The 56409-nt window shown below is 70.4% G+C and carries 52 protein-coding genes and 1 pseudogene (1 of these 53 only partly in view); 22 read left to right on the top strand and 31 right to left on the bottom strand.

Annotated elements, in window-relative coordinates; genetic code table 11:
- Nucleotides 1–1089 carry the 3' portion of an acyl-CoA dehydrogenase family protein gene (locus tag OO69_RS31180; RefSeq protein WP_033284192.1) on the top strand. It extends 87 nt beyond the left edge of the window, so 1089 of the gene's 1176 nt are visible here — the last part of the coding sequence; its start codon lies beyond the left edge, outside the window; the stop codon is at nucleotides 1087–1089.
- 227 nt (nucleotides 1090–1316) lie between these two features.
- Nucleotides 1317–1832 (top strand): flavin reductase family protein, encoded by a 516-nt coding sequence (locus OO69_RS31175; protein ID WP_051801302.1) that lies wholly within the window; start codon nucleotides 1317–1319, stop codon nucleotides 1830–1832.
- An 80-nt stretch (nucleotides 1833–1912) separates the two neighbouring features.
- Here the strand turns inward: OO69_RS31175 and OO69_RS31170 are convergent, their stop codons facing one another.
- From OO69_RS31170 to lipB, 4 genes are all read right to left on the bottom strand, one after another.
- Entirely contained in the window at nucleotides 1913–2617 is a 705-nt protein-coding gene (locus tag OO69_RS31170; protein WP_033284191.1) for a DUF4191 domain-containing protein, read from the bottom strand.
- A 70-nt stretch (nucleotides 2618–2687) separates the two neighbouring features.
- Nucleotides 2688–2888 carry a hypothetical protein gene (locus OO69_RS31165; RefSeq protein ID WP_019064487.1) on the bottom strand — a complete coding sequence of 67 codons (201 nt, stop codon included), beginning with the start codon at nucleotides 2886–2888 and terminating at the stop codon, nucleotides 2688–2690.
- A 262-nt stretch (nucleotides 2889–3150) separates the two neighbouring features.
- Complete coding sequence (gene lipA / locus OO69_RS31160) at nucleotides 3151–4116, bottom strand: lipoyl synthase (RefSeq protein ID WP_020684297.1); 966 nt, start codon at nucleotides 4114–4116, stop codon at nucleotides 3151–3153.
- 105 nt (nucleotides 4117–4221) lie between these two features.
- A complete protein-coding gene (gene lipB, locus OO69_RS31155; protein ID WP_033284190.1) occupies nucleotides 4222–5019 on the bottom strand; it encodes a lipoyl(octanoyl) transferase LipB in 798 nt (265 codons plus the stop codon).
- Nucleotides 5020–5303: 284 nt separating this feature from the next.
- Between lipB and OO69_RS31150 the strand changes: the two genes are divergently transcribed.
- On the top strand, nucleotides 5304–6743 hold the full coding sequence (locus tag OO69_RS31150) for a hypothetical protein (RefSeq protein ID WP_033284189.1): 1440 nt from the start codon (nucleotides 5304–5306) through the stop codon (nucleotides 6741–6743).
- Between the two features lie 76 nt (nucleotides 6744–6819).
- Here OO69_RS31150 and OO69_RS31145 read toward each other — a convergent pair whose 3' ends face one another.
- From OO69_RS31145 to OO69_RS31140, 3 genes and pseudogenes are all read right to left on the bottom strand, one after another.
- A complete protein-coding gene (locus OO69_RS31145) occupies nucleotides 6820–8175 on the bottom strand; it encodes an FAD-dependent oxidoreductase (RefSeq protein WP_420707920.1) in 1356 nt (451 codons plus the stop codon).
- Between the two features lie 240 nt (nucleotides 8176–8415).
- Nucleotides 8416–8586: pseudogene (locus tag OO69_RS53945) on the bottom strand (FAD-dependent oxidoreductase); the annotation flags it as partial.
- A gap of 236 nt (nucleotides 8587–8822) precedes the next feature.
- The gene (locus OO69_RS31140; RefSeq protein ID WP_033284187.1) at nucleotides 8823–9719 is read right to left on the bottom strand and encodes a TIGR01777 family oxidoreductase; all 897 of its coding nucleotides are present in this window, start codon (nucleotides 9717–9719) and stop codon (nucleotides 8823–8825) included.
- Nucleotides 9720–9792: 73 nt separating this feature from the next.
- Here OO69_RS31140 and OO69_RS31135 point away from each other — a divergent pair, with 73 nt between their 5' ends.
- The gene (locus OO69_RS31135; protein WP_033284186.1) at nucleotides 9793–10281 is read left to right on the top strand and encodes a GNAT family N-acetyltransferase; all 489 of its coding nucleotides are present in this window, start codon (nucleotides 9793–9795) and stop codon (nucleotides 10279–10281) included.
- Between the two features lie 9 nt (nucleotides 10282–10290).
- On the opposite strand, the gene OO69_RS31130 is transcribed toward OO69_RS31135, so the two are convergent.
- On the bottom strand, nucleotides 10291–11475 hold the full coding sequence (locus tag OO69_RS31130) for a MarP family serine protease (protein WP_033284185.1): 1185 nt from the start codon (nucleotides 11473–11475) through the stop codon (nucleotides 10291–10293).
- A gap of 188 nt (nucleotides 11476–11663) precedes the next feature.
- Between OO69_RS31130 and OO69_RS31125 the strand changes: the two genes are divergently transcribed.
- The gene (locus OO69_RS31125) at nucleotides 11664–12479 is read left to right on the top strand and encodes a peptidoglycan recognition protein (RefSeq protein ID WP_234444577.1); all 816 of its coding nucleotides are present in this window, start codon (nucleotides 11664–11666) and stop codon (nucleotides 12477–12479) included.
- Between the two features lie 217 nt (nucleotides 12480–12696).
- On the opposite strand, the gene OO69_RS31120 is transcribed toward OO69_RS31125, so the two are convergent.
- On the bottom strand, nucleotides 12697–13827 hold the full coding sequence (locus OO69_RS31120) for a lipid II:glycine glycyltransferase FemX (protein ID WP_033284184.1): 1131 nt from the start codon (nucleotides 13825–13827) through the stop codon (nucleotides 12697–12699).
- A gap of 55 nt (nucleotides 13828–13882) precedes the next feature.
- A complete protein-coding gene (locus OO69_RS52085; protein ID WP_158713442.1) occupies nucleotides 13883–14029 on the bottom strand; it encodes a hypothetical protein in 147 nt (48 codons plus the stop codon).
- 231 nt (nucleotides 14030–14260) lie between these two features.
- Between OO69_RS52085 and OO69_RS31115 the strand changes: the two genes are divergently transcribed.
- On the top strand, nucleotides 14261–14491 hold the full coding sequence (locus OO69_RS31115; RefSeq protein WP_019065394.1) for a hypothetical protein: 231 nt from the start codon (nucleotides 14261–14263) through the stop codon (nucleotides 14489–14491).
- 13 nt (nucleotides 14492–14504) lie between these two features.
- Here OO69_RS31115 and OO69_RS31110 read toward each other — a convergent pair whose 3' ends face one another.
- From OO69_RS31110 to OO69_RS31070, 9 genes are all read right to left on the bottom strand, one after another.
- On the bottom strand, nucleotides 14505–14984 hold the full coding sequence (locus OO69_RS31110; protein ID WP_158713441.1) for a hypothetical protein: 480 nt from the start codon (nucleotides 14982–14984) through the stop codon (nucleotides 14505–14507).
- A gap of 159 nt (nucleotides 14985–15143) precedes the next feature.
- The gene (locus OO69_RS31105) at nucleotides 15144–15671 is read right to left on the bottom strand and encodes a carboxymuconolactone decarboxylase family protein (protein ID WP_033284182.1); all 528 of its coding nucleotides are present in this window, start codon (nucleotides 15669–15671) and stop codon (nucleotides 15144–15146) included.
- 89 nt (nucleotides 15672–15760) lie between these two features.
- Nucleotides 15761–16282 (bottom strand): DUF4240 domain-containing protein, encoded by a 522-nt coding sequence (locus OO69_RS31100; protein WP_033284181.1) that lies wholly within the window; start codon nucleotides 16280–16282, stop codon nucleotides 15761–15763.
- A gap of 78 nt (nucleotides 16283–16360) precedes the next feature.
- Nucleotides 16361–17347 (bottom strand): helix-turn-helix transcriptional regulator, encoded by a 987-nt coding sequence (locus OO69_RS31095; protein WP_033284180.1) that lies wholly within the window; start codon nucleotides 17345–17347, stop codon nucleotides 16361–16363.
- A gap of 359 nt (nucleotides 17348–17706) precedes the next feature.
- Nucleotides 17707–20409: a pyruvate dehydrogenase (acetyl-transferring), homodimeric type gene (gene aceE, locus OO69_RS31090; RefSeq protein WP_033284179.1), complete on the bottom strand. Its 2703-nt coding sequence runs from the start codon at nucleotides 20407–20409 to the stop codon at nucleotides 17707–17709.
- Between the two features lie 275 nt (nucleotides 20410–20684).
- Nucleotides 20685–21308 carry a GntR family transcriptional regulator gene (locus OO69_RS31085; RefSeq protein ID WP_019065401.1) on the bottom strand — a complete coding sequence of 208 codons (624 nt, stop codon included), beginning with the start codon at nucleotides 21306–21308 and terminating at the stop codon, nucleotides 20685–20687.
- 533 nt (nucleotides 21309–21841) lie between these two features.
- Nucleotides 21842–23659, bottom strand: coding sequence for a 2-oxoglutarate dehydrogenase, E2 component, dihydrolipoamide succinyltransferase (gene sucB / locus OO69_RS31080; RefSeq protein WP_033284178.1), 1818 nt, complete (start codon nucleotides 23657–23659; stop codon nucleotides 21842–21844).
- Between the two features lie 57 nt (nucleotides 23660–23716).
- Entirely contained in the window at nucleotides 23717–25105 is a 1389-nt protein-coding gene (gene lpdA / locus OO69_RS31075) for a dihydrolipoyl dehydrogenase (RefSeq protein ID WP_033284177.1), read from the bottom strand.
- Between the two features lie 302 nt (nucleotides 25106–25407).
- On the bottom strand, nucleotides 25408–26925 hold the full coding sequence (locus OO69_RS31070; protein ID WP_033284176.1) for a leucyl aminopeptidase: 1518 nt from the start codon (nucleotides 26923–26925) through the stop codon (nucleotides 25408–25410).
- A 354-nt stretch (nucleotides 26926–27279) separates the two neighbouring features.
- On the opposite strand from OO69_RS31070, the gene OO69_RS31065 reads away from it, so the two are divergent.
- The 5 genes from OO69_RS31065 (at nucleotide 27280) to OO69_RS31045 (ending at nucleotide 33840) form a co-directional block, all read left to right on the top strand.
- Nucleotides 27280–29307: a hypothetical protein gene (locus OO69_RS31065; RefSeq protein ID WP_033284175.1), complete on the top strand. Its 2028-nt coding sequence runs from the start codon at nucleotides 27280–27282 to the stop codon at nucleotides 29305–29307.
- A 105-nt stretch (nucleotides 29308–29412) separates the two neighbouring features.
- A complete protein-coding gene (gene pelF, locus OO69_RS31060; protein WP_033284174.1) occupies nucleotides 29413–30939 on the top strand; it encodes a GT4 family glycosyltransferase PelF in 1527 nt (508 codons plus the stop codon).
- Nucleotides 30936–32399, top strand: a complete 1464-nt coding sequence (locus OO69_RS31055) for a hypothetical protein (RefSeq protein WP_033284173.1) — start codon at nucleotides 30936–30938, stop codon at nucleotides 32397–32399. The genes pelF and OO69_RS31055 overlap by 4 nt, the downstream gene beginning before the upstream one ends.
- Entirely contained in the window at nucleotides 32396–33046 is a 651-nt protein-coding gene (locus OO69_RS31050) for a spherulation-specific family 4 protein (RefSeq protein ID WP_033284172.1), read from the top strand. The genes OO69_RS31055 and OO69_RS31050 overlap by 4 nt, the downstream gene beginning before the upstream one ends.
- Nucleotides 33043–33840: an endo alpha-1,4 polygalactosaminidase gene (locus tag OO69_RS31045; protein ID WP_033284171.1), complete on the top strand. Its 798-nt coding sequence runs from the start codon at nucleotides 33043–33045 to the stop codon at nucleotides 33838–33840. The genes OO69_RS31050 and OO69_RS31045 overlap by 4 nt, the downstream gene beginning before the upstream one ends.
- Nucleotides 33841–33906: 66 nt before the next feature.
- On the opposite strand, the gene OO69_RS31040 is transcribed toward OO69_RS31045, so the two are convergent.
- On the bottom strand, nucleotides 33907–34683 hold the full coding sequence (locus OO69_RS31040) for an adenosylcobinamide-GDP ribazoletransferase (RefSeq protein WP_033284170.1): 777 nt from the start codon (nucleotides 34681–34683) through the stop codon (nucleotides 33907–33909).
- A 60-nt stretch (nucleotides 34684–34743) separates the two neighbouring features.
- On the opposite strand from OO69_RS31040, the gene OO69_RS31035 reads away from it, so the two are divergent.
- Nucleotides 34744–35511, top strand: coding sequence for a hypothetical protein (locus OO69_RS31035; RefSeq protein ID WP_033284169.1), 768 nt, complete (start codon nucleotides 34744–34746; stop codon nucleotides 35509–35511).
- Nucleotides 35512–35623: 112 nt separating this feature from the next.
- Here the strand turns inward: OO69_RS31035 and OO69_RS52080 are convergent, their stop codons facing one another.
- The 3 genes from OO69_RS52080 to cobT all read right to left on the bottom strand — a co-directional run bounded on the left by OO69_RS52080 (nucleotide 35624) and on the right by cobT (nucleotide 39284).
- A complete protein-coding gene (locus OO69_RS52080) occupies nucleotides 35624–36310 on the bottom strand; it encodes a hypothetical protein (RefSeq protein ID WP_033284168.1) in 687 nt (228 codons plus the stop codon).
- Nucleotides 36307–38073: a phosphatidylglycerol lysyltransferase domain-containing protein gene (locus tag OO69_RS31025; RefSeq protein WP_033284167.1), complete on the bottom strand. Its 1767-nt coding sequence runs from the start codon at nucleotides 38071–38073 to the stop codon at nucleotides 36307–36309. The genes OO69_RS52080 and OO69_RS31025 overlap by 4 nt, the downstream gene beginning before the upstream one ends.
- Before the next feature lie 80 nt (nucleotides 38074–38153).
- Nucleotides 38154–39284 (bottom strand): nicotinate-nucleotide--dimethylbenzimidazole phosphoribosyltransferase, encoded by a 1131-nt coding sequence (cobT, locus tag OO69_RS31020; RefSeq protein ID WP_033284166.1) that lies wholly within the window; start codon nucleotides 39282–39284, stop codon nucleotides 38154–38156.
- A gap of 138 nt (nucleotides 39285–39422) precedes the next feature.
- Here cobT and OO69_RS31015 point away from each other — a divergent pair, with 138 nt between their 5' ends.
- Nucleotides 39423–39956 carry a methyltransferase domain-containing protein gene (locus tag OO69_RS31015; RefSeq protein WP_033284165.1) on the top strand — a complete coding sequence of 178 codons (534 nt, stop codon included), beginning with the start codon at nucleotides 39423–39425 and terminating at the stop codon, nucleotides 39954–39956.
- Here OO69_RS31015 and OO69_RS31010 read toward each other — a convergent pair.
- On the bottom strand, nucleotides 39953–41155 hold the full coding sequence (locus OO69_RS31010; protein ID WP_033284164.1) for a bifunctional adenosylcobinamide kinase/adenosylcobinamide-phosphate guanylyltransferase: 1203 nt from the start codon (nucleotides 41153–41155) through the stop codon (nucleotides 39953–39955). The genes OO69_RS31015 and OO69_RS31010 overlap by 4 nt on opposite strands.
- Before the next feature lie 182 nt (nucleotides 41156–41337).
- On the opposite strand from OO69_RS31010, the gene OO69_RS31005 reads away from it, so the two are divergent.
- A complete protein-coding gene (locus tag OO69_RS31005; RefSeq protein ID WP_033284163.1) occupies nucleotides 41338–41550 on the top strand; it encodes a hypothetical protein in 213 nt (70 codons plus the stop codon).
- A gap of 79 nt (nucleotides 41551–41629) precedes the next feature.
- On the opposite strand, the gene OO69_RS31000 is transcribed toward OO69_RS31005, so the two are convergent.
- From OO69_RS31000 to OO69_RS30990, 3 genes are all read right to left on the bottom strand, one after another.
- Entirely contained in the window at nucleotides 41630–42700 is a 1071-nt protein-coding gene (locus OO69_RS31000) for a S1C family serine protease (protein ID WP_033284162.1), read from the bottom strand.
- Between the two features lie 87 nt (nucleotides 42701–42787).
- A complete protein-coding gene (locus tag OO69_RS30995) occupies nucleotides 42788–43489 on the bottom strand; it encodes a class I SAM-dependent methyltransferase (protein ID WP_033284161.1) in 702 nt (233 codons plus the stop codon).
- Nucleotides 43490–43572: 83 nt separating this feature from the next.
- Complete coding sequence (locus OO69_RS30990) at nucleotides 43573–44127, bottom strand: DUF3043 domain-containing protein (RefSeq protein ID WP_324604571.1); 555 nt, start codon at nucleotides 44125–44127, stop codon at nucleotides 43573–43575.
- Nucleotides 44128–44452: 325 nt separating this feature from the next.
- Between OO69_RS30990 and OO69_RS30985 the strand changes: the two genes are divergently transcribed.
- The 4 genes from OO69_RS30985 (at nucleotide 44453) to OO69_RS30970 (ending at nucleotide 47650) form a co-directional block, all read left to right on the top strand.
- The gene (locus OO69_RS30985) at nucleotides 44453–45250 is read left to right on the top strand and encodes a PspA/IM30 family protein (protein WP_033284159.1); all 798 of its coding nucleotides are present in this window, start codon (nucleotides 44453–44455) and stop codon (nucleotides 45248–45250) included.
- A gap of 22 nt (nucleotides 45251–45272) precedes the next feature.
- Nucleotides 45273–45551: a PspA-associated protein PspAA gene (gene pspAA / locus OO69_RS30980; RefSeq protein WP_033284158.1), complete on the top strand. Its 279-nt coding sequence runs from the start codon at nucleotides 45273–45275 to the stop codon at nucleotides 45549–45551.
- A 198-nt stretch (nucleotides 45552–45749) separates the two neighbouring features.
- Entirely contained in the window at nucleotides 45750–46970 is a 1221-nt protein-coding gene (locus OO69_RS30975) for a sensor histidine kinase (RefSeq protein ID WP_033284157.1), read from the top strand.
- A complete protein-coding gene (locus OO69_RS30970) occupies nucleotides 46967–47650 on the top strand; it encodes a response regulator (RefSeq protein ID WP_033284156.1) in 684 nt (227 codons plus the stop codon). The genes OO69_RS30975 and OO69_RS30970 overlap by 4 nt, the downstream gene beginning before the upstream one ends.
- 9 nt (nucleotides 47651–47659) lie before the next feature.
- Here the strand turns inward: OO69_RS30970 and nadA are convergent, their stop codons facing one another.
- Nucleotides 47660–48844, bottom strand: a complete 1185-nt coding sequence (gene nadA / locus OO69_RS30965; RefSeq protein WP_033284155.1) for a quinolinate synthase NadA — start codon at nucleotides 48842–48844, stop codon at nucleotides 47660–47662.
- A 294-nt stretch (nucleotides 48845–49138) separates the two neighbouring features.
- On the opposite strand from nadA, the gene OO69_RS30960 reads away from it, so the two are divergent.
- A complete protein-coding gene (locus OO69_RS30960; protein ID WP_019065032.1) occupies nucleotides 49139–49495 on the top strand; it encodes an iron-sulfur cluster assembly accessory protein in 357 nt (118 codons plus the stop codon).
- A 116-nt stretch (nucleotides 49496–49611) separates the two neighbouring features.
- Here the strand turns inward: OO69_RS30960 and OO69_RS30955 are convergent, their stop codons facing one another.
- Together OO69_RS30955 and OO69_RS30950 are read right to left on the bottom strand one after the other, a co-directional pair.
- Complete coding sequence (locus tag OO69_RS30955) at nucleotides 49612–51573, bottom strand: hypothetical protein (protein ID WP_033284154.1); 1962 nt, start codon at nucleotides 51571–51573, stop codon at nucleotides 49612–49614.
- 168 nt (nucleotides 51574–51741) lie between these two features.
- Entirely contained in the window at nucleotides 51742–51987 is a 246-nt protein-coding gene (locus OO69_RS30950; RefSeq protein ID WP_033284153.1) for a hypothetical protein, read from the bottom strand.
- Between the two features lie 131 nt (nucleotides 51988–52118).
- Here OO69_RS30950 and OO69_RS30945 point away from each other — a divergent pair, with 131 nt between their 5' ends.
- On the top strand, nucleotides 52119–53093 hold the full coding sequence (locus tag OO69_RS30945; RefSeq protein ID WP_033284152.1) for a carbohydrate kinase family protein: 975 nt from the start codon (nucleotides 52119–52121) through the stop codon (nucleotides 53091–53093).
- 91 nt (nucleotides 53094–53184) lie between these two features.
- Here OO69_RS30945 and OO69_RS30940 read toward each other — a convergent pair whose 3' ends face one another.
- On the bottom strand, nucleotides 53185–54561 hold the full coding sequence (locus OO69_RS30940; protein WP_078652637.1) for a cysteine desulfurase/sulfurtransferase TusA family protein: 1377 nt from the start codon (nucleotides 54559–54561) through the stop codon (nucleotides 53185–53187).
- Between the two features lie 286 nt (nucleotides 54562–54847).
- Between OO69_RS30940 and coxB the strand changes: the two genes are divergently transcribed.
- Nucleotides 54848–55807, top strand: coding sequence for a cytochrome c oxidase subunit II (gene coxB / locus OO69_RS30935; protein ID WP_033284151.1), 960 nt, complete (start codon nucleotides 54848–54850; stop codon nucleotides 55805–55807).
- Nucleotides 55804–56409, top strand: a 606-nt coding sequence (locus OO69_RS30930) for a cbb3-type cytochrome c oxidase subunit I (RefSeq protein ID WP_033284150.1), incomplete at its 3' end; no start/stop codon positions are given. The genes coxB and OO69_RS30930, both read left to right, overlap by 4 nt.

The raw sequence follows: 56409 nt of genomic DNA, 5'->3' as shown, positions 1-56409 counted from the left end.
GCGCGGCGGCTCTCACCGCAGGTGATCGAGGGGGTACGGGACGCCGGGTTCGCGCGGCACTTCGTACCGGTGGCGCATGGCGGAGAGGCCGGTGGTTTCGCCGAACTGACCTCCGCCGTAGGCCTGGTGGGGGAGGGCTGCACATCGGCGGCGTGGGCGGCCTCGCTGGCCGCGTACGCCGGGCGGTACGCGGCGTTCTTCCCCGCGGAGGGCCAGGCGGAGATCTGGTCGGACGGCCCGGACGCCCTGCTGGCCGGCGCGCTCATGCCGTCCGGCAAGGCGGAACCCGTGGCCGGTGGCTGGCGGCTGAGCGGTGAGTGGAAGTACATCAGCGGGGTCCACTTCGCCGACTGGGCCCTGGCGTGCGCCGCGGTACCCGCGGATCGGCCGGAGGACCCCGACGTACGCCCCGAGGTGCGTTTCTTCGCCGTGCCGCGGGCGGACTTCTCGATCGAGGACAGCTGGTTCACCGTAGGCATGCGCGGAACCGGCAGCGACACCCTGGTCCTCTCCGACGTCTTCGTGCCCGAACACCGCACCCTGGCCCGCTCGTTGGTGCACGCGGGCCAGGCCCCCGCCTCGGACGCCCGCTGCCACATCGTCCCGATGCACGCCGTGAACGCGCTGCCGTTCGCCGCCCCGCTGATCGGCGCGGCCCGGGGCGCGCTGCGGGCCTGGATCGCCCGGACCGGTTCCCGCGTCGACCGCCGCGGCCAGGCCGTGGGCGAGAAGCCCTCGACCCAGGTCGCACTGGCCCGCTCGGCCGCCGAGGTGGACGCCGCCGAACTCCTGATCCTGCGTACGGCGGCGATCGCCGACGGCACACAGGACTGCCCACCGGGCGGCGAGGCCGCGGTCCGGGGCGCCCGGGACCTGGCACTGGCGGTGGAACTCCTGGTCTCGGCGGTGGACCGCGTCTTCCGCACCAGCGGCACCTCCGGGCAGTCGTCGTCCGACCCGGTCCAACGCTTCTGGCGCGATGTGAACAGCGCGGCCTCGCATGTCGCGCTCTCCTTCGAGACGACGGGCGCGGCTTACGGGGCGTGGGCGTTGTCGGGGGAGGAACGGGGGGCGGGCGCGGTGCGCTGACGGGGTCGGGGCGGCTCTGGCCCCGCCACGGTGCCGGCCCCGGCGGGGCTGCGATCCGGCCCGCCCCCACCCCCGCCCCGGTTGCCGGTCCAACGCGCTGCCCGCATAGTCGATCTGGACCCGGGCGGCGGTTCCGATCACTGTCGGTGAGCCGCGTCCGAGGCCGGCCCGAGGCCGCTGAAACCGCGGTGGCCTCCGCCGCGAGGCCCGACAGGTGGTGCACCGTCATGCCGGAGCGTCAGGAAGTGGAAGTACTGGAGAAGGCGCGCGCGGCTGTGGCGCCCGAGGAGTTCCGGGCCGCGATGGCCCGCTTCCCCTCCGGTGTCGTGGTCGTCACCACGTGCTGCGAGGACGGAACCCCGCGCGGCTTCACCGCCAGTTCCTTCTGTTCGGTCTCGCTGGAGCCGCCCATGGTCCTGGTCTGTCTGGCGAACTCCGCCGACTCGGCGCCGTCGTTCGGCCACTGCGACCGCTTCGCCGTGAGCGTGCTCGCCCCGGACCACCGTCCGCTCGCCGTGCGCTTCGCCACCAAGGGCACCGACAAGTTCGCCTCCGGCGGCCTGCGCACCAGCCCCGACGGTCTGCCCACGGTCGACCGCGCGCTGTCCGAACTGGACTGCACCGCCCACGCACGTCACCCGGCCGGGGACCATACGGTCCTGATCGGCCGGGTGACGGGCGTGCGGCTGGGGGAGGGGTCCCCGATGGTGTATTACGACCGGGGGTTCAGGACGCTGGCCTGACGGGGCCACCTACGACGATGGGGGCGTCCGGATCAGATCCGGACGCCCCCATCGTCGTAGAAAAACCGTCTATGTGCGGGTCAGCGGGCCTTGCCGCCGCCCTTGGGGAGCTTCATGCCCTTCGGCATCGGGCCCTTGGGCAGCGGCATGTTGCTCATCAGGTCGCCCATCGCGCGGAGGCGGTCGTTGGTCGCCGTCACCTGCGGGCCCGTCAGGACGCGCGGGAGCTTGAGCATCGTCGTGCGGACCTTCTTCAGGGGGATCTGGCCCTCGCCCGTGCCGACCATCACGTCGTGCACCGGGACGTCCGCGACGATGCGGTTCATCTTCTTCTTCTCGGCGGCCAGGAGGGACTTCACCCGGTTCGGGTTGCCCTCGGCCACCAGGACGATGCCGGCCTTGCCGACCGCGCGGTGGACCACGTCCTGGCTGCGGTTCATCGCCACCGCCGGAGTCGTCGTCCAGCCTCGGCCGATGTTGTCCAGTACCGCCGCGGCCGCGCCCGGCTGGCCCTCCATCTGCCCGAAGGCCGCCCGCTCGGCCCGGCGTCCGAAGACGATCGCCGACGCGAGGAAGGCGAGCAGGAGGCCGAGAATGCCGAGATAGATGGGGTGCCCGAGCAAGAAGCCGATCGCGAGGAAGACACCGAAGGTGACGATTCCGACAGCCGCGAGTACAAGGCCGATCGTCTTGTCGGCCTTGCGGGTCATCTTGTAGGTCAGAGCGATCTGCTTGAGTCGCCCGGGGTTCGCAGCGTTTTCCGCTGTCGTGTCCTTCCTCGCCATGCGAGGAAGTCTACGTGCCCGCGGGAGCGCCGACGACGGCGGTGCCCGAAGGGCGGTGAATCAGGAGTGGTCAGGAGTGGGAGGTGAGGGCCTGCTCGATGACGAGCTGTGCCTCGACCCGGTCCTTGGCGCGGCGGCGGTCCTCCAGGACGGAGGTCCACGCGTTGCGCCGGGCGGTGCGCTGGCCGCTGCTCAGCAGCAGCGACTCGACCGCGCGCAGCGCGTCGGTGACGGACGGGATGGCGGTGGCACGGACGGGCGCGGCCTGCATCGTGGAGGTCCCCCCTCGGAACGGCTCTGGGTATGGGTCTACGTGCTGTAAACCCAGTGTCACTGTTCGGTGTTACCAGGGCGTGACCGACCGGTCAAACGCCAATGAAGCCTTGATGCGTGGGGCCCAAACGCTGACGCGGCCCTGATGGACGCCCTCAACTGGGAGGACGGTCAGGGCCGCGTCGACAATGACTGTTACCGGCGAGTAGTCGCTTGTGCGCGAATTCACACAACCCGGGGCGGGCTGAGGTGAGTTGAGGTCACACCGCCTGCGAGGCCACGTACGCGCCTCGCTTCTCGATCGCCATCTGGTACAGGCGCCCGGCGCGGTACGACGAGCGCACCAGCGGGCCGGACATGACACCGGAGAAGCCGATCTGGTCGGCCTCCTCCTTCAGCTCCACGAACTCGTGCGGCTTCACCCAGCGCTCCACGGGGTGGTGCCGCACCGACGGCCGCAGGTACTGCGTGATGGTCACCAACTCGCAGCCCGCCTCGTGCAGTTGGCGCAGCGCCTCGCTGACCTCCTCGCGGGTCTCGCCCATGCCGAGGATCAGGTTCGACTTGGTGACCAGACCGTAGTCGCGGGCCTCGGTGATGACCTTGAGCGAGCGGTCGTAGCGGAAGCCGGGGCGGATGCGCTTGAAGATGCGGGGGACCGTCTCGACGTTGTGCGCGAAGACCTCGGGGCGCGAGGAGAAGACTTCGGCGAGCTGCTCGGGGACCGCGTTGAAGTCGGGGGCCAGGAGCTCGACCTTGGTGCGGCCGGCCTCGCGGGACTCCGTCTGCTGGTGGATCTGGCGGACCGTCTCCGCGTACAGCCAGGCGCCGCCGTCCTCCAGGTCGTCGCGGGCGACGCCGGTGATCGTGGCGTAGTTCAGGTCCATCGTGACGACGGACTCGCCGACCCGGCGCGGTTCGTCGCGGTCCAGGGCCTCGGGCTTGCCGGTGTCGATCTGGCAGAAGTCGCAGCGCCGGGTGCACTGGTCGCCGCCGATAAGGAAGGTCGCCTCGCGGTCCTCCCAGCACTCGTAGATGTTCGGGCAGCCGGCTTCCTGGCAGACCGTGTGCAGACCCTCGCTCTTCACGAGCGCCTGCATCTTCGTGTACTCGGGACCCATTTTCGCCCGGGTCTTGATCCACTCGGGCTTGCGCTCGATGGGGGTCTGGGCGTTCCGGACCTCCAGGCGCAGCATCTTGCGTCCGTCTGGGGTGACTGCGGACACATCGGCTCCCTGTAGCTTCGATTCTTCGGCGTACACCAGGGTACGCCCGTGATTTCTGGCCCCCGCCTTGAGGCCAACCGCAGAGCGGAAAGTCACATTCCCGGGTCAGGCGGTCGCCTTCTCGATCTCCCGGGGCTTCAGATCCGCGTGCTCCAGTACGTCCTTCAGATGCCGCTCGACGACCGGCAGCACCTCGGCGATCGTCACGTCCCGGCCCAGCTCCGCCGCCAGTGAAGCCACGCCCGCGTCACGGATCCCGCACGGGATGATCCGGTCGAACCACCTGTTGTCCGGGTTCACGTTCAGCGCGAAGCCGTGCATCGTGACGCCCTTGGCGACGCGGATGCCGATCGCGGCGATCTTGCGGTCCTCGCGGCGCTGGCCGGCGTTCGAGGGGGCGTACTCGGGGCCATTCATCCGCGGGTCGAACTCCTCGTCCTGCAGACGGGGGTCGAAGTCGAGGGAGAGGCCGCCGATCGACGGACGTTGATCGACCGGGTCACCGAGGATCCAGACCCCGCTGCGGCCCTCGACGCGGCTGGTCTCCACGCCGAACTCCGCGCAGACCCGGATCAGCGCCTCCTCCAGGCGTCGTACGTGCGCGACGACGTCCACCGGGCGGGGCAGCTGCTGGATCGGGTAGCCGACGAGCTGGCCGGGGCCGTGCCAGGTGATCTTGCCGCCGCGGTCGACGTCGATGACCGGGGTGCCGTCGAGCGGGCGCTCGTTGTCCTGGGTGCGGCGGCCCGCCGTGTAGACCGGCGGGTGTTCCAGCAGGAGCACGGTGTCGGGGACCTCGTCCGCGAAGCGGGCCGCGTGCACCCGGCGCTGCTCGTCCCACGCCTCCTGGTACTCGACGGCATCCGCGCCGAAGCCCAACCGGACGAACCGCAACTCACCCACGGCAAGCGCCTCCTCAGCAGCACCTATGAGTCGTAAGGCACGAAACATGCCTACGCCACTGTACGACCGACCGCTGACACCCCACCGGGCGGCCGGGACCGTCAGCCCTACGACCAATCCTCACACGATCGGATGAATGCACGTCGGAATGTGCGACGGGATGCTTACGCTCCGCTACATTCGCGCCGTTCACGAGGCCAAAAGGGCTGCTCACAGGCAATCCGGGCAGGCAGTGGCCGCATCGGCCCCTGCTGGGGCCCGAAAGGCAGGAGACCGCACCGCAGATGACGGAACGACCCGCGCAGCGCACTCCCAACCGTCAGCTCGCCGCGCTCATCGCAGAAGCGGGGTTCTCCAACGCAGGTCTCGCCCGTCGCGTGGACCAGCTCGGTCTGGAGCACGGACTCGATCTCAGATACGACAAGACATCCGTCACCCGGTGGCTGCGCGGCCAGCAGCCCAGAGGCACCACGCCCGCGCTCATCGCCGAGGTCTTCACCCGCCGGCTCGGCCGCCGGCTCACCGCCCAGGACCTCGGGCTCGACGCCTGTGCGCCGGTGTACGCCGGGCTCGAGTTCGCCGCGACCCCCGAGGAGGCCGTCGACATCGTCAGCGGGCTGTGGCGCAAGGACTCCGGCAGCCACGCCGAGCTCCGCAAGATCGCCTTCACCCCGGCCGGGCTCGTGGTGCCCAGCCGGGACTGGCTCATCGGCCGCGCCGACGACCGCGTGGGCCGCGCCGAACCCGCCAACCGCGTGCCCCCGCAGGGCCGCCCCGCCGTACCCCGCCAGCGCGGCCAGGCCGCCGAGCGCGGGCCCGGGCAGAAGGTCACCGGCGGCGACATCTCCGCGCTCCGCTCGGTCGGCGAACTCTTCCGCACCCTCGACAACGCCTACGGCGGCGGCCACGCCCGCCAGGCCCTCGTGCGCTACCTGGAGCACGAGACCGAGCCGATGCTGCGCGGCACCTACGGCGAGCAGACCGGCCGGCGCCTGTTCGCCGCGGCGGCCGACCTCACCCGGCTCGCGGGCTGGACGTCGTACGACATCGCCGCGCACGGGCTCGCGCAGCGGTACTTCGTGCAGGCGCTGCGGCTCTCGCAGGCCGCGGGGGACCGGGCCTACGGCTCGTACGTGCTCATGACCATGAGCCGGCAGGCCGTCTACCTCGGGCACGGGCGCGAGGCCGTGCAGCTCGCGCGGGTGGCGCAGCAGGGGGTCGGGACCAGTGCGCCGCCCGTCGTGCAGTCGCTGCTGCACTCCGTGGAGGCGCGGGCGCACGGGGTGCTGGGGGAGGTGCGGGCGTGCACGTCCGCGCTCGTGCGCGCTGAACGCGCCCTCGAAACAGCGCGCGCCGGGGATGAAGTGCCTTACTGGGCGCGGTTCTTCGACGAGGCGCAGCTTGCCGACGAGTTCGGGCACGCGCATCGGGATCTGCAGCAGTTCCGGGCGGCCGCGCAGCATGCGGAGCGGTCGTTGCAGTTGCGGGCGCCTGCCTTTGCCCGAAGTCGGTTGTTCTGCCGGGTGGTTCTTGCCTCCGCTCGGCTCGGGCTCGGGGAGCTTGATCAGGCCTGTGTGTTGGGGGCTGAGGCGGCGGGGCAGGCGGTGGAGATGCGGTCGGTTCGGGCTGTCGAGTATGTGCGGGACTTCGAGCGGCGGCTTGAGCCGTACAAGGATGCTGCGCCGGTGCGGGGGTATCGCGACAAGGTCGCCGCGTTCGGGTGAGGTGAGGGTGGCGGTCGGTGGGACTGCGCGGCGCCCTCGTGGCTGGTCGCGCAGTTCCCCGCGCCCCTAGGGGGCTTCAGGCGGCCTGTGTTGTTGGGATGGGGTCTGCTCGGTGCATCGAGGTCGCCGCGCCCAGGTCCGCCAGGATCGCCGACGAAGCCCTGTGGCCCGAGTGCAGGGCGCCCTGGACCGTGCTTGTGTCCCGGTGGTCGCCGCACACGTACAGGCCGGCCAACAGGCGTACGGGGCGCCGTAGATCGTGCGGTGGGCGCATGACGGGGACCGCCGTGGCGGTGTGGTGGACGGCGAGGGTTTCCCAGCGGGTGGTCGAGGTGCCGTAGAGGCGGGACAGATGCATGCGTACGGCGGTGTCGACGTCCGGTGGGGGAGGGCCGAGGACCGTTGAGGAGACGAGGGCGCGGCCCGCGGGTGCTCGGCTCGGGTCGACCTCGCTGGTGATCGACGTGTGGGCCACCGGGCCGCCGCGGTCGGAGTCCAGGAGGAGGGCGGCGCCGGTCGTGGGCGGGTCGTCGGTCGTGTGGTGGACGACCGTCACGGGGTGGAAGTCGGGTACGCGCAGGCCGGGCAGGAGTTCGGCCGCCGCGCGCGCGTCCGTCGCGACGAGGACCGCGCGGCAGTGGATCTCGCCGTGTTCGGCGGTGGTCACCGATGTCGTCGACACGGCCGTCACGCGTACGCCGGTGTGCACGGTGCCCGGTGGCAGCGCGGCGGCGAGCACCTCGGGCAGCATCTCCGCGCCGCCCTCCGGCAGACACAGGCGGCCGCCCGCGAAGGCCCGCAGCGCGAGGTCGGCGCACCGGCTGGAGGTCGTCAGCTCCGGGTCGCACAGCAGCGCGGCGAGCAGGGGGCGCAGGAACCCGTCGATGGTCCGCGCGGGGACCCCACGGGCGGCGAGCGCCTGCCCGGCCGCCGACTCGGGCCGGGAGAGGAGACGTTCGACGGGCGTGCCCGCGAGCCGGGTCAGGGCGGTGCCGAGGCGGGCCTGGTCGACGGGGCCGCCGAGGGGGGCGCCGGCGCGGGGCCTGGGCACGGACGAGGAACCCGGGGCGACCGGGGCCCGGTCTTTGAGCGTGGGGCCGCCCCAGGAGGAGCCTGTCCGGTCTTTGGGGGGCGGGCCGCCCCGGTAGGTACCCGCGCGGTTCCTTGGCGCCGGACCGCCCCAGGACGCGCCCGTCCGGTCCCTGAACGCGCCCCAGGACGCGCCCGTCAGACTGCCCCGGGCCGTGGTCCGGTCCTTGGGAACCGGACCACCTTCGGCGGTTCCCGTGCGGTCCCCGGGGGTGGTCGTGTCCCCTGAGGGCGTTGCCAGTGTCGCGCCGCGGCCTGAAGCGTCTGCCCTCCCCGCGGTGCCCGCCACCCCGCTCCCGGGCGCCGCCGCGGCCCAGGAGGCGCCCCCGCGTCCCCTTGCCACCGGCCCGCCCCATGAGAAGCCGGGCCGCCCCCGCGTCACCGGCCCGCCCCACAGGGGGCCCTTCCGTACCGCCCCCACCCGAGGGGCGCTCGCCAGGGCGCGTACCGCGTGGAGTGCGCCCCGTGCGCTTCCTCCGGGCGCCGGGGTGCCCGCGTGGTGGTGGCGGCCGTCGCTGTGGAGGAGGACCCCCGGGGCGAAGGGGCGCAGCACCAGGGCGTCGAGGCCCGGGGTGAGGCGTAGTTCGGGGTACGAGGTGGACAGGAACTGTCCGATCCGGTCGAGCCGGAACCCGTCGACCTTCTCGGTCGACATACGGCCCCCCACGTAAGGGGCGGCCTCCAGGACTGCGGTCGTTACTCCTGCGCTGATCAGCCGATGCGCCGCGGCGAGTCCGGCGACCCCGGCTCCCACGACGACGACGTCCGCCTGGTACGCGGGCTCAAGCACGTGCCCCTCCTCGACATTGAGCGGCCGGTGGAGTCGTCATGCCCCCAACAGCCTTCAGGGATACCCGAGTTCGGGTCGAGGTTAGGGCCGTGATCGGTCAAGGGGAGTCGCGCATACGCAGGGCACGGTCGCACGGTGGTCGCATACGGTCGCCGAGCGTCATCATCGAGGGGCAAACGGTCAGCGCCGCGCGCCCGCCCTCACAGCGCCGCCCGGATCGCCCCCTCGATCTCCGGGAACGCGAACGTGAACCCCGACTCCAACAGCCGTTTCGGCAGCACCCGTTGACTCCCCAGCACATCCCCCGACATCTCGCCGAGGACCAGCTTCAGCGCGGGTGCCGGCACCGTGAAGAGCGACGGGCGGCGCAGCACACGCCCCATCGCCGCCGAGATCTCACGGTTCGTCAGCGGGTTCGGCGCGGTGAGGTTGAAGGGGCCGGACAGCCCGTCCGTGTCGATGAGGTGCCGGATCGCCGCCACCTCGTCGTGCAGCGCGACGAACGACCAGTACTGCCGTCCGTTCCCGAACCGTCCCCCAAGTCCCGCCTTGTAGAGGGGGAACAGCTTGGCCCACGCCCCGCCCTCCGGCGCCACGACCAGCCCGGTCCGCGCGAACACGGTCCGTACGCCCGCCTCCTGCACGGGTGCCGTGGCCTCCTCCCACTCCACGCACAGCGAGGGCAGAAAGCCGTCCCCAGGAGGCGCCGATTCGTCCACGGCGCGGTCGCCGGTCTCTCCGTAGAAGCCGATCGCGCTGCCGTTCACCCACACCCGCGGCGGCCGGTCCAGCGCGGCGACGGCCTCCGCGAGGGCCGACGTGCCGAGGACGCGGCTGTCGCGGACCTGCTTCTTGTAGGCGTCGGTCCAGCGGTGGTCGCCGACCCCCGCACCGGCCAGGTTGACCACCGAGTCGCACCCGTCGAGCCCGGCCGCGTCCACGTACTGCCCCTCGGGGTCCCAGCACACCTCGTCCGCGCCCCGGGCGGCGCGCCGCACCAGGCGCACCACCTCGTGCCCGTCCGCGGTCAGGGACCGGACCAGTGCGCTGCCGATGAGACCGGAGGCGCCGGTCACCGCGATTCGCGAGCGTTCCATGGCGTCCATCCTGCCTCGTTGATCCATAAAACCCCCATGAGGACCGCGCCGCTCCCGCCGTACCCTGGCCCACATGTCCGAGCCGAACATACGCACAGCCCTGCCCGACGACGACGAGGAACTGGGCGCACTGGACCGCGCCACCTGGTCCAACCTGCACGCGGTCACGCCCCGGCCGCAGCCGCCGTACCGCCCCTTCTTCGACGAGCGGCACGCGCCCGGCGAGCACCTGGTCGCCGAACTCGACCGCCGGATCGTCGGCTACATCCGGCTGGTTCCCGCGACCTCGCTCGCCTGCAACGCGCACGTCCGGCAGATCCAGGGGCTGGCTGTCGCCGACGAGGCACGCGGACACGGGGTCGGCAGGGCGCTGATCCGGGCCGCGATGACCGAGGCCAGGCGGCAGGGCGCCCGGCGGATCACCCTCCGCGTGCTCGGGCACAACACCCCGGCCCGGAAGCTCTACGAGGCCGAGGGCTTCGCCGTCGAGGGCGTGCTGCCCGAGGAGTTCCTGCTCGACGGGAAGTACGTCGACGACGTCCTCATGGGCCGCGCGCTCTGACCTGTCGGCCTAGGAGGTGACCAGGTCGCCCGTGTCCACCTGGGCGGTCGCGGTCGCCGCCCGTTGCGCGTCCCCGGAGACCTCGTCGGCCGTCAGCACGTACCCCGTCTCGTTGTCCGAGGTGGAGCGGGCGAAGACGACGCCGTAGACCTTGCCTCCGGTGGTCAGGAGGGGGCCGCCGGAGTTGCCGGGGCGGACGGTGGAGCGGATCGAGTAGATCTCGCGGGTGACCGTCCCGTTGTTGTAGATGTTCTGGCCGGTCGCGTTCACGCGGTTGGCGACGGTCGCGGCCTGGAGGTTCAGGTCGCCGTCCTGGGGATAGCCGGCGACGACGGCGGAGTCGCCGCGCTCGGCGCTGGTGTCGAAGCGCAGCACGGGCGCGGACAGCCCCGGCACGTACAGCACGGCGACGTCCTTCTGCGGGTCGAAGAGGACGACCCGTGCCTCGTACGACCGCCCGACCCCGCCGATGCGGACGGTCGGGTCGTCGATGCCGGCCACCACGTGCGCGTTGGTCATCACGTGCTGCGGGGCGTACACGAAGCCGCTGCCCTCGCGGCCCTGGGTGCCCGAGGAGCCCTCGATCTTGACCGTGCTCCGCTTCGAGGCGTTCGTCGCGGCGGCCGTGACGCTGTCGCCGGTGGGCTTGGCGACCTCGGCCGTCGACTCGTTCTCGAACGGGTTGAAGACCTGCGGGAAGCCCGCCTCCGTGAGCGCGGAGGTCGCCCGCGAGAACCACGTCGGTGTCGTGTCCGGCATCAGCTTCTGGACGCTGCCCAGCAGCTTCGAGTCCTGGATCGCCGTCGTGACCGTCGCCGACGAGGACGCGCCCAGCACGCTCGCGGCCACCCACGCGACGATCATCACCGCCACCGAGTTCGCCGCGGCCCCGCCGATGCCGTCGGCCACCCGCAGCGGCCCCTGGTCCAGCTCCTTGCGCAGCTTCAGCGCGAGCCGCCCCGCCAGTTCGTGTCCGACCACCGCAGGGGTCAGCACGGTGAGCACGGCGGTCACCGTCGCCGCCGTCGTCCCCGGAGTCACCAGGTCCATCACCCACGGCAGCACCCATACGCCGATGACCGCGCCGCCCACGAACCCGGCGAGCGACACACATCCGGCGACGAGGCCGCGCCGGTATCCGGACGCCGCGTAGGCGAGGATCACCAGCAACAACAGCAGGTCGAGCAGGTCCACGGAGCCGCCTTTCTCTCGGAACCCTTAGTACGCGAGGAACGGGCCCACTGATCAGTCACGCGCGCGTGGCCTCCGGGAACTCACCACGCGTGCGTGTACCCCCAGAAACGTGCCGGACCAGGACGATGGTTCCACCGGGTGGCACAGCACACATCGCGGACTGAGTGTTTCCGGCCGAGAGTGTGACCATGCGTGTCCTGAGAAGAACACCGGGTGCACGAAGACGACGGCCGCGGGTACGAATACCCCGCGCGGCGGTCGTTCTGCTGGCCTGCCTGCCCGGTCTCGCCGCCGTCCTGGTGCTCGCCCTGTGCGCGAACGGCATCGGGCGCCGGGCCACGACCGCCGCCGTACGGCCGCCCGTCGCGGCGCGGCCCGTGGCCGTCGGGCACACCGCGCCCAAGCCGCGGATCGTGCCGCGTTCGGCCTGGCTGGACGCGCTCTCGCGGCACGCGCAGCCGCCGCCGCGTTACGACGACAAGGTCGTCGCCGTCTTCGTCCATCACACGGATTCGCCGAACGGGTACGACTGTGCGGACGCGCCTCGGATCATCCGGTACCTGTATGCCGGGCAGACGGGGGTTCGCGACTGGGACGACATCGGGTACAACTTCCTCGTCGATCGGTGCGGGACGATTTATGAGGGGCGGGCGGGGGGTGTCGACCGGGCCGTCACGGGGGCGCATACGCAGGGGTTCAATCATCGGACCGCGGGGATCGCGGCGATCGGGACGTTCACTTCGGGGATGGTTGTGCCTCGGGCTATGACCGATGCGATTGCTGCGCTGGCGGCTTGGAAGTTGGGGCTTGCGGGTGTTGATCCGCGGGGGAAGGCGCGGCTGGTGTCTAGTAACAGCCTCAGTCGGTATGCCAGGGGTGCGACGGCTGTGCTGCCTGCGCTGGCGGGGCACAAGGATGGGTACATGACGAGTTGCCCGGGGGCGGCGTTGTTGGCTCGGTTGCCGGAGGTTCGGGAACTGGCGGCGCGGTTGCAGGGGCGTTGAATCGCCCCTGCCGCCCCTACCCGTCCCATCCCCGGGGGCTGCGCCCCCGGACCCCCCGCTCGGTCGGATGTCGGGTGCCGGCCCGGTGGGTGCTGGTCGCGCAGTTCCCCGCGCCCCTGAGGTCCGTTCCGTTGGGTGTTGGGTGCGGGTTTGTGGGGGCTGGGCGCGCCCACGCGGCGGAGCCGCAAATCGACACAGCCCCGCGCCCCTAGGGGGTCTACCTGCGGCCGAGATAGATGCTCAACGCCCGTTGCAGGACCCTCCCCTGGCTTCCCACTGGGCGTTCCCATTCGCCGAGGTATTCCACCGCTTGGCCGCCTGCGCCGGTTTTGAAGAGGAGGCGGCCGACGAGGCGGTCGTCGGCTATCAGGGACGGGGTGATGGAGCGGAGGTCGTAGGTGTCCGCGCCGGAGTCGAGGGCCTCGCAGAGCATGCGCCACAACAGGAGGCTGCTGGGGCGGAGTTCGCGGCCTCGGCGGGCGGACGCGGGGTAGGAGTGCCAGGCGCGGGGGCCGGTGCTGATCATCAGGGCGGAGGAGAGGACCTCGTCGTCGTACTCGGCGAGGTAGATGCGTATGCGGTCGGATTCCTCGGCGTTCAGCGCCTGCCACATGCGGCGGAAGTAGTCCAGGGGGCGGGGCTTGAAGCCGTCGCGTTCCGCCGTGGCGCGGTACAGGCGGTGGAACGCGGGCAGGTCGTCCGCCGACCCCCAGAAGACCCCGACGCCGCCGGCTTCCGCCGTCTGCAGCGACTGCAGCCAGTGGGGGGAGAGCGCGGCGCGCAGTTCGTTCACCGACCGCCCGGTCAGGGGGATCTGGCAGCCGTAGCGCGGCTGGCCGAGGCCGAAGCCGCTCTCGTCCTCCTCCTTGCACCGGCGCCATCCGAGCCGCCTGAGCCGTTCCGCCGCGTCCAGTGCGTAGCCGTCGATGCCGTCCGTGGGGAGATCTCGCAGATGTCGTACGGAGGGGTCGGCGACGCCCGCCGCTACGGTGGCCGCGTCCCAGCGCCGGACCACGAGCGGTGGGCCTATGCGGACCGAGAACGCGCCCTCCTCCTCCAGATGTGCGATCAGGGGGTCCAGGTACCGTTCCGGACGCTGGCTGTGCCAGTCGATCGCCGGGCCGTCGGGGAGGTAGGCGAGGCACCGGCCGGTGCCGGGAAACGCCCGGTACAGCACGAGCGCTACGGCGACCAGCGCCTCCCCCTCGAACCAACCGACGCTCTCCGCCGTCCAGTCGGGCTTCACGTCGGCCCACTCGGGGATCTGGAGGTGGCTCGCGTCCGGGTGCAGCTGGAGATGGCCGAGGTGTTCCTCGCGGGTGATCCCCTTCACGTACGGGCTGGTCATGGGCGCGCGCTCCTGTTCGGCGGCGGCCACCGTAAGCCGGGGCTCACCGGGCGGGTCAAGACTTCACGGCTGTGAACTCCGCCCACACCTGCTTGCCGCGTCGGCCCTGTCTGGGCAGGAAGATGCCCCGTCCGCTCTCCGTATCCCAGTCGGGTTCGGTGTACCAGACGGGCAGTTCGGGCGAACGGTCGGCGACGGCCACCCGAACCCCGCCTTCCGGGAGGGCTGGGCGAGTGGACGGCCCACCCCCCAAGGGGTGCCCCACGGAAGTGTGACACTCTGCGCCGAACTGTCACACTTTCGCAGGGAGGGTCCCCTCTGGAGGGGTCCGGCAAGGGGGGTTGCGCTCACAGGTTTCTCGCAGGCAACTCACCGGGTCCACCGAAACAACCTCCCTATCGTCATGCACACGCACTGACTGGAGGTGGGGAAAATGAACAGCAGTCACACCAACACCACGGAGAAGTCGGCCGGTTGGGCCAAGTCCGCCCGCGGACCCTGGGCGGTCGTCTGCGCGGTCGCGACCGTGATCCTCGGCCCGGCCGCCGTCACGGCCTCCGCGCTCGACCAGGCCAACGCGGCCCCGATGCACCACGCGGTACGCGCCGACCAGACGCAGGCCTACATCTCGACGGACTCGACCCGCCGCCGGACGGCCGCGTAGGCAGCCGTGGTCGTCAGCGGGCGGCGACCAGTTGCTGTGTGCTGGTGACCGTGCCGTCCGCGTGCTGGGTGAGGCGGAGGACCAGGACGTGTCGGCGGTCGGCCGGCGCGGTCACATAGAGCGGGCGGCCCTTGTTCAGGCCGGGGGCCTTGAACTGCATGCGGGAGTCGAAGGCTCCGGCGGCGCTGTTGCAGCCCTTGGCCAGGGTGAGTTCGAAGGGGTCGTGGTCGTGCCGGGTGGCGTCGACGTCGTAGTCGACGAACTTGTCGTCGGGCTTGGCGACCGTCCCGACGTTCATCGTGACCCACGCGTGGACCTTCACGTCCGAGCAGACGGCGACCGTACTGACGGCCTTCGGGTCCGGGTCGTTGAGCTCCTTGCCCTCGGCCTGTTCTCCGACCAGGAGCATGGTGCCGACCGCCGCACCGATCAGTACGACGATGAGGGCGGCACCGAGCAGAACCATCGAACGCGGGCGAACGACAGGGAACATGACCCCTCCGAGGGGTTGACCGAGCGGGCGTTGTCGCTCCATTTGAGGCCCGCGGCCCGGCAGTTGTTCTGACCTCAGTGGCATCAGGACACCGCTGTGACACGTGGGTCGCCCCGTCGTTACGGGAAAGCGGAGGAATCAGAGGAAGCGGGACAGGCCCTAACCCCGGCCCATGCCCAGGTACTTCTCGCCCACCGGATCGATGTCCACGCCCAGCCCGTTCAGGACACCGGCCAGCATCGTGTAGTAGCCGACCGTCGTGATCAGTTCGACCACCTGACGGTCGGTCAGGTGCTTGCGGAGTGTGCCCAACGTGGCCTCCGTGAGCGTGTGTCGGGTCATCAGCTCCTCCGTCGCCGTCAGCAGCGCCGACTCGACCTCGTCGAACTCGCCCTCCTCGGGCCGGAGTTCGACGACCGCCGCCAACTGGTCGACGGTGACCCCCGCGTGGAGCACGATCGGGCGGTGCTGGACGAGCCCGTAGGCGCAGTCCGTGCGCGCCGCCACCGACATCACCACCAGTTCGCGCAGCCGCACCGGTATCGACGACCCGAGCACGCCCATGCCCAGGTCGATCGCCGGACCCGTCAGATCCGGGGCGTGCGAGAGCATGCGGAACGCGTTCAACGGGGTGGGAAGCGCGTCCACGGCTGCGGCGGAATGCTCCGGGTACGGTATGCGAGCCACGGTGACCTCACTGGGATTCGGGATTCGGGATCCGGTCGTTCGCGCCCGACGACTCGGTCGCGGGGCGGGCACCCATCGCCGTACCCCTCTCACTCCTGCCGGAACCTCTCCCGCAGTTTCGGGAAACGTTCCGCGAGCACGGCCTCGTTCTCCAGGTTGAGCGGAGCGCCGAGCGGCTCGGCGGGCGCCGGTGGAATCCCCAGGTCGGGGGCGACGGCACCGGTGAGCTGTTCGTACGCCTCGTCCGCCGCGTACCCCAGTTCCTCCCCGTCGCCGTCGATCTCCTCGTCGAAGTCGTCGATGAGGTCGGCCAGCGAGTCGGGATCGTGCACGGCACCCTCGTACACCTCACGGCCCTGACCGATCAGCCAGCACCGGAAGAAGTCGAACGCGTCGTCGCTCGCGCCGTCCAGCAGCACCCACGCGGCGCCCCACAGATCCCAGGTGTACGCGCGGTTGAAACGGGCCTCGAAATGCCGGGCGAAGTCCAGAACCAGCTCCGGGTCCAGCAGCAGAAGCCGGTCGACGAGCAGGTCGGCCTGCTCCTCGGGGTCGCCCTCGGCGGCCTCGCGGGTGCCGTCCACCAACTCCCAGAACTCCGTCTCGTCCATCACGGGTCAAGCATCGGGCCTGGAGGGGGTGCGCGCACGTGGAGTGCAGCGGATTGTCACCTGGAGCGGGGCAGATCGTTATGGGCGCCGGTACAGAGTGGCCAGCCGTAGCGCGTCGTTCGTGAACCGTGCCCTCAGGCTCTCCGGTGCCAGCACCTCCACGTCCGGGCCGAGCCCCGCGAGCTGGCTGTGGGCCACCTCCTCCGACTCCACGGGGAGGGTCACGGTCACCCAGCCGTCGTCGTCCGGCGCGCCCGCGACCTCCAAGGCTTCCCTCGCGGCGGCCCGATCGACGGCGTACGGCAGCCTCCGCACCCCGTCCGCAGACAGTCGTACGACCACCTCGGCCCGCAGGATCGACCGCGCGAACTGTTCCGCCCGCTCGTCCCAGAAGGCCGGGAGGTCGAACTCCTCGTCCCGTACGAAGCGCTCGGCGCCCGGCTCCACCGCCGTGAACCGGTCGATCCGGTACACCCGGTAGGTGGGGGAGGGATCGTGACCGGCGACCCGCGCGCACAGGTACCAGACCCCCGCCTTGAGGACGAGTCCGTATGGCTCCAGTTCGCGTTCGACGTCGGAGTCGCCGCGCCGGTACCGCGCGAGCAGCCTTCGGTCGTCCCAGACCGCGTCCGCTACGGCGGGGAGCAGTTCGGGTGTCTTGGGCTCCGTGAACCAGCCGGGGGCGTCGAGGTGAAATCGCTGGGCCGCCGTGCGTGAGGCGTCCGACAGGGAGGGCATCAGCGCGGCGGACACCTTCAGCCGCGCGGCCGACGCGGCATCCTCCAACCCCATCTCGCGCAACGCGCCCGGCACTCCGCTCAGGAACAGCGCCTCGGCCTCGCTACGGCCCAGCCCGGTCAACCGGGTCCGGTACCCGCCGACGAGCCGGTATCCGCCGGCCCGCCCCCGGTCCGCGTACACCGGGACGCCCGCCTCCGACAGTGCCTGCGCGTCCCGGGTGATGGTCCGCTCGGAGACTTCCAGCTCGCCGGCCAGTTCGGCGGCGGTCATGGAGGCCCGGGCCTGAAGCAGCAGCACCATTTTGATGAGACGGGCAGCACGCATGCCTTCATGATGAGGGATCTCGCCCCCGCCGCCCCTACCCGTCCCATCCTCCAGGGGCTCCGCCCCTTCGACCCCGCCGGGGCTCCGCCCCGAACCCCGTTCCGGGGGCCAGCCCCCGGACCCCCGCTCCTCAAACGCCGGAGGGGCTGGATTTGCAGCGGACGGGCTGGATTTGTGGCGGACAGGCCGAAAACGCCGGACGGGCCGAGTTCTTGCCGACCGGAGCTTCTGAGCACCGGTCCGCATCACTCAGCCCGTCCGGCGTTTGAGGACGAGGCCGTTCAGGCCGAAGCGGGGGTCTGGGGGCGGCAGCCCCCAGGGATGGGACGGGTAGGGGCGGCGGGGGCGAAAAACAGGCCCTACAAGCCGTACCGCTCCCGCGCCTCCTTCACCGCCGTAGCCTTCACTTCCCCACGCCGCGCCAGCTGCGCAAGAGCCGCCACGACGATCGACTCCGCGTCGACCCCGAAGTACCGCCGAGCCGCGTCACGCGTATCCGACAGACCAAAGCCATCCGCGCCGAGCGAAGACCAGTCCTGCTCGACCCACTGCGCGATCTGGTCGGGAACCTGACGCATGTAGTCGGAGACCGCGAGCACCGGCCCCTCGGCCCCCTGCAGCGCCTGCCGCACGTACGGCACCCGCTCCTCGCCCCGCAACAACGCCGCATCCGCGTCCAACGCGTCCCGCCGCAGCTCGGTCCAGGACGTCGCCGACCACACGTCGGCCGCCACACCCCACTCCTCGGAGAGCATCCGCTGCGCCTTCAACGCCCAGTGGATCGCCGTACCGGAGCCAAGAAGCTGGATCCGCGCCGCGTTGGCAGCAGGCGAAAGGCCCGCCGACTCCGCCGTGTTGAAGCGGTACAGGCCCTTGACGATGCCCTCGTCGATGCCGAGTCCGGCCGGCTTGGCGGGCTGGGGGATCGGCTCGTTGTAGACGGTGAGGTAGTAGAAGACGTTCGAGTCCTCACCCGGGGCGGCCTCGCCGTACATCCGGCGGAGGCCATCGCGCACGATCGCCGCGACCTCGTACGCGAACGCCGGGTCGTACGACAGCGCCGCCGGATTCGTCGCCGCGATCACGGGCGAGTGACCGTCCGCGTGCTGAAGGCCCTCGCCCGTCAGCGTCGTACGGCCCGCCGTGGCACCCACCAGGAACCCGCGGCCGAGCTGGTCGCCGAGCTGCCACATCTGGTCGGCCGTGCGCTGCCAGCCGAACATCGAGTAGAAGATGTAGAAGGGGATCATCGCTTCGCCGTGCGTCGCGTACGACGTCGACGCGGCGATGAAGTCCGCCATCGAACCGGCCTCGGTGATCCCCTCGTTGAGGATCTGGCCGTTCTTGGCTTCCTTGTAGTACATGAGCTGGTCGCGGTCGACGGGCTCGTACGTCTGGCCCTTGGGGGAGTAGATCCCGAGCGACGGGAACAGCGACTCCATGCCGAAGGTGCGCGCCTCGTCCGGGACGATCGGCACCCAGCGCTTGCCGGTCTCCTTGTCGCGGACCAGGTCCTTCACCAGCCGGACGAACGCCATGGTCGTAGCGACGTTCTGGCTGCCGGACCCCTTGTCGAAGGACGCGAACGTCTTGTCGGCGGCGGACGGCAGCGGAGCGAGCGCGTGCGTACGACGGGCCGGGGCCGGTCCGCCGAGCGCCGCACGCCGCTCCTGGAGGTAACGGACCTCGGGGGAGTCGGCGCCGGGGTGGCCGTAGGGCACGACCCCGTCGATGAAGTCGCTGTCCTTGATGGGGAGTTCGAGCAGGTCACGCATCTGCTTGAACTCGTCCGTCGAGAGCTTCTTCATCTGGTGGTTGGCGTTCTTCGACGCGAAACCCTCGCCGAGCGTGTGGCCCTTGACCGTCTGCGCGAGGATGACCGTCGGGCCGCCCTTGTGCTCTACGGCCGCCTTGTACGCGGCGTACACCTTGTTCGCCTCGTGACCACCGCGCGAGAGGTGGAAACACTCGAGGATCTTGTCGTCGCTGAGCAGCTTCGCGAGCTCGACGAGCGCCGGGTCCGTGCCGAAGAAGTCCTCGCGGATGTAGGCGGCGCCACGCGTCTGGTACGTCTGCACCTGGGCGTCCGGTACCTCGCGCAGGCGGCGTACGAGCGCGCCCGTGGTGTCGAGCTGGAACAGCTCGTCCCAGGCGTTGCCCCACAGCGACTTGATGACGTTCCAGCCGGCGCCGCGGAACTGGGCCTCCAGCTCCTGCACGATCTTGAAGTTCGCGCGGACCGGGCCGTCGAGGCGCTGGAGGTTGCAGTTGATGACGAAGGTCAGGTTGTCCAGACCCTCGCGCGATGCCAGTGCGAGGGCGGCCGTCGACTCGGGCTCGTCCATCTCGCCGTCGCCGAGGAACGCCCAGACGTGCGACTCGGAGACGTCCTTGATGCCGCGCGCGGTGAGGTACCGGTTGAAGCGGGCCTGGTAGATCGCCGACAGCGGACCGAGGCCCATCGACACCGTCGGGAACTCCCAGAGCCAGGGCAGGCGGCGGGGGTGCGGGTACGACGGGAGGCCGTTGCCGCCGGCCTCCTGGCGGAAGTTGTCGAGGTGCGCCTCGGTGAGGCGGCCGTCGAGGAAGGCGCGGGCGTAGATGCCGGGGGAGGCGTGGCCCTGGATGTAGAGCTGGTCGCCGGAGCCGTCCGCCTCCTTGCCCTTGAAGAAGTGGTTGAAGCCCGTCTCGTACAGCCAGGCCGCGGACGCGAAGGTCGCGATGTGGCCGCCGACGCCGTGTTTCGCGCCGCGGGTCACCATGGCCGCCGCGTTCCAGCGGTTCCACGCGGTGATCCGGCGCTCCAGCGCCTCGTCGCCGGGCGCGGACGGCTCGGCGGCGGTCGGGATGGTGTTGACGTAGTCCGTCTCAAGCAGCTTGGGCAGCGCGACGCCGTTGCCCTCCGCGCGCTCCAGCGTGCGGCGCATCAGGTACGCGGCACGGTGCGGGCCGGCAGCCTTCGCGACGGCGTCCAGGGAGGCCTGCCATTCGGCGGTCTCCTCGGGGTCGCGGTCCGGGAGCTGGTCGAGCTCGCTCGGCTGGATGGCGTAGGGGTCGGTCATAACGCCGCCTTCCTCGGTCGAAGGGGGGTTCCCTCATCGGCAAGGGGATTTCGGGGGTGCCCTTGGTCTTTGGCAGGACAGGGCGGCGGGCCCTGTGGTGGGAGCCCGTCGGTGACTGTAACTCCCTGATCGATGATCGATCAAAGGTTCCCGGGCAAAATATCTTGATTACGAGAAAGTCGGCACGGCGTGCCTTTTGCGGGGGCACCGGGTGCCGTGTTTTTCGCCGGTTTCTGACGAGTTTTCGCAGGTGAGCATGGCTGCGCTCGGCTGCGTCACGGACGCGGGGCGCAGCCGAGAACGTGAGCCTTCACCAGCTCCGCGATCCGCGGATCCCGGCGCCGGAACGCGGCCACCAACTCCTCGTGCTCCTCCGCGTACGACTGCTGGACCGTGCCCAGCCAGCGGATGGAGAGGGCGGTGAAGACCTCGATGCCGAGGCCCTCCCAGGTGTGCAGCAGCACGGAGTTGCCGGCGGCGCGGACCAGTTCGCGGTGGAAGCCGACGGTGTGGCGGACCTGGCCGGTGCCGTCCGCGTCGCGGTCGGCCTCGTACAGCGCGGCGACGTGCGGTTCGAGCGCCGAGCAGTCCTCGGCCAGCTTCTCCGCCGCCAGCTCCGCCGCGATGGCCTCCAGACCGGCCCGCACCGGGTAGCTCTCCTCCAGGTCGGCCGCCGTCAGGTTCCGTACCCGGACGCCCTTGTTCGGCGCGGACTCGATCAGCCGCAGCGACTCCAGCTCGCGCAATGCCTCCCGCACCGGCGTCTGGCTGACCTCCAGCTCCGTCGCGATCCGCCGCTCCACGATCCGCTCGCCCGGCTTCCAGCGTCCGCTCACGATCCCCTCCACGATGTGCTCGCGGATCTGTTCGCGCAGCGAGTGGACGACGGGCGCGGTCATGAGAGCTCCTTAAGGGCGTTTGACGTTTAGACAATAAGGCCGCACGCCCGCTCGGGAGGGGCGCACGGGGGCGCTTTCATGCAGGTGAGACGAGACTTACACGCTGGTGGGGCGGTCGGCGCGGGTGCCCTGCGGGTGCCCTGCGGGGCTTCGGGGGCGCGATGAACTGGGGAGTTCGGAGCGGGGCGTGGGGTCCCGAGTCGGTGACGGCGGGGTGACCGGCTGTCGACCGGCGCTCACTCCGGCGTGTGGGCCCGACGGGCGCCGCGCGGCTACGGATCGTGCCCGGCACCCGGCCCCGGCGGCGCCCGTGTCTTCGTGAGACCGGACGGCGCCCAGGAGTTGGGCCGAGTCGGCCGAGGTCGGCTGTGCGCCCTGCCCGGCGGCGACACCGGCGCCGGCACACGACGGGATCGTACGCCGGGATGCTGGGCGGTATGCGCGTGCCGTGCGCCCGGAAACGCGCGGTGCCCCCGCCCGGAGAGTCTCCGGAACGGGGGCACCGTACAAACAACAGACCAGGCGGCGGCTGACTACAGGCCGAGCTCCACCTCGAACTCGCCCGCCTCAAGGATCGCCTTGACCGCCGTCAGGTAACGGGCCGCGTCGGCACCGTCCACCAGGCGGTGGTCGTAGGAGAGGGTCAGGTACGTCATGTCGCGGACGCCGATGACCGTGCCGTCCTCGGTCTCGATGACCGCCGGGCGCTTGACCGTGGCGCCGATGCCGAGGATCGCGACCTGGTTCGGGGGCACGATGATCGTGTCGAACAGGGCGCCGCGCGAACCGGTGTTGGAGATGGTGAAGGTCGCGCCGGACAGCTCGTCCGGGGTGATCTTGTTCGCCCGGACCTTGCCCGCGAGCTCGGCGGTGGCCTTGGCGATACCGGCGATGTTCAGGTCGCCCGCGTGCTTGATGACCGGGGTCATCAAGCCCTTCTCGGAGTCCACCGCGATACCGACGTTCTCGGTGTCGAAGTAGGTGATCGTGCCGTCCTCGACGTTGATCCGGGCGTTGATGGCCGGGTGGGCCTTCAGCGCCTGGGCCGCCGCCTTCACGAAGAACGGCATCGGGGAGAGCTTGACGCCCTCGCGCGCGGCGAAGGAGTCCTTCGCCTGGCCGCGCAGCCGCATCAGGCGCGTGACGTCGACCTCGACGACCGAGGACAGCTGCGCCTGCTCGTGCAGCGCCTTGACCATGTTGTCGCCGATGACCTTGCGGATGCGGGGCATCTTGACGGTCTGACCGCGGAGCGGGGAGGCCTCCAGGACGGGGGCCTTCTTGGCGGTGGCGGCCGGAGCGGCGGCAGCGGCCGGAGCCGGGGCCGCAGCGGCGGCCTTCGCTGCCTCGGCGGCGGCGATGACGTCCTGCTTGCGGATACGGCCGCCGACGCCGGTGCCCTTGACGGTGGACAGGTCCACGCCGTTCTCGGACGCGAGCTTGCGCACCAGCGGGGTGACGTACGCGCCGTCGTCCGTCGCCTGCGCGGCGGCGGGCGCCGGAGCGGCCGGGGCCACCGGAGCCGGAGCCGCGACCGGCGCGGGGGCCGGGGCGGCGGGGGCGACCGGAGCCGGAGCGGCGGCGACCGGAGCGGGCGCCGGAGCCGGGGCGGGCGGTGCGACCGGAGCCGCGGGGGCCACCGGCGCGGGGGCCGGAGCAGGAGCGGCAGCCGCCGGAGCGGGCGCGGGCGCGGCCGGAGCCGGGGCAGCCGCCGGAGCGGCCCCCGGGGCGCCGACGACGGCGAGCTTGGCGCCGACCTCGGCGGTCTCGTCCTCGCCGACCAGGATCTCCAGCAGGACGCCGGCGACCGGGGAGGGGATCTCGGTGTCGACCTTGTCGGTCGAGACCTCCAGGAGGGGCTCGTCCTCCGCGACCTCCTCGCCGACCTCCTTCAGCCAGCGGGTGACGGTGCCCTCGGTGACCGACTCGCCCAGTGCGGGCAGCACGACGTCGGTACCGGTGGCGCCACCGGCCGGAGCGGCAGGGGCCTCGGCGACGGGGGCCGGGGCGGCCGGAGCCGCGGGGGCCTCGGCGACCGGGGCCGGAGCGGGCTCGGGGGCCGGAGCCGCCTCGGGCTCGGCGGCCGGGGCCGGGGCCGCGGCGGGCGCGCCCGTACCGTCGTCGATCACGGCCAGCTCGGCGCCGACCTCGACGGTCTCGTCCTCGGCCACCTTGATGGAGGCCAGCACACCGGCGACCGGCGAGGGGATCTCGGTGTCGACCTTGTCGGTCGACACCTCGAGCAGCGGCTCGTCGGCCTCTACTCGCTCGCCCTCGGCCTTCAGCCAGCGGGTGACAGTGCCCTCGGTGACGCTTTCACCGAGCGCCGGAAGGGTTACGGAAACCGCCATGGTTTCGGTTGCTCCTTACGAATTGCGGAAGTCTGTGTCGTCGTCCGACCGAGGGGGTCAGTCGTGGGAGTGGAGAGGCTTGCCTGCCAGTGCCAGGTGGGCCTCGCCGAGCGCCTCGTTCTGCGTCGGGTGGGCGTGGATCAGCTGGGCGACCTCGGCGGGCAGCGCCTCCCAGTTGTAGATCAGCTGGGCTTCGCCGACCTGCTCGCCCATGCGGTCGCCGACCATGTGGACGCCGACCACGGCACCGTCCTTCACCTGGACGAGCTTGATCTCGCCCGAGGTGTTGAGGATCTTGCTCTTGCCGTTGCCCGCGAGGTTGTACTTCAGAGCGACGACCTTGTCCGCGCCGTAGACCTCCTTGGCCTTGGCCTCGGTGATGCCCACGGAGGCGACCTCGGGGTGGCAGTACGTCACCCGGGGGACACCGTCGTAGTCGATCGGAACGGTCTTCAGACCGGCCAGACGCTCCGCCACCAGGATGCCCTCGGCGAAGCCGACGTGCGCGAGCTGGAGCGTCGGGACGAGGTCGCCGACGGCGGAGATGGTCGGGACGTTCGTCCGCATGTACTCATCGACCGTGACGTAGCCGCGGTCGATCGCGACGCCCTGCTCCTCGTAGCCGAGACCGGCGGAGACGGGCCCGCGGCCGACGGCGACGAGCAGGACCTCGGCCTCGAACTCCTTGCCGTCGGCGAGGGTGACCTTGACACCGTTCTCGGTGTACTCGGCCTTCGAGAAGAAGGTGCCCAGGTTGAACTTGATGCCGCGCTTGCGGAACGCGCGCTCAAGAAGCTTGGAGGAGTTCTCGTCCTCGAGAGGAGCGAGGTGCTTCAGGCCCTCGATGATCGTCACGTCGGCGCCGAAGGACTTCCACGCGGAGGCGAACTCCACGCCGATGACACCGCCGCCCAGGATGATCGCGGACTGCGGGACGCGGTCCAGGACGAGGGCGTGGTCCGAGGAGATGATCCGGTTGCCGTCGATCTCCAGGCCCGGCAGCGACTTCGGCACGGAGCCGGTCGCCAGCAGGACGTGGCGGCCCTGGATGCGCTGGCCGTTCACATCGACGGAGGTGGGGGAGGAGAGCTTGCCCTCACCCTCGATGTAGTGCACCTTGCGGGATGCGATCAGACCCTGGAGTCCCTTGTACAGGCCCGAGATCACGCCGTCCTTGTACTTGTGGACGGCGGGTACGTCGATGCCCTCGAAGGTGGCCTTGACGCCGAACTGCTCGCTCTCGCGGGCCTGGTCGGCGATCTCGCCCGCGTGGAGCAGGGCCTTGGTGGGGATGCAACCTCGGTGCAGGCAGGTGCCGCCGACCTTGTCCTTCTCGATCAGGGCGACGTCCAGGCCCAGCTGGGCCCCGCGCAGCGCCGCGGCGTAACCGCCACTACCACCGCCGAGGATCACTAGGTCGAAAACGGTGCTGGCGTCGTTCGCCACGTCACGTCCTCCATGCATGTGCGCCACGCCGGTCGGCGACGACCGGTCGGCGGCTGGTGTCCGGCCGCTCTTTCTTCGGCCCTGTGGTGGGGGCCCTGTCCTGCCGAGCCCATCTTCGCACTTGTCGAGGCCCAACGAGACGCCGGGCCCTGGTGTGAGACACCACACGCTCACTTGAGAGACGCCGCCTCTCTTGCAACCTCCTAGGCGCAACCCCCCAGGGGCGCGGGGAACTGCGCGACCGGCCACAGACCGTCCCGCAGTCGCCCACGCACCCAAGGCACCGAGCTACTAGGCGAACGTCAGCCCAGATCCCCAGCAGCAGTCAACTCCGCAAGCCGCACCAACGTCCGCACCGCAGACCCTGTCCCACCCTTGGGCGTGTAACCGAACGGCCCGCCCTCGTTGAACGCCGGTCCCGCGATGTCGACGTGCGCCCAGGTGATCCCCTCACCCACGAACTCCCGCAGGAACAGCCCCGCGACGAGCCCGCCCCCCATCCGCTCACCCATGTTCGCGATGTCGGCGGTAGGAGAGTCCATCCCCTTACGCAGGTGCTCAGGCAACGGCATCGGCCACGACGGCTCACCAACCTCCTCGGCCGCATCCACGATCGCGGAGCGGAACGCGTCATCGTTCGCCATGACACCGAACGTCCGGCTCCCGAGAGCAAGAACCATCGCCCCGGTCAGCGTCGCCACGTCCACGATCGCGTCCGGCTTCTCCGCCGACGCGGCCCACAGCGCGTCCGCGAGAACGAGCCGCCCCTCCGCGTCCGTGTTGAGCACCTCGACGGTCTTGCCGCTGTACATCCGCAGCACGTCACCGGGCCGCGTCGCGGAGCCGGACGGCATGTTCTCGGCGAGCGCCAGCCAGCCGGTGACGTTGACCGCGAGGCCAAGACGCGCCGCGGCGACGACGGCCGCGAACACCGCGGCCGCACCGCTCATGTCGCACTTCATCGTCTCGTTGTGCCCGGCCGGCTTGAGCGAGATGCCGCCCGAGTCGTACGTGATGCCCTTGCCGACGAACGCGAGGTGCTTGGTGGCGTCCGCGTGCGTGTACGACAGCTTCACCAGCCGCGGACCGGCCGCGGAACCGGCGCCGACGCCGAGGATGCCGCCGTAGCCGCCCTTCTCCAGGGCCTTCTCGTCGAGCACCTCGACCTTGATGCCGTGTTCCTTGGCCGCGGTCTGCGCGACGGCGGCGAAGGCCTCGGGGTCGAGGTCGTTCGGCGGGGTGTTGATCAGGTCGCGGGCGCGGTTGAGCTCCTCGGTGACCGCGAGCGCACGCTCTACGGCCGCCTTGTACTCCTTGTCGCGCGGCTTGCCGCCGAGCAGGGCGACCTCGCCGAGCGGGGCCTTGCCCTTGGCGTCCTTGGCGCCGCCCTTGTAGGCGTCGAAGGAGTACGCGCCGAGCAGCGCGCCCTCGGCGATCGCGCCGGCGTCGGCGGCGTCGGCGAGAGGGAGCGCGAAGGCGGCCTTCTTGGCGCCGGTGAGCGCGCGGGCGGCGACGCCGGCGGCCCGGCGCAGCGCCTCGGCGCCGTACTCCTCACCCTCCTCGGGCTCCGCGCCGAGTCCCACCGCGAGCACGAGCGGGGCCTTGAAGCCGGCCGGTGCGGGCAGCTTCGTGATCTCGCCCTCGGCACCGGAGGCGCCCAGGGTCTCCAGGACGCCGGCGAGCCTGCCGTCGTACGCCTTGTCCACGGCGTCGGCGCCCGGTGCGACGACCGGGCCCTTGCCGCCCTTGCCGACACCGATCACGATCGCGTCGGCCCGCAGGCCGGGCGCCGCGGCGGTGCTGAGAGTGAGAGCAGTCACAGTGGTGAATTCTCGCTTCCGGTGTGAAGTTCCTGTGGTCGATCGGGGTGGGTCGACCGGGCCCGACAGCCGACCCTATTTCCGACCTGCGGCGGTGGTGGACATAGGGGGCTGGTGGAGTGCCCACGACGAGCGTACGCGCGTGTGTCGCGTGGCTCATTCGCGCGGGGGGTTCACCTGTTCCCGCGAGGGGTTCACCTACCGGAAGCGGAGTGGCCACTTCTCGATCCTCACCCTGGATGTCCTGCGCCACACTCGTGGGGTTCATGTGGGCGACATGCTCATCGATTTGCGTGATTTCCACGGATCCTCCGCCGGATGACCACAGCGGGGATCGCTTGGGGGAGGGACGACATGGCGCACAGAACGCGCGGATGGAGAACCGGGGCCGCTTTACTGGCGGCCGCGGGGCTGCTGGTGCTGGGCCTTGAGGCACCCGGAGCGTCGGCCGCCGACGAGCCGCGCATCGACCTCAAGGTACTCGTCGTGGACAACGGCGACAGTCCCGTCGAGGCCATCGCCGCCCAGCTGAAGAGCGAGGGCATTCCGTACACGACTGTGAACCTGAACGACTCGGGCCGCCCCACGATCGACGCGGCTTTCCTCAGCGACACGGTCGACGGCACGCCCCGCGCGAAGTACCAGGGCGTCGTCCTGCCCAACGAGGCGCCGTTCGGGACGAGTTCGGCGGAACAGACCGCGCTGGAGGCCTACGAGACGACGTACGGCATCCCGCAGGTCGACGCCTACACATGGGCGCACCCGGAGGTCGGCCTGGACTACGCCGCCTACTCCGGGGCACTCGACGGGCATGAGGCAGATGTCACGGCCGACGGCAAGGCGGGTTCTTTCGGCTATCTTGACGGGCCGCTCACGTTCGAGGACAACTCCGCTTCCGTGCAGGAGAGTTACGGCTTCGTGGCCACGCCGAGGACCGGTTTCACGAGCTACGTCGACACCGCCGTACCGGGCGGCACCGGGCGCGGCAGCCTGGTCGGCGAGTACGCGCACGACGGGCGCCGCGAACTGGTGCTGACCTTCGCGTACAACCAATACCAGCAGCAGTTCCGGGTGTTGGCGCGCGGCATCGTCGAATGGCTGACTCAGGGCGTGCACCTCGGTCAGGCGCGCAACTATTTCTCCGTGCATGTCGACGACGTCTTCGCACCCGACGACCGCTGGGACACCGAGCTCAACTGCACGCCGGGCGACTACGACTGCGCGTCCGGCGAGGGCTCGGACAGTACGCCGATCCGGATGACCGCCGCCGACGCGGCCTACGCGGCCCAGTGGGAGCAGGACCACGGCTTCACCTTCGACCTGGCCTTCAACGCGGGCCTGGGCGAGGACTGGAAGAGCGAGAACGGCGGCACGGACGCCCTGACCGACCAACTCCTCGCCGACAAGGCCGACTTCCGCTGGATCAACCACACGTACACACACGAATTCCTCGGCTGCGTCCAGGACTTGACGACGGTGCCGTGGACCTGCGCGAAGAACGCCGACGGTACGACCCAGTACATGAGCCAGGCCGACATCTCCGCGGAGATCGCCAACAACTACAACTGGGCGCTGGCGAACGGCCTTCCGGTCGAGCGCGACGAGCTGGTCACCGGTGAGCACTCGGGCCTCAAGACGCTGCCGCAGCAGCCCGACGACAACCCGAACCTGGCCGGAGCCCTCGCCGACAACGGCATCACCTGGACCGCCTCCGACCACTCCCGCGAGAGCGACCAGCGGGCCGTCGGCGACGCGCTCACCGTGCCCCGCTACCCGATGAACGTGTACTACAACGCGGGCACCAAGGCCGAGATGGCCGACGAGTACAACTGGATCTACACCTCCACGGCCGACGGCGGCAGCGGCGTCTGCGAGAACAACCCCAACTCCACTTGCCTGGCAGCCCCGTTGGACACCGCCACCGGCTACGACGACTACATCGTCCCGCAGGAGGCGGCCACCGACCTCGGCCACGCCATCAGCAACGACCCGCTCCCGCACTACGCGCACCAGTCCAACCTGGCCGAGGACCGCGTCCTCTACCCGGTCCTGGACCAGGTCCTCGCCAGATACCAGGCGCTGTTCGCCGACAACACCCCGCTGGAGAACCTGCGGGAGAGCGCGATCGGCACCGAACTCCAGAACCGCGCCGCCTGGCAGACCGCCGTCACGAACGGCGACGTCGAGGCCTACCGGATCGGCACCACCGTCACCGTCAACGCCCCCACAGGGATCCAGATCCCGTTGACCGCACCGGAAGGGACCACCAAGCAACTGCCTCTCGGCACCACCGCGTTCGGGACGCCGTACGCGGGAGAGCGCTCGGCCTGGACCACGCCGGAGCTTACGCAGACCGCTCTCACGCTGAACCTGCCCGCCTGACCCCACGACTCGCAGCGCAGCCAGCCATCACGCGTACCCCGGCCCCCCACAGACCGGCCGGGGTGCGCCCCAGAGCCGTCAACAGTTCCGCAGGGGGGAACTCGCATGATGCGTACAGGCCGTCATGTCACCATGCTCACCGAAGGCACCTATCCGCACGTCCACGGCGGGGTCAGCACCTGGTGCGACCAGCTCGTCAAGGGCATGCCCGAGGTCGACTTCCACATCCTGTCGCTCACCGGCAGCGGTCGCGAACCCGTGACCTGGGAGCTGCCGTCCAACGCCTACCGGCACACGTCCGTCCCGACCTGGGGCCCGCGCCCGGGCCGCCACCGGCACGGCCTGTACGGCGCCGCCCGCCGCCGCTTCGTCGACTCCTACGAGCGGTTCCTGCTCTCCTTCCTCGACCCCGAGGCGCACTGCGACTTCGGCGAGAGCCTCTACGAGCTGGCCCAACTCGCCCGCCAGGGACGCCTGTCGGCGGCCCTGCGCACCGAGACGGCGCTGCGCTCGCTGATGTGGATATGGACGATGCCGCACCTGGCAACGGCCGCCGCCCGTCCCACAGTTCACGACGCGCTCACCGCGACGGACCTGCTGGAGCACGCACTTCGCCCGCTCGGCGTCCGCATCCCCGAGGACTGTGTCGCCCACGCCGTCAGCAGCGGCCTGGCGACGCTGCCCGCGCTGGCCGCGAAGAAGCTCGACGGAGTGCCCTTCCTCCTCACCGAGCACGGCATCTACCTGCGCGAGCGCTACCTCGGCTACCGCCGCGACGGCCAGCGCTGGCCGGTGAAGGCGTTCATGCTCGGCTTCTACCGCGAGCTGAACTCCCACGGGTACAAGGCCGCCGACCTGATCACCCCGTGCAACCAGTACAACCGCCGCTGGGAGGAGCGCGGCGGCGCCGACGCCGACAAGATCCGCACGGTCTACAACGGCGTCGACCCGGCCGCCTTCCCGCACGCGGGCCCCGAACCGGAGATCCCCACCCTCTCCTGGTGCGGCCGCGTGGACCCCATCAAGGATCTTGAAACACTTCTACGCGCGTATGCGGCCGTCCGTGCCGAACTCCCGGAAACCAGGCTGCGGTTGTTCGGCCCGGTCCCGGCCGGCGGCGAGGCCTACCGCACCAAACTCGAGAAGCTCGCGGCCGAGTTGGGCGTCACCGACGGCGTCACCTTCGAGGGACGCATCAGCGAGGTCTGGCGCGCGTACGCGGCCGGTCACGTGGTCATGCTGTCCTCGATCTCCGAAGGCTTCCCCTTCTCCATCATCGAGGCCATGTCCTGTGGCCGTACGACCGTCTCGACGGACGTCGGCGGAGTGAGCGAGGCCGTCGGCGACACCGGCCTCGTCGTCCCGCCGCGCGAGCCGGAGAAGATGGCCGCCGCCGCCCTCACCCTCCTCCGTGACGACGAACGCCGCCTGAAATTGGGGGAGTTGTCCCGCCAGAGGGTTATCGAGCGTTTTACGTTGCGTCGGTCGGTGGATAATTTCCGGACTATTTACCAGGAGCTCGCGGGCCGCCCCGAGGTGTACGAGCCCACGGTCGAGACCGTCGCCGACTGGACCGCCGAACTGCGCGATCCGTGGTACAAGGCAGTCGCCACGGACGGGACGGACTGGTGACAGGTTCCATCTGGCTGCCGCCGGGGGCGAGTTCGGACACCGTCCCCGGCATCCCCAGGCAACGCCCCTCCCCGAGCTGGGCCGAACCCGACCCGATCGACGAACTCGCCGACCGCCTCGACGAGTTCGTCGCCGCGGCCGTGCACCCCGACGAGATAGCGGCCCTCCTCGAATCCGACGGAATGTCGGACGACCAGATACGCGAGCGCTACGGCGTCAAGAACTCCTTCGCCCTGGCGGAGGAGTTGTACGAACGCGTAACCCGCCGCTTCCCCGAACCGGACGGCCCCGTCCACGACCCCTGGCAAGTAGGCCTGCTCGGCTGCCTGTTGAGAGGCGTCGTCTTCGCCCTCCCCGGCTTCGGCTACGTCCTGGGCGCCCCCCTCCTCGCAGGCACCGTCCCCCTCCTGGCAAGCGCCCTGGTCGGCTGGACCTGGAACCAGGGCCTGGCCCACCGCGCGTACTCCTGGCTCGGCCTGGGCGACAAACCGGCGGCCCGCCACAGCCTCCTCACCGGCGCCCCCTTGGGCGCACTCCTGGGCGCAGCGGTAGCCCTCGCGGTAGCGGGCACGGCCCACCCGGCGGCCGTAGCGTTCGCCGCAGGCCAATCCTGCTACCTGGGCGCAGCCACGGTCCTGCTGGTCATGGGCCGCGAACGAGCCCTGCTGGCAAGCCTGTTGCCGATGACGGCGGTCGCGGTCGTGGCCATGCTTCAGCCGATTCCGGACGCGCTGAGACTGACCTTGCTGCCGGGCTCCCTATTGGCGGTAGTGATACTGGCTCAACTCGAAGTAGGCCACGGCCGGCTCGCCCTCAAGGGGCGCGGGGCTGTATTTAATTTGCGGCTACCGCCGCGTGGGCGCGACCAGCCCCCACGCACCCGCAGACAAAAAACAACAATGTCCCCCCGACTGACAGCCTCCCTCCCCTACGCCCTGTTCGGCCTAGGCAGCGGCGCCCTCGTCCTCTACGCCGCCCTGAGCGGCAGCGCGGTCGCCGCAGTCGCCCTGACCCTGAGCATGGGCCCAGCCGAATGGCTCCTCTACCGCTTCCGCAGCGGCAGCCTCACCGGCCTACGCAACAGCCGCACCCCAAAAGCCTTCTGGCGCACAACAGGCACAACCCTCACCCTCTGCCTGACCGCCTACCTGGCCGCCCTCTCCGCCCTGACCCTCCTCGCAACCACCCTCTGGCCCCACACCCCCGCCCTCAACGGAGTAAGCCTCGCCGCCCTGCTCCTCCTCGGCACGGTCCTGTGGACGGGCCTGCTCCTGCAGTCCTTCGGCGCGGTCATAGGCGCGGCAGCGATCTGCTGCACGGCGGCAGCGGCCCAAACCTTGGCCCTCCTCACCCACGCGGCCGGCCCACACTGGATCGCCCTGTACGTGAACGGCACCGCGGCCCTGGTCCAAGCCGCCCTGATCTGCGCCCTGTTGGGCAGAGTGACGGCCCACCGATGAGCCAACTGCTGGTCCCGTACTACGAACACCCGACCATCCGCCCCGCGGAATGGGCCGCGATCGTGGCGGCGGCCCCCCGCCTCTACGCCGTGGTCCTCAACCCGGCCAGCGGCCCCGGCGAAGCCCCGGACCCGGCCTTCGCCGAGGTGGCCTCCCAACTCCGCGCGGCGGAGGTGAGGTTGCTCGGCTACACGGACACGGACTACGGCCGCCGCCCGTACGCGGACGTAGTGAAGGACCTGACGCACTACCGGGACTGGTACGGCACGGACGGTGCCTTCCTGGACCAAGTGGCGGCAGGCCAGAAGGAGTTCAGGCACTACCAGCGCATCGCCACGGCCGCCTGGGGCACAGGCTGCGCCACGCTGGTCCTGAACCACGGCACGACCCCGCACCCGTCGTACGCCCGCATAGCCGACGTCCTCGTGACCTTCGAGGGCCCCTGGACGACGTACCGCCGACTACCGCCCCAATCCTGGCGCGGCACCACAGGAATCCGCTTCGGCCACCTCGTCTACGGCGTCCCGCCCGACGTCGCCTTCGAAGCGGAGGCCCGAGCCCGAGGGGCCTCGGTGCACTGCGCGGTACCGGGCGTAGGAGATCATCCGTGGGGTACTTTGCCCCACACCCTGGAGCCCGTTCAGTGAGACGCCCCACCCTGCTGCCAGCCCTGCTCCTCCTGCTCCTCGCGGGCTGCACGTCGACCTCCGACGAGAAGCCAACCCCCACCCCGGACTCGGGGGCGCGCTGGCAACCCCGCCCGGGGGTGGCCTGGCAGTGGCAACTGAGCGGCCGCCTGGACACCTCCGTCGACGTGCCGGTCTACGACATCGACGGCTTCGACCACTCCAAGGCGACGGTGACCGCGCTGCACGCCAAGGGCCGCAAGGTCATCTGCTACCTCTCCACCGGCGCCTGGGAGGACTTCCGCCCCGACGCCGAGAAGTTCCCCAAGTCGGTCCTGGGCAAGGGCAACGGCTGGAAGGGCGAACGCTGGCTGGACATCCGCCGCACGGACGTCCTGGAGCCGTTGATGGAGGCCCGCCTCGACATGTGCAAGGAGAAGGGCTTCGACGCGGTGGAGCCCGACAACATGGACGGCTACCGGAACGACACCGGCTTCCCCCTCAAGGCCGCCGACCAACTCCGCTACAACCGCCTGATCGCCAAGCTGTCCCACGCCCGAGGCATGTCCGTCGGCCTGAAGAACGACCTGGACCAAATCCCGGCCCTGGTAAGCGACTTCGACTTCGCGGTCAACGAACAGTGCGCCCAGTACGACGAGTGCGACACCCTGACCCCGTTCATCAAGGCGAACAAGGCCGTCTTCCACGTCGAGTACGACCTCCCGACAGCCCGCTTCTGCCCCGACTCCCGTCACTTGAAGCTGAGTTCACTACTGAAGAAGCCCGAGCTGGGAGCATGGCGCCGTTCCTGTTGAACAAGCCTGAGAGCAGTTCCGCCAGGTGCGCGGGGAACTGCGCGACCAGCCCCCACGCATCCGCACTCACCCACCAAGCGAAAGCATCACGACCGCAGCCGTCGCCGCACTCTCCGCAAGCCCCCCAAACACGTCCCCAGTGACCCCACCAAACCGCCGCCGACAGTGCCGCAGAAGAAGCTCAGCAACGACCAGGGCGACGACGAACGCCCGAGCGACCCCGTACACCCCCAGAGCCAACCCGCACGCCTCCCCGACGGCAACGAAACCCACCGCCACCCCCAGCGCCCCCGCAACCGGAACCACCCCCGCGACCGCCGCCCCCAACCCCTCAGGCCGAGCCGCAGGCACCCCCGCCCGCGCGGCCGACGTCAGCGCCAGCCGAGCCGCGACCCCCGAGACAACGGCCCCAACCGCACCCCGCGCCCACGAGTCGCCGTAGAGCTGGGAGAGCGCCGCCACCTGCCCCAGCACCACAAAAACAAGAGCGAGCACCCCGAACGGCCCGATGTCCGACTGCTTCATGATCCGCAGCGCATCCTCGGCGGGTTTCCCGCTGCCCAGCCCATCGGCGGTATCCGCGAGCCCGTCCAGATGCAGCCCCCGAGTGAGAACCGCAGGCACGGCCACGCTCCCGACGGCGGCAAGCAACGGACTCGCGCCGAGCACCAGAAGCAGCAGCCCAACCCCGGCCGCACACCCACCGACGACCACTCCCACGACCGGCGCCGCCAGCATCCCCGCACGCGCGGCCTCCCGATCCCAGCGGGTCACCCTGACCGGAAGAACAGTCAGCGTGCCGAACGCGAAGCGGAGGCCGTCAAGGGGCGAGGTCTTGGACACCGGCGCAGATTACCCGCCGATCGAGAGGGCGCCCGAGCGGGCCGTGGCTAAAGTGCGCATATGGGACATTGGCTGCACCGCAACATCGTCGAGCCGGGCAAACTCCCGCTCCTCCTCGCGCTGACCGCCTTCGTCCTGACCTTCCTCATCACCCGGGTCATCACCCGCCTGATCCGCGCCGGCAAGGGCCCCTTCGGCAACATCAAGGCGGGCGACGTACACATCCACCACGTCGTCCCGGGCGTGGTCCTCACCGTGATCGGCGGCTTCGGCGCCGTGGCCAGCACCCGCTACGGCGTCGGATCGGCGCTCTTCGCGATCGTCTTCGGGATGGGCGCGGGCCTGGTCCTGGACGAGTTCGCGCTGATCCTCTACCTCGACGACGTGTACTGGACCGAGGCGGGCCGCAAGAGCGTCGAGGCGGTGGTGCTCACGGCGGCCCTGGTCGGCTTCGTGCTCGCCGGCTTCTCGCCCTTCGGCGTCAACGACCTCAGCGCCTCCGAACTACACGACCGCGCCGGCGTGATCGTCAGCGTCGCCGTGAACTTCCTGTTCTCCCTCATCGCGCTGAGCAAGGGCAAGGCCCGCACCGCGGTCTTCGGCATCCTCGTCCCGCTGGTCGCCTTCGTCGGCGCGATCCGCCTGGCCCGCCCGGGTTCCCCCTGGGCCAAGCGCTTCTACCGCAACCGCCGTCACCGCGCCCGAGCCCGTTCCACCCTCCGCGCCTACCACCACGACCGCCGCTGGGCGGGGCCCCGCCGTGCTCTCCAGGACTGGATCGGGGGCAAGCCGGATCCGGAGCCGGTACGGATTCCCGGGCGGCGGTGAGGAGGAGGGGGCGGATCGCCGGGGGAGGGACCCATGTCGCGGAAAGTGTGTCACTTTCCGAAAAACTGTCACACTTTCCGGGAGAAGGGTCCCCGGGGCGGCCGGGACGGCCTCACCGTGACCGCCTACCCGACGCCGGCCCAAAGCCACCCCGCCGGTGCCGCACCGCCGAAGCCAGGCACAGCACCCCCACCGCGATGATCGCCGCGAGATGCTCCTTCCCGGCGAGGTTGCCCTTCAGCATCACCTCGATCGCCATCGCCCCGGTCACCGCCAGCGCCGTCGCGTACGCGCCGTAGCGCCACGCGACGAACACCGCGAGGCCGACCACGGCGGCCGAGGGACCGGTGTCCACCACCAGCCGGTCGGAGCTGGGCAGCCCGAAGGGGTTGTCGAAGCCGAGCCAGATGCCCAGGCGCGCGTACAGCGTGCCGGCGAGGGTCGCGGCGTAGGCGATGACGAGCGTGCGCCAGCGGCCGAGGGCGATCTCCGCGATGCCGAACACGAAGAGGATCTGGGCGAGGGCGCCCCACACGGGGAGGTCCAACGCGGGCACGAAAAGGGACAGGGGGGTGCGGAGGAGGGCCAGCCACAGCGGGTCCACGGCCCTTACCGCGCCCGTGTCCTGCACGAACTGGTAGCCCCAGGACTGGTTCTGCACGAACTGCAGCACCGCGGTCAGCAGCACCGCCCCGATCGTCATCGGGATCGCCCGCCAGTGCCGCTTCAGCAGCGGCTCGCGCACGGTGACGTAGAGCAGTCCCCATTCGGCGCGGGCCCAGCGGGCGAGGCGGTTCATCTGTGCGTCTCCAGGTGCTTGCGGTGCAGCCACTTCGGCAGGCCCGGCGCCTCCAGGAACCCCTCCGCGCGCGCCGCCGCGAGGCCGATGCGCAACAGGTCCGCGCTCTTCTCGAAGAGCAGGAACCGGGGTTCCCAGATGGGCCGGTACTTGGCGTTGGCGCGGTACAGCGACTCGATCTGCCACCAGCGCGAGAAGAAGCTGAGGAGTGACCTCCACAGCCGCAGCACCGGCCCGGCACCGATCCGCGCCCCACGTTCGAAGACCGACCGGAACATGGCGAAGTTGAGCGATACCTGGGTGATCCCGATCTCCTGGGCGCGGCGCAGGAGTTCGATCACCATGAACTCCATCAGCCCGTTGTCGGAGTCGCGGTCGCGCCGCATCAGGTCCAACGACAGTCCGTGCGGCCCCCACGGCACGAAGGACAGCACCGCCCTCAACTCGCCCTCCCCGTCGGTGCATTCGAGCATCACGCACCGCCCGTCGTCGGGGTCCCCGAGCCGCCCGAGCGCCATGCTGAACCCACGCTCCGTGGCTCCGTCGCGCCAGTCGTCGGCGCGCTTCAGCAGATACGCCATCTCCTCGGCGGGAATGTCCTCGTGCCGCCGGATCCGCACGGTGTACCCGGCCCGCTTCACCCGGTTGTAGGCCTGCCGCACGGTCCGCATGGCGCGCCCTTCGAGGGTGAACTCGGCGACCTCGACGAGGGCCTCGTCCCCGAGTTCGAGGGCGTCGAGCCCGTGCCGCGCGTAGACGGTGCCCGCCTCCTCGCTCGCGCCCATGACGGCCGGGATCCACCCGTGAACCCGCGCCTCCGCGAGCCACGGCTCGATCGCGCCGGGCCACGCCTCCGGGTCCCCGATCGGGTCACCGGAGGCCAGCGACACCCCGCCCACCACGCGGTACGCGACGGCCGCCTTGCCGGTCGGCGACCACACCACGCTCTTCTCCCGGCGCAGCGCGAAGTACCCGAGCGAGTCCCGCTCGCCCTGCCGTTCAAGGAGCGCCCGCAGCTTCTTCTCGTCGTCCTCGGTGAGCGGGTCGACGGCGCGCCGGGAGCGGAACGCGGCGTAGAACACGCCGAGGACGAGGACCGTGCTGAGCACGTTGATGACGACGTTGACCCAGTTCGGGGTCCAGATGCCGGGGAAGCGATTCTCCGGGGCGGCGATGGACACCAGCCGGAAGGCGCCGTAGCGCCAGCGCTCCACGAAGGTCGAACGGGACGCGTCGTGCGCCTGGTTGGTGACCGTCACCAGCAGCGCGGCGAGCAGTGAGGCGACCAGGGTGCCGCCGACGGCGACGACGGCGGCGAGCCGGGGGTTGGACCGGTCGCCCTTCGCGTAGAACTCCCGCCGCCCCACGACGAGTGCGCCGACGAAGGCCGCGGTCAGCACCAGGGAGATCCAGTTCTGCGGGTACTGGCGGATCTCCTGGAACGACATCGCGAACCCGAACAGCGCCAGGAACAGCCCGCTGACCACCAGGTTCAGGATCCACGCGGCGCGTTTGCGGCGCCGCATGGTGATGGCGAGGAACGCCGTGAACACCCCGGACGCGAAGCCTGCCGTCAGCAGGTACGGCGTGAAGAAGTTCTCCTGGTTGTGCCGTCGTACGTCCTGCCCCAGCGAAACCCACGCCGCGCTGAGGAAGTTGATGAACGCGACGGCCCGCAGATACCAGACGGCGAAGGCCGCGGCCCGCCGCGAGGCGCCTGAGCTATGACGTTCCTGAACGGGCCCGACCCGGACATCTCCCATGAAGGAGGATCATATGGGCGTTGTCGCGACGAACGGTTCTTATCCGCCGCCGCAACGGCCGCCGCGACGACCGGGCCCCATCACTCCTCGGAGTTCTCCACCGCGAGATCGACGGGCTTCTCGTCCTCCGCGGACTCCGCCGGCTCGGTGGACTCGTCCAACTCCTCCGGCTTGAGCGGGAGTTCGGCGGCCAGCGCCGCCGCGGCCTGCACCAGCGGCAGGGCGAGCAGCGCGCCCGCGCCTTCTCCCACCGTCACGCCGTGGTCGAGGAGGGGCTCCAGGGCCATCCGGTCCAGGGCCTTCGCCTGGCCCGGCTCGCCGCTGTTCTGCCCGGCGAGCCACCAGTCCGGCGCCCGGAACGCGACCCGCTGACCCACCAGCGCGCACGCGGCGGCCACGACGCCGTCCAGGATCACCGGCAGTTTCCGTACGGCGCTCTGCAGCAGGAACCCGGTCATCGCGGCGAGGTCGGCCCCGCCCACCGTCGCGAGGAGCTGCAACTGGTCGCCCAGCACCGGCCGGGCCCGCCGCAGCGCGTCCCGGATCGCCGCGCACTTGCGCATCCACGCCAGGTCGTCGATCGCGAGGCCGCCCCGCCCGGTGACGACAGAGGCATCGGTGCCGCACAGCGCGGCGATCAGCACGGAGGCAGGCGTCGTACCGCCGACGCTCACATCGCCGAGGACCACCAGATCGGTACCGGAGTCGGCCTCCTCGTTCGCTACGGCGACTCCCGCCTCGAACGCGGCCGTCGCCTCCTCCAGCGTCAGCGCGTCCTCGATGTCGATACGCCCGCTGCCCCGCCGTACGCGGTGCTTCACGACCGCGTCCGGCAGCGCGCTGGGATCGCAGTCCAGGCCCATGTCCACGATCCGCACCGGCACCCCGAGCCGCCTGGCGAGCACCGCCGCCGGGCTGCCGCCCTCCAGCACCGACCGCACCAACTCCCCGGCGCTGCCCGCCGGCCGGGCCGACACGCCGAGTTCGGCGATGCCGTGGTCGCCCGCGAACAAGACCACACGCGGCCGTTCGACCGGCCGTACCGGCACGGCGCCCTGCGCCGCCGCCAGCCACTCACCCAGGTCGTCGAGTCGGCCCAGCGACCCGGGCGGCACGATCTGACGTTCGCGGCGGGCCTCCGCGTCGCGGCGCACACCGCCGTCGGGGCGCTCGATCAGATCGGTGAAGTCGTCGAGATTAAGCGAGCTCATTCGCCGAACAGTACCGGCAGCGATCGAACGCGACAGCGCCACATGGCCACCACGCGCCCCGGACGTCCTTGCCCTCAAGATCTAGATCCCGTACGTATCGGTTTGCACCGTTTTGCCGTACGTCTCCGGGAGCCGCCCATGAACAGCCTGCGCACCCGCGTCAGCACGCGCGTCAGCACCCTCGACGCGTACCGCCGCCACCGCGCACTGGCCCGCGCGATCCTCCGGCTCCTCCCCGAACCGGAGAGCTGGCTCGACGTCGGCACCGGCGACGCCCACTTCCCGGAAACGGCGAAGGCCCTCTTCCCGTACACGTCCTTCGACGGCGTCGACCCCACCCCCCGAGTCGTCCGCGCCCGCGCCGCCGAACGCATCGAGGAGGCCTACGCCGGCCACCTCACGGACCCGCACATCACGACGGCCCTCCAGTCGCGCTACGACGTGGTCAGCCTCCTGCGCGACCGCTCACCGGCCCCAGACCCCGACGCCGAACTCCGCGCGGCCCTCACGGTCCTGCGCCCCGCCGGCCTCCTCCTCCTGGAAGGCCCCCCGGACGCCCTGCGCACCCAACTGGAGCCCCACGACTGCGAGTTGGTCACCGAACACCGGGGCTTCCAGGACCGGCTCCCGCCCCCGCAACGCCTGATCGCCCGCAGAAGACACCAGCCCTAGCCGCGCAGGGCGAGCGCCTGCCCCGCCACCACCAGCAACACGTGCTCGCACTCACCGGCGATCGCGGCGTTCAACCGCCCCAGCTCATCCCGGTACCGGCGCCCGGACGCGGTCGCCGGCACGATCCCCGAGCCCACTTCATTGGACACGGCAACAAGGGTCCGCCGGGTGGCCCGCACAGCAGCCGTCAACTCCCGCACCCGCTCCCGGAGTCGCTTCTCCCCGCCGTCCCCCCACTCCGTGTCGTCCCACGCCCCCACGGAGTCCATGGCGTCCGTCAGCCACAGCGACAGACAGTCGACGAGCAACGGCGGCCCGTCCTCCGCAAGCAACGGCACCAGGTCGCACGTCTCGGCCGTACGCCACGACCCAGGCCGCCGCTCCCGATGCGCGGAAACACGCGCAGACCACTCGGTGTCCCCGTTACGAGACCCGCCGGTGGCGACGTACAGCACGTCAGGAAACGCCTCCAACCGCCGCTCGGCCTCGACGGACTTCCCGGACCGCGCCCCGCCCAGCACCAGCGTCCGCCGTGGCACATCGGGTACGTCCTCGTACACCCCCACGGTCAACGTCGTCCCGTCCGGCACGGCCCGCGCCCCCACGGCGGCCAGCCGCCGCGCCAACTCGGCCCCCGGCGCCACATCGTGATCCAGATGGACGGCGATGACGTCGGTGGCGGGCCCCATCGCCCCCACGGCCCGCAACTTCGCCAGCGCGTCCGGCCGCCCCACGACATCGGCGAGCACCATGTCGTACGACGGCACGGCCCCCTCCTCGAGCCCGGCCGGCGCACCCCCCGGCGGCAGATACAGCACCCGCTGCCCGTCGGGCCCGGTGACGGCGTACCCGGTACCGGGCGCGTCCATCGCCACCGCCCGCACCCGATGCCCCGTCAACAACGCCAACTCCCGCCCATCCGGCACCCGCCCCGGCTGCGGCAATCCGGCAGGCACCTCCACAGCAGGCCCATCATGCGGATGAGACAACAAGACCTGCCGCACCCCACCAAGCGAATGCCCGGCCCGAGCAGCGGCAAAGGCGGCCCCGGGCGTCAGATCAAGCAACAACGTCCCGTCCACAAGCACGGCGGTAGCAGCCCGAGCATCAACCCCGAGCGAAACGGCACAGGCAGCACAAGGACAGTCAGGACGCGGGAGTCCAGCAGGGGCACCGGTACCGAGCAGAGTAAGTTCCACGCCCCGATTTTCACCGCTCACTGATGAACATGCCCATCCTGGACCCCCTTAAGGGGCGCGGGGAACTGCGCGACCAGCCCCCACCGGGCCCGCAGACGACAAACTTCCGCAACATGATCACAACTAACCCAGCGGAGCGCATACGCTGCAGGTCTGCATACGCTAAGCCTCGGGAGGCGTACATGGCGGCATGGATCTGGCGGTTCGAAAAGTCCGACGGGACCGAGGTCGAACCCGCGGTCACGCCGGAGGAGTTCACCACACAGGGCGACGCGGAGTCCTGGCTCGGCGAGATCTGGAAAGAACTCGTCGCGGGCGGCGCCGACCAGGTGTTCCTCTTCGAGGACGGCACACAGATCTACGGCCCGATGAGCCTGCACGCCGAGGACGCGTAACCGTCGTAGACCAAGCGGGTGGGGGCGGCCGGACTTCTCCGGCCGCCCCCACTCCATTCCTGAACTGAACCGAGCCGGGCTACTGCTCGCCCAACGTCACATCGACCTTCTTCGACGCCCCGTTCCGCGAGTACGTCACCGACGTCTTCTGCCCGGGCCTGTCGGCCGCCAGCGCCTCCGACAACGAGGTGATCGTGGTGATACCCGTGTCACCGAGCTTCGTGATGATGTCGCCCGCCTGGATACCGGCCTTGTCGGCCGCCCCACCGCTCTTCACCTCGACCACCGCGACCCCGGCGGCCTGATAACTGTCGTCGACGACCGTACGCCCGGTGATGCCGAGGGCCGCCCGCCCCGAGTCGGTGACCTTCCCGTCCTTGACGATCTGGTCGGCGACGGTCTTCACCATCGAGGACGGGATCGCGAACCCGATCCCCGGCGCCGCACTGCCCCCGAGGTCGGGATCGGTCGCGGCGAGGGTCGGGATGCCGATGACCTGCCCGTTCAGGTTCACCAGCGCGCCCCCGCTGTTGCCGGGATTGATCGCCGCCGAGGTCTGCACCATGTTGGCGATGGTCGCGCCCGTACCGCCCCCGGTACTGCCCTCGCTGACGGTCCGTCCGGTCGCCGACACGATGCCCTGCGTCACGCTGGACGACAGTCCCAGCGGCGAACCCATGGCGAGGACGATCTGCCCCACCTCGACCTTGGAGGAGTCCGCGAAGGTCGCCGCCTTCAGCCCGTCCGGCATCTTGTCCAGCTTGACGACGGCCAGGTCCTGCTCGGGATACGAGTAGACGAGCCTGGCGGTGAGCACGTCCTCGCTGTTCGCGGTGGTCACCTTGAAGGTCTTCTCGTTCCCGACGACGTGCGCGTTGGTGACGATGTGCCCCTGGTCGTCGTACACGACCCCCGACCCCAGATCACTGCTGGCCTGGATCTGCACGACCGACGGCAGGACCTCCTTGATCACCTTCAGGTAGTCGCTCTGCAGGTCGCCGCTCGCCATCGGTACGGCGGCCTGGGCTGCCTGCGCGGTCGACGTGTCCTTCTTCGACGAGGACCCGGCACCGGAACAACCGGCGATCAGCACGAGCGAACAGGCGAGGAGGGCTATGGGGCGGAGAGCACGGGTACGGGAGGAGTCCATACCGCGAGTGTCTCTTTGGGGTGAATGCCCGGCTCGTACTGCTGACCCGAACGGGCCCCTGACGCGTCCTTGGCCGGGGCCGCGCGCTCAGCCCCGCACACCGCACAGATGCAGCAGCGCGGCCACCGCCCGATACGGATCCGTCCGCCCGGCCCGCTCCTCGGTGGCCAGCAGCGACTCGACGTCCGCCGGGATCTCCACGCCCTCCGGAGCGGTGTCGGTGAAGACCCGCACGCCGTACCAGGCCTGCAGCGGCGCCCCGATCCCGGCGAGCGTGGCCGTCAGGGTGCCGAGCCGGTCGGCCCCCACATCGAGACCCAGCCGGTTGCGGTACGCGGTCGAATCGAACGCGCCCAGCGCGCCCGCCCAGTCCCAGGACAGCCCGGGCCGCATGGCCAGCGCGTCGGCGTTCCGCACGAGCAGCGACAGGAGCCCGCCAGGCGCCAGCATCCGGGCGAGACCGGCGAGCAGCGGATCGGGCTCGGACACGTACATGAGTACGCCATGACACAGAACGACGTCGAAACTGCCCGGCAGGAAGTGCACGCCCGTGTCCCGGCCGTCACCCTCGATGATCCGCACCCGCTCCCGGATGCCCTCGGGCTCGCCGGACAGCGCCTCACGGGCCGCGGCGACCATCTTCGGTTCCTGTTCGACCCCGGTCACCTGGTGCCCGGCCCGGGCCAGCCGCAGTGCCTGCGTGCCCTGGCCCATTCCGACGTCGAGCACCCGCAGCCGCTGCCCGACCGGATACCGGCCGGCTATCTGCTCGTCGAGCTGCCGGGCCACCAGCTCCTGTCGTACGACATCCCGCAGCCCGCCCAGCCTGCTCAGCCAGGCATCGGCCGCGCCCCCGGAGAAGGAGTCCGTGCTCAGGGCCGCTCTCCGCGCTTGACCTGCGGCTTCGGCAGCCGGAGTCGACGCATCTGGAGGGAGCGCATGAGGGCGTACCAGACCGTGCCCTTGGTGTTCTGGCCCGGGAAGCGCTCGGCGAGCAGCTTGCGCAGGCGGAACACGCTCCAGAAGGAGTCGACCACGATCAGGATGATCACCACGAGCCACAACAGCAGCGCGATGTTCTGCAGCGCGGGGATCTGCACCACGCTGAGCACGAGGATCACCACGGCCAGCGGCAGGAAGAACTCGGCGATGTTGATGCGCGAGTCGATGTAGTCACGCCCGAACTTGCGGATCGGGCCCCGGTCACGGAGGGGCAGATCCCGCTCGTTGCCCCGGCCGGAGAGCGCCTGGCGCTGCCTCTCCATCGCCGTGCGCCGCTCGTCGCGCTGGCGCTTGGAGGCGTCCTTGCGCGTCATCGAGGTGTTGGCGACACTGCGGCGCTGAGTCTGGGACTCACTGCGCTTGGGCGTGGGCCGACCCTTCGGGGCCTGAGGGTCTCGGGGCATCGTGGAGTCGGTCAGCGACACCTTGTCGGTGGACGCTGCCTTCTCTTCCTTGGCGCGGCTACGGAACACAAAACCCAAGGGTAAGGGGTGAATGGGGTTGGACCCCAGCCCTGTGGGGAACGATCCGGCAACACCGCTCGTCTGTAGGGGGACAGAGAAGGACGTCAGGGACGGGTCCTGCCAGGGGAGCACCTACTCCTTACGCCGGATCGGAACCGGGCTCAGTCGTCCTTGGGGATGAGCGCATCCGTCCCCGAACAGTGCGGTAATAGATGCAGGGCCCGTACTGTGGGTTCTGTTGCAGTCGCTGGAGCTGGAGTCCGTCAGAAGGGGGCGCGCGAAGCCCATGAGCGGTGTCATGAAGCGTATGGGGATGATCTTCCGCGCGAAGGCGAACAAGGCCCTTGACCGGGCCGAGGACCCGCGCGAAACCCTCGATTACTCGTACCAGAAGCAGCTGGAGCTGCTTCAGAAGGTACGCAGGGGAGTGGCCGACGTCGCCACCTCCCGCAAGCGTCTGGAGCTCCAGCTCAACCAGCTGCAGTCGCAGTCCTCGAAGCTGGAGGACCAGGGCCGCAAGGCGCTCGCCCTCGGCCGCGAGGACCTGGCCCGCGAGGCGCTCTCGCGCCGGGCCGCGCTCCAGCAGCAGGTGACGGACCTGGAGACGCAGCACACCACGCTCCAGGGTGAGGAGGAGAAGCTCACCCTCGCGGCCCAGCGCCTCCAGGCCAAGGTGGACGCCTTCCGTACGAAGAAGGAGACCATCAAGGCCACGTACACGGCGGCCCAGGCACAGACCCGGATCGGCGAGGCCTTCAGCGGCATCTCCGAGGAGATGGGCGACGTCGGCCTGGCGATCCAGCGGGCCGAGGACAAGACCCAGCAGCTCCAGGCCCGCGCCGGCGCGATCGACGAACTGCTGGCCTCCGGCGCCCTGGACGACCCGACCGGCATGGCCAAGGACGACATCCAGGCCGAGCTGGAACGCCTGTCCGGTGGTACGGATGTAGAGCTGGAACTCCAGCGCATGAAGGCGGAGCTGGCCGGCGGTTCGTCCGCCTCCCAGCAGGCGATCGAAGGCGGCAAGGACCAGTCCCAGTCGCCGTCACAGCCGCAGGACACCCCGCGTTTCGACAAGCAGTAGGCCCACGCCTGAGGAGGGCGACATGATCGTACGGATCATGGGGGAGGGGCAGGTGAGGCTGGCCGACAGCCACCTCACCGAGCTGAACAAGTTGGACACCATCCTCCTGACGGAGGTCCAGAACGGCGACGTCCCAGCCTTCCGCCAAACCCTCCAGGCCCTCCTGGCGAAGGTCCGAGAACTGGGCGATCCCCTGCCGGACGACTCCTTGGAACCGTCCGAGCTGATCCTCCCGGCGGAGGACGCAACGCTGGAGGAGGTCCGGGACCTGCTGAGCGACGACGGCTTGATCCCGGGGTAGTTCCGGGGCGGGCTCCCTTTCAGCGCCGGTCGGTACCATCAGCCCGTCCGGCGTTTGAGGACGAGGCCCGTTCAGGCCGAAGCGGGGGTCTGGGGGCGCAGCCCCGGGGTACGCCCACCCCAACACCCCGCACAGGCACAGCGAACGTACAGCTGACCCCCGTTCCGCCCCCGGCAGGGACCCCGTACCGTTGCCAGAATGAGCACCCTGGACCGCGCCCGCTGCCAAGCGAAGGCGCACCCCTCCGCCCTGGACGCGGCCCTCGCCGCCGCGGTGCTCGTCTGCATGGTCGCCGGTTCCTTCGTGGACCCCCACGGGGACAGCGGCGTGAGCTGGGGCCTCCGCACCCCCGCCCCCCTCAGCCTGATCCTGATGGCGGTCGGCGCCGCCGCGCTGGTCAAACGCCGCCGCGCCCCCATGCTGGTGCTCGCCGTCACCGCGACCGCCTCCCTCATCGAGAGCGTCACCAGCGACCCGCGCGCCCCGGTCGCCATGTCCGCGGTGGTCGCCCTGTTCACCGTCGCCGTCACCACCGACCGCTCGACGACCTGGCGCGTCGCCCTGCTCACGATGACCGTGCTGACCGGCGCCGCGATGCTCGGCGGCCCCCTCCCGTGGTACGCCCAGGAGAACCTCGGCATCTTCGCCTGGACCGGCATGGCGGCCGCCGCCGGCGACGCCGTACGCAGCCGTAAGGAATTCGTGCACGCCATACGCGAGCGCGCCGAACGGGCCGAACGCACCCGCGAGGAGGAGGCCCGCCGCCGGGTCGCCGAGGAACGGCTCCGCATCGCCCGCGACCTGCACGACGTGGTCGCGCACCACATCGCCCTGGTCAACGTCCAGGCCGGGGTCGCCGCGCACGTCATGGACAAGCGCCCGGACCAGGCCAAGGAAGCGCTCGCGCACGTCCGCGAGGCCAGCCGCTCCGCGCTCAACGAACTCCGCGCCACCGTCGGCCTGTTGCGCCAGTCCGGCGACCCCGAGGCGCCGACCGAACCGGCCCCGGGCCTCGACCGCCTCGAAGAACTCGCCGGCACCTTCCGCAACGCCGGCCTCCAGGTGGAGGTCGCCCGCGCGGACAACGGAACCACGCTCCCCGCAGCCGTGGACCTCGCCGCCTACCGCGTCATCCAGGAAGCCCTCACCAACGTGCAGAAACATGCCGGCACGGAGGCGAAGGCCGAGGTGAGTGTCGTACGGGTGGGCCCGAACGTGGAGGTCACCGTCCTCGACAACGGCTCCGGGGAGGACCACGACCCCGACTCCGGCGGCGGCCACGGCCTGCTTGGCATGCGCGAGCGCGTCACCGCCCTGCGCGGCACCCTCACCACCGGTCCCCGCTACGGAGGCGGCTTCCGCGTGCATGCGATCCTGCCGGTCAAGACCCGCCCACGCGCCTCGGGGGACCCCGTATGACGACGATCCGTGTCCTGCTCGCCGACGACCAGGCCCTGCTGCGCAGCGCCTTCCGCGTACTCGTCGACTCGGAGCCCGACATGGAGGTCGTAGGAGAGGCCTCGGACGGCGCACAGGCCGTACGGCTGGCGAAGGAGGAGCGGGCCGACGTCGTGCTGATGGACATCCGGATGCCCGGCACGGACGGCCTCGCCGCCACCCGCATGATCAGCGCGGACCCGTCCCTGGCCCACGTCCGCGTGGTCATACTGACGACCTTCGAGGTCGACGACTACGTGGTCCAGTCCCTGCGCGCGGGCGCGTCCGGCTTCCTGGGGAAGGGCTCCGAGCCGGAGGAACTCCTCAGCGCGATCAGGGTCGCGGCGGCCGGAGAGGCCCTGCTGTCCCCCGTGGCGACCAAGGGCCTGATCGCCCGCTTCCTCGCCCAGGGCGACCTGGACGACGACCGCGACCCGGCCCGAGCCGAACGCCTCGAAGCCTTGACGGTCCGCGAACGCGAGGTCCTCGTCCAGGTGGCCGGCGGCCTCTCGAACGACGAGATCGCCGAACGCCTGGAGGTCAGCCCCCTGACGGTGAAGACCCACGTCAACCGCGCCATGTCCAAACTCGGCGCCCGCGACCGGGCCCAACTCGTCGTCATCGCCTACGAGTCGGGCCTGGTCCGGCCGCGGGTGGAATAACCGGCATGCCTACGGCAGCGCCAGCATCCGCTCCAGCGCCAGCTTGGCGAACGCCTCCGTCTCCTTGTCCACCTCGATGCGGTTGACCAGGTTGCCCTCGGCGAGGGACTCCAGGGTCCAGACCAGGTGGGGGAGGTCGATGCGGTTCATGGTCGAGCAGAAGCAGACCGTCTTGTCGAGGAAGACGATCTCCTTGCCCTCGGGCGCGAAACGGTTCGCGAGCCGTCGTACGAGATTCAGCTCGGTACCGATGGCCCACTTGGAACCGGCCGGGGCCGCCTCAAGTGCCTTGATGATGTACTCGGTTGAGCCGACGTAGTCGGCCGCGGCCACGACCTCGTTCTTGCACTCCGGGTGGACGAGGACGTTGACACCCGGGATCCGGGCCCGCACGTCCTCCACCGACTCCAGCGAGAAGCGGCCGTGCACCGAGCAGTGGCCGCGCCACAGGATCATCTTCGCGGCCCTCAACTGCTCAACGGTGAGGCCTCCGTTGGGCTTGTGGGGGTTGTAGAGGACGCAGTCCTCCAGGCTCATGCCCAGGTCGCGGACGGCCGTGTTGCGGCCCAGGTGCTGGTCCGGGAGGAACAGGACCTTCTCGCCCTGCTCGAAGGCCCAGTTCAGGGCCCGCTCGGCGTTCGAGGAGGTGCAGATCGTGCCGCCGTGCTTGCCGGTGAACGCCTTGATGTCGGCGGACGAGTTCATGTACGAGACGGGCACGACCTGCTCGGCTATCCCGGCCTCGGTCAGCACGTCCCAGCACTCGGCGACCTGCTCGGCGGTGGCCATGTCGGCCATCGAGCAGCCGGCCGCGAGGTCGGGGAGGACGACCTTCTGGTCGTCGCCGGTCAGGATGTCCGCGGACTCCGCCATGAAGTGCACACCGCAGAACACGATGTACTCGGCCTCCGGGCGCGCGGCCGCGTCCCGGGCCAGCTTGAAGGAGTCGCCCGTGACGTCGGCGAACTGGATGACCTCGTCGCGCTGGTAGTGGTGGCCGAGCACGAAGACCTTGTCGCCGAGCTTCTCCTTGGCCGCGCGGGCCCGCTCGACCAGGTCGGGGTCGGAGGGCGAGGGCAGGTCGCCGGGGCACTCGACGCCGCGCTCGCTGCTCGGGTCGGCCTCACGGCCGAGCAGGAGCAGGGCGAGGGGCGTCGGCTGAACGTCGAGCTCCTGGGTCTGGGCGGTGGTCACGACACGCACCCTTTCTGTTCTGCGGGCTGGGCCGGCCTGTTGGAGGACAGCCCTTTTCGTCGAATTGACGTTATCTATCATAACTTCTTCACGTCAGTTTGACGATGCCCATAACGTCGATGTGACATCAATCCCGGACGCACTCAGTGAGGGACCTTGCGGGTGTGTGCGAGCATGGAAGCGAGAGCAGAAGAGATACAGGCGAAAAGAACGCCACCCGGCCCGGAATGAATCCGCGGCCACGCCGGTTGAAATGTCGGCAAGCAGTCTCCGTACAACCCGGGAGAGATGTAGATGTCCGTATCGGACGAGACCAGCACCGTCACCGACGGCATCCTTCTGTCCGACGCCGCCGCGGCGAAGGTCAAGGCCCTGCTCGACCAGGAAGGCCGTGAGGATCTGGCCCTGCGTGTCGCCGTCCAGCCCGGCGGCTGCTCCGGCCTGCGTTACCAGCTCTTCTTCGACGAGCGCTCCCTGGACGGCGACGTCGTCAAGGACTTCGGCGGTGTCAAGGTCGTCACCGACCGCATGAGCGCCCCGTACCTGGGCGGCGCCTCCATCGACTTCGTCGACACCATCGAGAAGCAGGGCTTCACGATCGACAACCCGAACGCGACGGGCTCCTGCGCCTGTGGCGACTCGTTCAGCTGAACCCACTCGTGCCCCGTTGGGCGATTGAGCAGAGCGAAGGCGGCGGCCCCCTCCGACAGGGCCGCCGCCTTCGGGCTTTTCCACCGCCCGCGCGGTCGTGGCTACCGGGCCAGTGACTACCGGGCCAGCGAGGGGCCTGCCCCGACCTCGACCCTCTTCTCCACGGGGATCTTCGTGCCGTCCGTCCCCACGACGGCCCTGTCACCGAGCGGCGCCTTCAGCTGCACGGTCTGGTGGTAGATCTTGGCGATCATGACGCAGATCTTGTTGGGCCAGGGCGTGTCGGTCACCGTGACCGTCACCTTGTCCGAACTCTCCACGGCCGACACCTTGTAGTCCGCGCACACCCCACCGGTGAAGGCCACGGTGAGGCTCTTCCCGTCGGCCGTGTAACCGTCGGCCTTGACGTCGTGCGGCTTCGCGGTGGACGTCGAACTCGCCGTAGGGGTAGGCGTGTTGGCCGAGGCCAGATACTTCGGGTCGATCGCCGGATACGTCAGCGTGAAGCTGTCCTGCCCGCCCGGCTGCCGCGCCTCGAACAGCCAGGACGGCACCAGCGTCTGCCGCCCGTCCACGGAGTGCACGGCGAGCCCGAACACCGCGTGCTGGACGGTAGTTGGGGCCTGCGTGGGCGTGGCGGAAGCGGAGGCGGCATCGGTGGCCTGTCCGCAGGGCGCCTCCAGCCGGTCCTTCAGCGGTACGGGGCTGGCACAGCCGCCGATGCCCATGCGGTGGTCGGTCTTCGGCGCCGCGTTCATCAGGTCCAGCGTCTTCCGCGCGCTCAGCACGGGATAGACGTCACCCTTCATCGGCGCCGCCAAGTCCCCACTCCCGCCGACCACTTCACCCTGGGCACTGACGGTCAGCCCGGTGGTCCACCCGTACGTCGGCAGCCCGCCGATCACCGGCTGGGCGTTCACCACCCGCTGCGCGCCCATGAGTTGGCTCGCGTCGACCTTCGCGTCGTCCTGGCCGACGGCCTTGAGGATCGGGGCGGCGGCCTTCTCGGCCACGGCCGCGCTCACCGGTTCGGTGGCCGAAGTGCCGGGATCGTGCGTGCACTTGAGGGTGCCGCCGGTGCAGTCGTCGGTGCCGGGTGCGTAGCGGCTGAACGTCCACATGCCCGGCGCGGCCTTGTTCACCTGCAGACTGGGCCCGGTACCGTCCTGCCCGCCCACCTTCCAGACCTGCCCCTCGGCGACCGGCGTCCCCACGACCCCGAGCGCCTTCGCGAGCCGGCTCACCGCGTCCTTGCTCACCTCACCCTCCGGCGCGTACACGGCGGCGGAGTCCGGCCCGCCGGGCAGACTCCCCACGGCCCGGTACGTCTCCCCGTACGGATTCGGCTCCCCGGACGCGATCCCGCTCGTACCCCCGGAGGAATACCCGTCGAGCGCGAGCGGCGGCGGAGTCCCGTCGGCACCGGACGCCGCGGATCCCGTCCCTTCCCCCGAACCGCCGGAAGTGGACGAGGACGACGCGAGATACGCCCCGCCCCCTCCGACGAGCAGCACGGCGGCGGCGACGGAGGCGATGACGAGGGGGGACCTGGATCGGGCGGGGCGCCGGTCGTCGTCGGTTTCGGGGGAGTGGTCGTGCAGGGAGAGTTCGGTGGCGGTGTCGGTGGTGGAGACGGGCTGCTCCGGGTGGGCGGGCTCGGGGGGTGTGGGGTCGGCGCCTTCCGGTCGGTCGTCCGCCGCGGCTTTGGACGCCGCGAGGCGGGCTCCTTCCGGTCGGTCCGCCTCGGCTTCGGATGCCGCGAGTTCAGCATCCTCCGGCCGCTCGGCCTCCGTGTCTGACCTCGTCGGCTCGACTTCTTCCGCCGCTTCCGAGGGGGCGGCCTCTACGCCGGATGCCGTGGACCCCGTCTCGTCCGGCTCGCTGCGACCGGCCTCCGCGCCGGGCGCCGTAGAACCGGGCTTTTCCATACGGCCGGTCTCACCACCGGTCACTTCCCCGCCGGCCCCGCTGCCATCGACCTGGGGCCCCTTGGCGGAGCCCTTCGCGGCGTCCCCCACGCCCCGCACGTCGCCGGACGTGCCGGACGTGTCGTCGTTGTCGGGTCGCTCGGTGTTCACCGCATCGCTCCTTCGGCTGCGCAACTGTCCCTTGACCCTGACCCGGCCCTGTCAAAGGGGCAGGCAGAAGGGTCGTATCCCGCATCCCCTTTACGGGGGACAGCGATGGGACGCAGCGGGGGAGCGCGCGGTTCCCCCGAGCGCGCCGATCCTGCCGAACGACTCCGCTCAGTCGCCGTACTCCGCCATGCCGTCCAGCAGGCGGGCCGACGCCGACGGCACCGTCACCCCGTGGATGAGCGACGGGGACACCGGGAGGGAGGCGATCCGGTCGGGAACCGTCCAGTGCGGAGCCATCCGCGCGCAGTCGCCGCGCAGCGACGCGAGATCGGCCTCGCCCTCGCCTTCGAGATGGACCGGAACGTGAACCGGAACGTGAACCGGAACGGGGCCGTCGACCTTGAGGTTCGTCATAGCGGCACCGTAGGCACGCTCGAGCTCGCGAAGAAAGATCTACTATCGGGTAGTTTTGGCCGCTTCAGAGCCGCCGTGCCGACCGGGTAGCGTGAAGTGTCAACGCAGCCTCCCTCAGGAGAGTCCTCGCCGTGCGCATCGCAGTCACCGGCTCCATCGCCACCGACCACCTCATGACCTTCCCCGGCCGCTTCGCCGACCAGCTGGTCGCGGACCAGCTGCACACGGTGTCGCTCTCCTTCCTGGTCGACAACCTCGACGTACGCCGGGGCGGTGTCGGCGCCAACATCGCGTTCGGCATGGGCCAGCTCGGCACCGCGCCGATCCTGGTCGGGGCCGCCGGCTCCGACTTCGCCGAGTACCGGGACTGGCTCGACCGGCACGGCGTCGACACCGGCTCGGTGCGTATCTCCGAGACGCTGCACACCGCCCGCTTCGTGTGCACCACCGACGCCGACCACAACCAGATCGGCTCCTTCTACACCGGCGCGATGAGCGAGGCCCGGCAGATCGAGCTGAAGACCGTCGCCGACCGTGTGGGCGGCCTCGACCTGGTCCTCATCGGCGCGGACGACCCCGAGGCGATGCTCCGCCACACGGAGGAGTGCCGTACCCGTTCCATCCCGTTCGCCGCGGACTTCTCCCAGCAGATCGCGCGCATGGACGGCGACGACATCCGCATCCTGCTGGACGGGTCGGCGTACCTCTTCTCCAACGAGTACGAGAAGGGGCTCATCGAGTCCAAGACCGGCTGGAGCGACGAGGAGATCCTGGCGAAGGTCGGGCACCGGGTGACCACGCTCGGCTCGCGGGGTGTCCGTATCGAGCGCGTCGGTATGGACCCGATCGAGGTCGGCTGCGCGGAGGAGGAGCGGAAGGCCGACCCCACGGGTGTCGGTGACGCGTTCCGGGCGGGGTTCCTCTCGGGGCTGGCGTGGGGGGTTTCGTTGGAGCGGGCGGCGCAGGTCGGTTGCATGCTGGCGACTCTCGTCATCGAGACGGTGGGTACGCAGGAGTACCAGCTGCGGCGGGTGCACTTCATGGACCGGTTCACCAAGGCGTATGGGCATGACGCTGCCGCTGAGGTGCGGGGGCATCTGGGCTGATTTTTCGTCTGCGGGTGCGTGGGGGCTGGTCGCGCGCACGCGGCGGTAGCCGCATATCGACACAGCCCCGCGCCCCTAAAAGAAGGGGCGTTCAGGTTGCTCTGCGGATCAAGTACGCCGTGCCCTGGTCCGCTTTTTCCTCGCCGATGTACTCCTGGGCCCGCATCTCGCACCACGCCGGGATGTCCAACCGTGCTGCCTCGTCGTCGGACAGGACTCTGACCGTGCCGCCGATCGGGACGTCGCCGATGACCTTCGCCAGTTCGATCACCGGGATCGGGCAGCGCTTGCCCAGGGCGTTCACGACCAGCGAGTCCTCTTCTACGACGGTGACCGGCGCCTGCGCTCCCAGCTTCTCCCGCACCTCCGCCACCGCCCCCGGCAGCACGGTGAGGAAGCGTTCGACGTCCTCCTCCGTCGCCCCCCGTGGCAACGAGACCCGCACATTTCCCTCACTCAGCACCCCCATCGCCTTCAGCACATGGCTGGGCGTCAGCGTGCTGCTCGTGCAGGACGAACCGGAGGAGACGGAGAAACCGGCGCGGTCGAGTTCGTGGAGGAGGGTCTCTCCATCGACATAGAGACAGGAGAAGGTGACGATCCCGGGCAGCCGCCGCACCGGATCGCCGACCACATCCACGCCCGGTACCAGCTTCGGCACCCGGGTCCGGATCCGCTCCGTCAGTTCCCGCAGCCGTAGCGCCTCCTGGGCCGCCTCCGTGCGGACGGCGCGGAGCGAGGCGGCCGCGGCCACCACGGCGGGGATGTTCTCGAAGCCGGGGGCTCGGCCCGACTCCCGTTCGTCGACGGGGTGTTGGGGTGCGAAGCGCGCGCCCTTGCGGACAGCCAGCAGGCCGACGCCGGCCGGGCCGCCCCACTTGTGCGCGCTCGCCGTGAGCAGCGACCACGCGCCCTCGACCGGGCCCCAGCCCAGCGACTGCGCCGCGTCGACCAGCAACGGCACCCCGACCGCCCGGCACGCCTCCGCCACCTCGGCGACCGGCTGGAGGGTCCCCACCTCGTGGTTGGCCGACTGGAGACAGGCCAGCGCGGTGTCCGAGCGGAGGGAATCGGCGTAGGCCGCCACGCTCACCGCGCCCGTACGGTCCACCGGCACCTCGGTGGACGAACCGCCCTCCGCGACCAGCGCCTCGGCCGAATGGAGCACGGAAGAGTGTTCAACCGCTGACACGATCAGGTGACGCCCGACGCGCCGCCGCCCCGCCAACGCCCCCGAGATACCGGTGTGTACGGCCCGGGTTCCGGAGGAGGTGAACACCAATTCATCGGGTCGGCACCCGACGGCTTCGGCAGCCGCCTCCCGCGCGGCATCCAGCAGCAGCCGCGCCTTGCGCCCCTCCCGGTACAACCGAGCAGGATCCGCCCACCCCTCGTCCAGAGACGCCAACAGCGCCTGCCGCGCGACAGGATGGAGAGGAGCGGAAGAGGCAGCATCAAAGTAGGACACACGCCAACGTTAGAACGAGGGGGAAGCTACGAAGGGGCGCGGGGAACTGCGCGACAAGCCACAACGCACGCCGCACCCGCCCAAATCACCTGAACCCCCGAGCTATTAGGCGCAAGGAGTAACGGGCGGCGCGTATGCCACCCTCCCCGCGAACCCCCGGAGGGCGTCGGCTAGGGTTTGGTCCGCATAAACATCCAAACCCCTGCCCGACGCAGGGCGGCGACCGACCCGCGTGAAGGCAGGCCGCAGCCAATCCGCGCGGGCGAGACTCTCGGGAAGGCGCTACGTGAGTCCCAACGGCTCCGACCGCTCGCCGCGGCGCCCGATGCGGCGGAAGCTGCTGCAGGCAATGACTGCGGGCCTGGTCCTGGCGACCGCGACCGGTTGCACATCCAAGGACTTTCCTCGCCTTGGTTTCCCCACCCCGACCACGGAAGAGGGTCCGCGGATCCTCTCCCTCTGGCAGGGGTCCTGGGCCGCCGCGCTCGCCGTCGGCATCCTGGTGTGGGGCCTGATCATGTGGAGCGTCGTGTTCCACCGGCGCAGCCGCACCAAGGTCGAGATCCCCCCGCAGACCCGGTACAACATGCCTATTGAGGCGCTGTACACGGTTGTTCCGCTCATCATCGTCTCGGTGTTGTTCTACTTCACCGCCCGCGACGAGACGAAGCTCCTGAGCCTCGACAAGAAGCCCGACGTGACGGTCAACGTCGTCGGCTTCCAGTGGAGCTGGGGCTTCAACTACATCGAGAACGTCGACGGTGTCAGCGGCGACGCGACGACCGACAAGAACCTGGCCGCGATTCCGGACCGGTTCAAGAAGGAGTTCCCGGCGAACGCCGGCGGAGTCTACGACGTCGGTACGCCCGCCACGAAGAACCCGCAGACGGGCAACCCGGGTCCGACCCTCTGGCTCCCCAAGGGCGAGACGGTCCGCTTCGTCCTCACCTCACGTGACGTCATCCACGACTTCTGGGTGGTGCCGTTCCTGATGAAGATGGACGTCGTCCCGGGCCACACCAACTCCTTCCAGGTGACTCCCAACAAGGAGGGCACCTACCTCGGCAAGTGCGCCGAGCTCTGCGGTGTCGACCACTCCCGGATGCTGTTCAACGTGAAGGTCGTCTCGCCGGAGCGTTACCAGCAGCACCTCAAGGACCTCGCCAAGAAGGGGCAGACCGGTTACATCCCCGCTGGCATCGCGCAGACGAGCCACGAGAAGAACCGGGAGACGAACAACCTGTGAGCATCCTCAACGAACCTCAGGGTGCCGCGGCGGCGGAGTCCCACTACGCGGACGAGCTGCCGGTAAGGCGCAAGCAACCCGGTAACGTCGTGATCAAGTGGCTCACCACCACCGACCACAAGACGATCGGCACGCTGTATCTGGTCACGTCGTTCGCGTTCTTCCTGATCGGCGGCGTCATGGCGCTGCTGATGCGCGCCGAGCTGGCCCGGCCGGGTCTGCAGATCCTGTCGAACGAGCAGTTCAACCAGGCGTTCACGATGCACGGCACGATCATGCTGCTGATGTTCGCGACGCCCCTGTTCGCCGGTTTCACGAACTGGATCATGCCGTTGCAGATCGGCGCGCCCGACGTGGCGTTCCCGCGGCTGAACATGTTCGCCTACTGGCTCTACCTGTTCGGCTCGACCATCGCGGTCGGTGGCTTCCTCACCCCGCAGGGCGCGGCCGACTTCGGCTGGTTCGCGTACAGCCCGCTGTCGGACGCGGTCCGTTCGCCGGGCATCGGCGCCGACATGTGGATCATGGGTCTGGCCTTCTCCGGCTTCGGCACGATCCTCGGTGCGGTCAACTTCATCACCACGATCATCTGCATGCGCGCA

The organism is Streptomyces sp. NRRL F-525, assembly GCF_000716605.1.
In the GTDB taxonomy this organism is placed as follows: Bacteria; Actinomycetota; Actinomycetes; order Streptomycetales; family Streptomycetaceae; genus Streptomyces.
This window is presented reverse-complemented; position numbering and strand designations above follow the sequence as displayed.

What these genes read in the sequence shown, in the direction of transcription:
- OO69_RS31170 (WP_033284191.1), bottom strand. Translation starts at nt 2,617, where the DNA reads ATGGCGAGGAAGGACACGACAGCGGAAAACGCTGCGAACCCCGGGCGA.
- OO69_RS31035 (WP_033284169.1), top strand. Translation starts at nt 34,744, where the DNA reads ATGGGACATTGGCTGCACCGCAACATCGTCGAGCCGGGCAAACTCCCG.
- OO69_RS31095 (WP_033284180.1), bottom strand. Translation starts at nt 17,347, where the DNA reads ATGCGTGCTGCCCGTCTCATCAAAATGGTGCTGCTGCTTCAGGCCCGG.
- OO69_RS30985 (WP_033284159.1), top strand. Translation starts at nt 44,453, where the DNA reads ATGAGCGGTGTCATGAAGCGTATGGGGATGATCTTCCGCGCGAAGGCG.
- OO69_RS31065 (WP_033284175.1), top strand. Translation starts at nt 27,280, where the DNA reads ATGGCGCACAGAACGCGCGGATGGAGAACCGGGGCCGCTTTACTGGCG.
- OO69_RS30975 (WP_033284157.1), top strand. Translation starts at nt 45,750, where the DNA reads ATGAGCACCCTGGACCGCGCCCGCTGCCAAGCGAAGGCGCACCCCTCC.
- OO69_RS31150 (WP_033284189.1), top strand. Translation starts at nt 5,304, where the DNA reads ATGACGGAACGACCCGCGCAGCGCACTCCCAACCGTCAGCTCGCCGCG.
- OO69_RS31135 (WP_033284186.1), top strand. Translation starts at nt 9,793, where the DNA reads ATGTCCGAGCCGAACATACGCACAGCCCTGCCCGACGACGACGAGGAA.
- OO69_RS31165 (WP_019064487.1), bottom strand. Translation starts at nt 2,888, where the DNA reads ATGCAGGCCGCGCCCGTCCGTGCCACCGCCATCCCGTCCGTCACCGAC.
- OO69_RS31100 (WP_033284181.1), bottom strand. Translation starts at nt 16,282, where the DNA reads ATGGACGAGACGGAGTTCTGGGAGTTGGTGGACGGCACCCGCGAGGCC.
- OO69_RS31025 (WP_033284167.1), bottom strand. Translation starts at nt 38,073, where the DNA reads ATGGGAGATGTCCGGGTCGGGCCCGTTCAGGAACGTCATAGCTCAGGC.
- OO69_RS31125 (WP_234444577.1), top strand. Translation starts at nt 11,664, where the DNA reads ATGCGTGTCCTGAGAAGAACACCGGGTGCACGAAGACGACGGCCGCGG.
- OO69_RS31005 (WP_033284163.1), top strand. Translation starts at nt 41,338, where the DNA reads ATGGCGGCATGGATCTGGCGGTTCGAAAAGTCCGACGGGACCGAGGTC.
- OO69_RS31115 (WP_019065394.1), top strand. Translation starts at nt 14,261, where the DNA reads ATGAACAGCAGTCACACCAACACCACGGAGAAGTCGGCCGGTTGGGCC.
- OO69_RS31000 (WP_033284162.1), bottom strand. Translation starts at nt 42,700, where the DNA reads ATGGACTCCTCCCGTACCCGTGCTCTCCGCCCCATAGCCCTCCTCGCC.
- aceE (WP_033284179.1), bottom strand. Translation starts at nt 20,409, where the DNA reads ATGACCGACCCCTACGCCATCCAGCCGAGCGAGCTCGACCAGCTCCCG.
- OO69_RS31110 (WP_158713441.1), bottom strand. Translation starts at nt 14,984, where the DNA reads ATGTTCCCTGTCGTTCGCCCGCGTTCGATGGTTCTGCTCGGTGCCGCC.
- OO69_RS31050 (WP_033284172.1), top strand. Translation starts at nt 32,396, where the DNA reads ATGAGCCAACTGCTGGTCCCGTACTACGAACACCCGACCATCCGCCCC.
- pelF (WP_033284174.1), top strand. Translation starts at nt 29,413, where the DNA reads ATGATGCGTACAGGCCGTCATGTCACCATGCTCACCGAAGGCACCTAT.
- cobT (WP_033284166.1), bottom strand. Translation starts at nt 39,284, where the DNA reads ATGAGCTCGCTTAATCTCGACGACTTCACCGATCTGATCGAGCGCCCC.
- sucB (WP_033284178.1), bottom strand. Translation starts at nt 23,659, where the DNA reads ATGGCGGTTTCCGTAACCCTTCCGGCGCTCGGTGAAAGCGTCACCGAG.
- OO69_RS30950 (WP_033284153.1), bottom strand. Translation starts at nt 51,987, where the DNA reads ATGACGAACCTCAAGGTCGACGGCCCCGTTCCGGTTCACGTTCCGGTT.
- OO69_RS30960 (WP_019065032.1), top strand. Translation starts at nt 49,139, where the DNA reads ATGTCCGTATCGGACGAGACCAGCACCGTCACCGACGGCATCCTTCTG.
- OO69_RS31140 (WP_033284187.1), bottom strand. Translation starts at nt 9,719, where the DNA reads ATGGAACGCTCGCGAATCGCGGTGACCGGCGCCTCCGGTCTCATCGGC.
- OO69_RS31015 (WP_033284165.1), top strand. Translation starts at nt 39,423, where the DNA reads ATGAACAGCCTGCGCACCCGCGTCAGCACGCGCGTCAGCACCCTCGAC.
- OO69_RS30970 (WP_033284156.1), top strand. Translation starts at nt 46,967, where the DNA reads ATGACGACGATCCGTGTCCTGCTCGCCGACGACCAGGCCCTGCTGCGC.
- OO69_RS31175 (WP_051801302.1), top strand. Translation starts at nt 1,317, where the DNA reads ATGCCGGAGCGTCAGGAAGTGGAAGTACTGGAGAAGGCGCGCGCGGCT.
- OO69_RS31120 (WP_033284184.1), bottom strand. Translation starts at nt 13,827, where the DNA reads ATGACCAGCCCGTACGTGAAGGGGATCACCCGCGAGGAACACCTCGGC.
- pspAA (WP_033284158.1), top strand. Translation starts at nt 45,273, where the DNA reads ATGATCGTACGGATCATGGGGGAGGGGCAGGTGAGGCTGGCCGACAGC.
- OO69_RS52080 (WP_033284168.1), bottom strand. Translation starts at nt 36,310, where the DNA reads ATGAACCGCCTCGCCCGCTGGGCCCGCGCCGAATGGGGACTGCTCTAC.
- OO69_RS31085 (WP_019065401.1), bottom strand. Translation starts at nt 21,308, where the DNA reads ATGACCGCGCCCGTCGTCCACTCGCTGCGCGAACAGATCCGCGAGCAC.